Origin of the sequence: Delftia sp. ZNC0008, assembly GCF_000799035.1 — a bacterium.
Classification (GTDB): Bacteria; Pseudomonadota; Gammaproteobacteria; order Burkholderiales; family Burkholderiaceae_C; genus Comamonas; species Comamonas tsuruhatensis.
In genome coordinates, this window is sequence record NZ_JTKZ01000295.1 from 1 (window position 1) to 42,463 (window position 42,463).

Annotated in this window: 40 protein-coding genes, 2 tRNA genes and 1 pseudogene; 23 read left to right on the forward strand and 20 right to left on the reverse strand. The window is 64.7% G+C overall.

Annotated features, from left to right (window positions below):
- Positions 1–121: 121 nt before the first annotated feature.
- Entirely contained in the window at positions 122–1,306 is a 1,185-nt protein-coding gene (locus L995_RS09935; RefSeq protein ID WP_047471314.1) for a spherulation-specific family 4 protein, read from the reverse strand.
- Between the two features lie 85 nt (positions 1,307–1,391).
- Here L995_RS09935 and L995_RS09940 point away from each other — a divergent pair, with 85 nt between their 5' ends.
- Positions 1,392–2,294: a D-hexose-6-phosphate mutarotase gene (locus L995_RS09940; protein WP_231574402.1), complete on the forward strand. Its 903-nt coding sequence runs from the start codon at positions 1,392–1,394 to the stop codon at positions 2,292–2,294.
- A gap of 70 nt (positions 2,295–2,364) precedes the next feature.
- Here the strand turns inward: L995_RS09940 and L995_RS09945 are convergent, their stop codons facing one another.
- Entirely contained in the window at positions 2,365–3,516 is a 1,152-nt protein-coding gene (locus L995_RS09945; protein WP_016445593.1) for a S1C family serine protease, read from the reverse strand.
- Positions 3,517–3,816: 300 nt separating this feature from the next.
- On the opposite strand from L995_RS09945, the gene L995_RS09950 reads away from it, so the two are divergent.
- The 3 genes from L995_RS09950 to pdxA all read left to right on the forward strand — a co-directional run bounded on the left by L995_RS09950 (position 3,817) and on the right by pdxA (position 7,141).
- Positions 3,817–5,142, forward strand: a complete 1,326-nt coding sequence (locus L995_RS09950; RefSeq protein ID WP_016445594.1) for an MFS transporter — start codon at positions 3,817–3,819, stop codon at positions 5,140–5,142.
- Positions 5,143–5,216: 74 nt separating this feature from the next.
- On the forward strand, positions 5,217–5,978 hold the full coding sequence (locus tag L995_RS09955) for a Nif3-like dinuclear metal center hexameric protein (protein WP_047471319.1): 762 nt from the start codon (positions 5,217–5,219) through the stop codon (positions 5,976–5,978).
- Positions 5,979–6,079: 101 nt separating this feature from the next.
- Positions 6,080–7,141 (forward strand): 4-hydroxythreonine-4-phosphate dehydrogenase PdxA, encoded by a 1,062-nt coding sequence (pdxA, locus tag L995_RS09960; protein ID WP_047471321.1) that lies wholly within the window; start codon positions 6,080–6,082, stop codon positions 7,139–7,141.
- A 92-nt stretch (positions 7,142–7,233) separates the two neighbouring features.
- On the opposite strand, the gene mscL is transcribed toward pdxA, so the two are convergent.
- Positions 7,234–7,662, reverse strand: a complete 429-nt coding sequence (gene mscL / locus L995_RS09965) for a large conductance mechanosensitive channel protein MscL (RefSeq protein WP_012207302.1) — start codon at positions 7,660–7,662, stop codon at positions 7,234–7,236.
- 149 nt (positions 7,663–7,811) lie between these two features.
- On the opposite strand from mscL, the gene petA reads away from it, so the two are divergent.
- From petA to L995_RS09995, 6 genes are all read left to right on the forward strand, one after another.
- The gene (petA, locus tag L995_RS09970) at positions 7,812–8,408 is read left to right on the forward strand and encodes a ubiquinol-cytochrome c reductase iron-sulfur subunit (RefSeq protein WP_016445597.1); all 597 of its coding nucleotides are present in this window, start codon (positions 7,812–7,814) and stop codon (positions 8,406–8,408) included.
- 14 nt (positions 8,409–8,422) lie between these two features.
- On the forward strand, positions 8,423–9,838 hold the full coding sequence (locus L995_RS09975; RefSeq protein WP_016451018.1) for a cytochrome b: 1,416 nt from the start codon (positions 8,423–8,425) through the stop codon (positions 9,836–9,838).
- A 17-nt stretch (positions 9,839–9,855) separates the two neighbouring features.
- The gene (locus L995_RS09980; RefSeq protein WP_016445599.1) at positions 9,856–10,611 is read left to right on the forward strand and encodes a cytochrome c1; all 756 of its coding nucleotides are present in this window, start codon (positions 9,856–9,858) and stop codon (positions 10,609–10,611) included.
- A gap of 104 nt (positions 10,612–10,715) precedes the next feature.
- A complete protein-coding gene (locus L995_RS09985; RefSeq protein WP_012207298.1) occupies positions 10,716–11,327 on the forward strand; it encodes a glutathione S-transferase N-terminal domain-containing protein in 612 nt (203 codons plus the stop codon).
- Between the two features lie 110 nt (positions 11,328–11,437).
- The gene (locus L995_RS09990; protein WP_017405520.1) at positions 11,438–11,968 is read left to right on the forward strand and encodes a ClpXP protease specificity-enhancing factor; all 531 of its coding nucleotides are present in this window, start codon (positions 11,438–11,440) and stop codon (positions 11,966–11,968) included.
- A 99-nt stretch (positions 11,969–12,067) separates the two neighbouring features.
- Positions 12,068–12,143 (forward strand) — tRNA-Thr (locus L995_RS09995).
- Positions 12,144–12,212: 69 nt separating this feature from the next.
- On the opposite strand, the gene L995_RS10000 is transcribed toward L995_RS09995, so the two are convergent.
- Complete coding sequence (locus L995_RS10000; protein WP_047471325.1) at positions 12,213–12,518, reverse strand: hypothetical protein; 306 nt, start codon at positions 12,516–12,518, stop codon at positions 12,213–12,215.
- 310 nt (positions 12,519–12,828) lie between these two features.
- Here L995_RS10000 and secA point away from each other — a divergent pair.
- The 4 genes and pseudogenes from secA (at position 12,829) to L995_RS10020 (ending at position 18,630) form a co-directional block, all read left to right on the forward strand.
- Positions 12,829–15,568 (forward strand): annotated as a pseudogene (gene secA / locus L995_RS10005) (preprotein translocase subunit SecA).
- Positions 15,569–15,718: 150 nt separating this feature from the next.
- The gene (gene argJ / locus L995_RS10010) at positions 15,719–16,951 is read left to right on the forward strand and encodes a bifunctional glutamate N-acetyltransferase/amino-acid acetyltransferase ArgJ (protein WP_047471328.1); all 1,233 of its coding nucleotides are present in this window, start codon (positions 15,719–15,721) and stop codon (positions 16,949–16,951) included.
- Positions 16,952–17,116: 165 nt separating this feature from the next.
- A complete protein-coding gene (locus tag L995_RS10015) occupies positions 17,117–18,073 on the forward strand; it encodes an ATP-binding protein (RefSeq protein ID WP_047471330.1) in 957 nt (318 codons plus the stop codon).
- Between the two features lie 50 nt (positions 18,074–18,123).
- Positions 18,124–18,630 carry a (deoxy)nucleoside triphosphate pyrophosphohydrolase gene (locus L995_RS10020; RefSeq protein WP_016445605.1) on the forward strand — a complete coding sequence of 169 codons (507 nt, stop codon included), beginning with the start codon at positions 18,124–18,126 and terminating at the stop codon, positions 18,628–18,630.
- A 10-nt stretch (positions 18,631–18,640) separates the two neighbouring features.
- Here the strand turns inward: L995_RS10020 and L995_RS10025 are convergent, their stop codons facing one another.
- The 8 genes from L995_RS10025 to L995_RS10060 form a co-directional block, all read right to left on the reverse strand.
- Positions 18,641–18,895 (reverse strand): DNA gyrase inhibitor YacG, encoded by a 255-nt coding sequence (locus tag L995_RS10025; protein WP_016451023.1) that lies wholly within the window; start codon positions 18,893–18,895, stop codon positions 18,641–18,643.
- On the reverse strand, positions 18,895–19,650 hold the full coding sequence (gene zapD, locus L995_RS10030) for a cell division protein ZapD (RefSeq protein WP_016445607.1): 756 nt from the start codon (positions 19,648–19,650) through the stop codon (positions 18,895–18,897). The genes L995_RS10025 and zapD overlap by 1 nt, the downstream gene beginning before the upstream one ends.
- Before the next feature lie 89 nt (positions 19,651–19,739).
- A complete protein-coding gene (coaE, locus tag L995_RS10035; RefSeq protein ID WP_016445608.1) occupies positions 19,740–20,378 on the reverse strand; it encodes a dephospho-CoA kinase in 639 nt (212 codons plus the stop codon).
- A 14-nt stretch (positions 20,379–20,392) separates the two neighbouring features.
- Positions 20,393–21,286 (reverse strand): prepilin peptidase, encoded by an 894-nt coding sequence (locus tag L995_RS10040; RefSeq protein WP_047471333.1) that lies wholly within the window; start codon positions 21,284–21,286, stop codon positions 20,393–20,395.
- Positions 21,286–22,503, reverse strand: coding sequence for a type II secretion system F family protein (locus L995_RS10045; protein WP_016445610.1), 1,218 nt, complete (start codon positions 22,501–22,503; stop codon positions 21,286–21,288). The genes L995_RS10040 and L995_RS10045 overlap by 1 nt, the downstream gene beginning before the upstream one ends.
- A gap of 38 nt (positions 22,504–22,541) precedes the next feature.
- Positions 22,542–24,284 carry a type IV-A pilus assembly ATPase PilB gene (gene pilB, locus L995_RS10050; protein ID WP_034364744.1) on the reverse strand — a complete coding sequence of 581 codons (1,743 nt, stop codon included), beginning with the start codon at positions 24,282–24,284 and terminating at the stop codon, positions 22,542–22,544.
- Between the two features lie 128 nt (positions 24,285–24,412).
- Positions 24,413–24,489: transfer RNA gene (locus tag L995_RS10055), tRNA-Pro, on the reverse strand.
- Positions 24,490–24,520: 31 nt separating this feature from the next.
- Positions 24,521–25,450 carry a polyprenyl synthetase family protein gene (locus L995_RS10060; protein ID WP_047471336.1) on the reverse strand — a complete coding sequence of 310 codons (930 nt, stop codon included), beginning with the start codon at positions 25,448–25,450 and terminating at the stop codon, positions 24,521–24,523.
- 230 nt (positions 25,451–25,680) lie between these two features.
- Between L995_RS10060 and rplU the strand changes: the two genes are divergently transcribed.
- The 4 genes from rplU (at position 25,681) to proB (ending at position 28,762) form a co-directional block, all read left to right on the forward strand.
- Positions 25,681–25,992 (forward strand): 50S ribosomal protein L21, encoded by a 312-nt coding sequence (rplU, locus tag L995_RS10065; RefSeq protein WP_012207284.1) that lies wholly within the window; start codon positions 25,681–25,683, stop codon positions 25,990–25,992.
- A 15-nt stretch (positions 25,993–26,007) separates the two neighbouring features.
- On the forward strand, positions 26,008–26,265 hold the full coding sequence (rpmA, locus tag L995_RS10070; RefSeq protein ID WP_012207283.1) for a 50S ribosomal protein L27: 258 nt from the start codon (positions 26,008–26,010) through the stop codon (positions 26,263–26,265).
- 149 nt (positions 26,266–26,414) lie between these two features.
- Positions 26,415–27,530 carry an Obg family GTPase CgtA gene (gene cgtA, locus L995_RS10075; RefSeq protein WP_016451026.1) on the forward strand — a complete coding sequence of 372 codons (1,116 nt, stop codon included), beginning with the start codon at positions 26,415–26,417 and terminating at the stop codon, positions 27,528–27,530.
- A gap of 83 nt (positions 27,531–27,613) precedes the next feature.
- Complete coding sequence (gene proB, locus L995_RS10080) at positions 27,614–28,762, forward strand: glutamate 5-kinase (RefSeq protein WP_016445651.1); 1,149 nt, start codon at positions 27,614–27,616, stop codon at positions 28,760–28,762.
- A gap of 71 nt (positions 28,763–28,833) precedes the next feature.
- Here the strand turns inward: proB and L995_RS10085 are convergent, their stop codons facing one another.
- Positions 28,834–29,520 carry an RNA pyrophosphohydrolase gene (locus L995_RS10085; RefSeq protein ID WP_016445652.1) on the reverse strand — a complete coding sequence of 229 codons (687 nt, stop codon included), beginning with the start codon at positions 29,518–29,520 and terminating at the stop codon, positions 28,834–28,836.
- A 93-nt stretch (positions 29,521–29,613) separates the two neighbouring features.
- Here L995_RS10085 and L995_RS10090 point away from each other — a divergent pair, with 93 nt between their 5' ends.
- Positions 29,614–31,359 carry a proline--tRNA ligase gene (locus tag L995_RS10090; protein WP_047471337.1) on the forward strand — a complete coding sequence of 582 codons (1,746 nt, stop codon included), beginning with the start codon at positions 29,614–29,616 and terminating at the stop codon, positions 31,357–31,359.
- Positions 31,356–32,009 carry a lytic transglycosylase domain-containing protein gene (locus L995_RS10095; protein WP_016451028.1) on the forward strand — a complete coding sequence of 218 codons (654 nt, stop codon included), beginning with the start codon at positions 31,356–31,358 and terminating at the stop codon, positions 32,007–32,009. Before L995_RS10090 ends, L995_RS10095 begins: the two co-directional genes overlap by 4 nt.
- A 54-nt stretch (positions 32,010–32,063) precedes the next feature.
- On the opposite strand, the gene L995_RS10100 is transcribed toward L995_RS10095, so the two are convergent.
- The 5 genes from L995_RS10100 to hemA all read right to left on the reverse strand — a co-directional run bounded on the left by L995_RS10100 (position 32,064) and on the right by hemA (position 37,504).
- Positions 32,064–33,437 carry a hemolysin family protein gene (locus tag L995_RS10100; RefSeq protein WP_047471338.1) on the reverse strand — a complete coding sequence of 458 codons (1,374 nt, stop codon included), beginning with the start codon at positions 33,435–33,437 and terminating at the stop codon, positions 32,064–32,066.
- A 213-nt stretch (positions 33,438–33,650) separates the two neighbouring features.
- Positions 33,651–33,974 carry a Grx4 family monothiol glutaredoxin gene (grxD, locus tag L995_RS10105; RefSeq protein ID WP_012207276.1) on the reverse strand — a complete coding sequence of 108 codons (324 nt, stop codon included), beginning with the start codon at positions 33,972–33,974 and terminating at the stop codon, positions 33,651–33,653.
- A 116-nt stretch (positions 33,975–34,090) separates the two neighbouring features.
- Positions 34,091–34,960: a peptide chain release factor N(5)-glutamine methyltransferase gene (gene prmC, locus L995_RS10110; RefSeq protein ID WP_047471340.1), complete on the reverse strand. Its 870-nt coding sequence runs from the start codon at positions 34,958–34,960 to the stop codon at positions 34,091–34,093.
- Between the two features lie 10 nt (positions 34,961–34,970).
- Positions 34,971–36,053, reverse strand: coding sequence for a peptide chain release factor 1 (gene prfA, locus L995_RS10115; protein ID WP_016445657.1), 1,083 nt, complete (start codon positions 36,051–36,053; stop codon positions 34,971–34,973).
- Between the two features lie 125 nt (positions 36,054–36,178).
- Positions 36,179–37,504, reverse strand: a complete 1,326-nt coding sequence (gene hemA / locus L995_RS10120; protein ID WP_017405531.1) for a glutamyl-tRNA reductase — start codon at positions 37,502–37,504, stop codon at positions 36,179–36,181.
- 72 nt (positions 37,505–37,576) lie between these two features.
- Here hemA and L995_RS10125 point away from each other — a divergent pair, with 72 nt between their 5' ends.
- Positions 37,577–37,852, forward strand: a complete 276-nt coding sequence (locus tag L995_RS10125; protein ID WP_016445659.1) for a hypothetical protein — start codon at positions 37,577–37,579, stop codon at positions 37,850–37,852.
- Between the two features lie 55 nt (positions 37,853–37,907).
- Here the strand turns inward: L995_RS10125 and L995_RS10130 are convergent, their stop codons facing one another.
- Positions 37,908–38,831, reverse strand: coding sequence for a LysR substrate-binding domain-containing protein (locus L995_RS10130; RefSeq protein ID WP_047471343.1), 924 nt, complete (start codon positions 38,829–38,831; stop codon positions 37,908–37,910).
- A 140-nt stretch (positions 38,832–38,971) separates the two neighbouring features.
- Between L995_RS10130 and L995_RS10135 the strand changes: the two genes are divergently transcribed.
- Positions 38,972–39,964, forward strand: coding sequence for a tripartite tricarboxylate transporter substrate binding protein BugE (locus L995_RS10135; RefSeq protein ID WP_047471346.1), 993 nt, complete (start codon positions 38,972–38,974; stop codon positions 39,962–39,964).
- The gene (locus L995_RS10140; RefSeq protein ID WP_016445662.1) at positions 39,964–40,869 is read left to right on the forward strand and encodes an N-formylglutamate amidohydrolase; all 906 of its coding nucleotides are present in this window, start codon (positions 39,964–39,966) and stop codon (positions 40,867–40,869) included. The genes L995_RS10135 and L995_RS10140 overlap by 1 nt, the downstream gene beginning before the upstream one ends.
- Here the strand turns inward: L995_RS10140 and L995_RS10145 are convergent.
- A partial coding sequence (locus L995_RS10145) for a mechanosensitive ion channel family protein (protein ID WP_047471348.1) occupies positions 40,866–42,463 on the reverse strand: 1,598 nt, incomplete at its 5' end. The two genes, L995_RS10140 and L995_RS10145, sit on opposite strands and share 4 nt — an antisense overlap.

Below are 42,463 nucleotides of genomic sequence, written 5' to 3' on the forward strand. Positions count from 1 at the left end.
GCAGCGCAGGCTCGCGCCGACGAACTCACGGCCTGAGCGGCCTGCGCCTTCTCGATATTCGCGGGCGCCTGTCCCTGACAGGCGCCCGCGCTGCATTCAGCGCCGGGGTTTCAAGCGGCCTCTACGAGCAGGCGGGAAGGGCTTGCCCGGCATTGGTGGCGCGCACGGTCTGCACAAAGGCTTCCCAGTAATTCGGCAGCCCGGCCCAGGGGTTGCCCACGCCGGTGCTGGGCTCGAACTCCAGCTGGGTCACATAGATCCATCCCGCCTGATAGCGTGCCGAGGCGGCCGACTGCACGGTCGTCTGCATGGCCGCGCAGCCCGACACGTTGTGCACCAGCGAGGCCTGGTGGCTATTGGCCAGCCCGTACAGCCAATCGAAACTGGTCGTGCGCGGATCGTAGGTGGCGTACGTGGAGCCCTTGCCCTCGAACGTGGTCAGCACATCGGCCACATCGGCATAACCGGCCACGGGCACGAGGCCTGGGTTGCCGATCACGATCAGGTCGGGATTCTTGGCCTTGATGTACTGGTAGATGCTGCGGTAGAAGTCCAGTCGGTTGGCGGTGGCCGCCATCTCGTCAATGAAGAAGCCCTTGACCAGGCCTGCGCCGTAGTGCGTGAAATAGTTGTCGATATTGGCCTGGATGCTGGCCAGCGATCGCGTGCCCGTGCCATAGCTGGAGCTCACATAGCCCACCAACTGCCCGCCGGCGTTGGCAAAAGCGGTTGCGGCGCGCGTGATGTTCGCATCCGGGCCACTGAAAATGCCGTTGGCCGGGTTCAGGATGGCCGTCATCTGCACGGTCGGATTTGCCTGGGCGCTGGCTGCCAGCGCATTCCAGGCCGTGGCCCCCGCGCCCGTGGGATAGAAATACGCAGGCACCAGCACCCGCAGCGGCGCAGGAGCCGGGCGCAGATAGAAGGTCTGCGAAGCGCTGCCCGTGCGGCTTCCCACGGTGGCGCTGGCCTGCACCTGCTGGCGGCCCGGCGTGGCGCCGGTCAGGGAGGCAGTTGCCACGCCGGAGCTGGTCAGCGCCGAGGTGCTGACGCCTGTGGCTGCGCTGAAGCTCACCACGGTTCCATCGGCGGCATTCACGCCATCTGCGAGAACACCTGCGCGCAGGGTCAGTGCCGAGCCTGCTGTCACCACATCCCTGGCGGCAGGGGCCGTCCATTGCACGGTGACCGAGGTCACTCCGGGCTGGCCGGTGCCGCCGCCATCGCCCCCGGTGCCGCCGCCAGCGCTGCTGTCACCACCACCGCCTCCGCCGCAGGAAGCCAAGGAGGCGGCCAGGGCGAGCATGCCGAGTCGCAGGACAAGAGGAGAGGGAGCGTGGGAGCGTTGCATGACAGAGGAAGGCTGGGCGGGGGAAAGGCTATATTCAAGCATGAAAGTTACATCTTCCTTTCCCGCAGTAACAGCTTTACCTGCGGCCGCGCAAGCTCCCGGCGCCTGCGCTGATGCATGGCAGGGCCTGCCCGCCATCCGCCTGCGCCTGGCCTGCGGCGATGCTGCCCTGGTGGCCTTGCAAGGGGCGCAACTGCTTTCCTGGCAGGCAGGTGGCGAGGAGCAACTGTTCCTGAGTCCCCTGGCGGCCAATGACGGCCACACACCCATACGCGGCGGTATTCCGGTCTGCTTTCCCCAATTCAACCAACGCGGCCCGCTGGTCAAGCACGGCTTTGCGCGCACCCTGCCGTGGCAGGCTGATGCCGCACAGGCCGAGGTTCTTGCCGGCGATGGCTTGTTCCTGCGGCTCAAGCTCGCCGACACGCCGCAGACGCGCGCCGTCTGGCCGCATTCCTTCGAGACCTGGCTGGAGGTGACGCTGTTGCCCGGCCGGCTTGACGTGGAGCTGGTAGTGCACAACCGGGGCGACACGCCTTTGGCTTTCACTGCCGCCTTGCACAGCTACCTGCGCGTGGCGGACGTGGCGCAATGCCGGCTGCAAGGCCTTGACGGCCTGCCTTACTGGGATGCTGTGGCCGACACCCATCCCACGCAGCACGGTGACGTGCGCTTTGGCGAAGAGCTCGATCGCGTCTACCCCCGGCCCGGGAACGCCATGGAGCTGGCCGCACCTGGCGGCGGCTTGCGGATCTCGCAGGATGCCGCCTGGAGCGAGACTGTGGTCTGGAACCCCGGCCCCGCGCTGTGTGAACGTCTGCCCGACATGCCGCCGCAGGGGTGGCGGCAGATGCTGTGCGTGGAGGCCGCCGCCATCGATGCGCCCGTGCATGTGGCGCCCGGCGCGCAATGGCGCGCGGCCCAGCGCCTGCACAAGCTGTAGTTCAGCACCTGCCCTGCAACGAAAAAAGCGCCTGTGAACAGGCGCTTTTTTCGTTGGGGCGGGGGGCGGGTCAGCGGCGCTGCATGCGCTGTGCCGACTGCGCAGGGCGCAGGCCCGGGGTGATCTGCAGCTCCACGGGGCCTTCGCCACGGCGCACATCGAATTTCGCGGCCTCGCCGGGCTTGAGCGCGGCCACGGCGGTCAGCAGTTCGGACACATTGCGGATGGGCTTGTCGCCCACCTGCACGATCACATCGCCCGGGCGCATGCCGGCCTGGGCAGCGGGGCCTGCCTGCAGCACGCCGGTGATGATCACGCCGGAGTCGGCCTTCACGCCAAAGGTCTCTGCCAGCTCCGGCGACAGCTCATTGGGCTCCACGCCGATCCAGCCGCGCACCACGCGGCCGTCCTTGACGATGCCGTCCAGCACCAGCTTGGCCGTGGACACGGGAATCGCAAAGCCGATGCCCATGCTGCCGCCCGAGCGCGAATAGATGGCGGTATTGATGCCCAGCAGATTGCCGCTGGCATCCACCAGCGCGCCGCCCGAATTGCCGGGGTTGATGGCCGCATCGGTCTGGATGAAGTTCTCGAAGGTATTGATGCCCAGCTGGCTGCGGCCCAGGGCGCTGACGATGCCGCTGGTCACCGTCTGGCCCACGCCGAAGGGGTTGCCGATGGCCAGCACGCGGTCGCCCACGTCGATCTGGTCGGAATTGCCCAGAACGATGACGGGCAGCTTGTCCAGGGCGATCTTGAGCACGGCCAGGTCGGTCTCGGGATCGGTACCGATCACCTGGGCCTTGGCCTGGCGGCTGTCGGTCAGCGTGACCTCGATGTCATCGGCGCCCTCGACCACATGGTTGTTGGTCAGGATGTAGCCGTCCGGGCTGATGATCACGCCGCTGCCCAGGCCTGCCTGCTCCTGCGTGCCCTGGTCGCCGAAGAAGAACTGGAACCACGGATCGTTGCTGCGCGGATGCCGTACCGCCTTGCTGGTGTTGATGCTCACCACGGCAGGCGCCGCCTTCTTGGCCGCAGGTGCAAAGCTGCCCGGGCTGACTTCTCCGACGGGCGTGGCCGGCGCCTCCAGCAACGCAATGCCCGCGTTGCTGCGCACGGCGCCGCGGCGCAGCCAGTCCGGCTGCAGGGTGGCAACGACGAAGTAGGCAGCCACCAGGATGGTGACCGCCTGCGAAAACAGCAGCCAGGTGCGTTTCATGAAGTGTGGTGTTCTGTGCGGGAGGACAAGGCCCCATTGTGAGGCATGTCGTGAGCGGGGCGGTGGGCCGGCGGGCGAGCGCCAAAGCCGCGCTCCCCACACAGCTACAGTACAAACCCTAGAATCCCCGGACGACTGCGCCACGCCGCGTTCGCTGTTGCGCCGGCCCACAAGCCGGCCCCAAGAGAGAGCCAAGTCCTCCGATCCCGAAGTCTTGCAGAACGATCTGCCGCCGCACGCCCATCCGTTGCCGTGGCATCCACCGCGCCGTCCTGCTGTTCGATCCCTGGAAAAAAAACCATGACTACGCTTGACCAAGCGCAGCCGGGCATGGCCCCTGCTGTTGCGACCGCACGTCCTCTCAACCGACAGGACTACAAGACCCTGGGCCTGTCGGCCCTGGGTGGCACCCTGGAGTTCTACGACTTCGTCGTTTTCGTTTTCTTCGCCAATGTCATCGGCAAGCTGTTCTTCCCGGCCGAGATGCCGGACTGGCTGCGCCAGCTGCAGACGCTGGGCATTTTTGCGGCGGGCTACCTGGCCCGGCCCATCGGCGGCATTCTGATTGCGCACTTTGGCGACATCCTGGGCCGCAAGAAGATGTTCACGCTGTCCATCTTCCTGATGGCCGTGCCCACGCTGGTGATCGGCCTGCTGCCCACCTATGCTTCCATCGGCATTGCCGCGCCGATTTTGCTGCTGGCCATGCGCGTGCTGCAGGGCGCGGCCATTGGTGGCGAGATGCCGGGCGCCTGGGTCTTCGTGGCCGAGCATGCGCCGGCGCGCCACTATGGCTTTGCCATCGGCTCGCTGACTTCGGGCATCACGGGCGGCATTTTCCTGGGCTCCATCATCGGTGTCTGGCTCAACAGCACCTACAGCGCCGAGGAGATCCACGACTGGGCCTGGCGCATGCCCTTCATTCTGGGCGGCGTGTTCGGTCTGGTGTCGGTCTATCTGCGCAAGTTCCTGCACGAGACACCCATTTTCCAGGAGCTGATGGCGCGCAAGCAGGCCGACCGCGAACTGCCGCTCAAGACCATCGTGCGCGACCACCGCCAGGCCTGCGTGCTGGTGGCGCTGATGACCTGGGTGCTGTCCACGGCCATCGTGGTGGTGGTGCTGTTCACGCCGGCCTATCTGCAGAAGGTCTTCCACATCGACGCGGCCCTGGCCATGAAGGCCAACGCCGTGGCCACGGTGACGCTGACGCTGGGCTGTGTGTTCTGGGGCTGGCTGTCCGACCGGATGGGCACGCGTGTGGCCATGGTCACGGGCTGGCTGGGCATGACAGTGACGGCCTATGCGTTCTATCTGAACCTGCCGGGCACGGCGTCCTCGCTGGTGTGGAGCTACGCGCTGGTGGGCTTTTTCGTGGGCAGCATTGCGCTGCTGCCGGTGGTGGGCGTGCGCGCTTTCCCGGCCGAGGTGCGTTTCACGGGCCTGTCCTTTGCCTACAACATGGCCTATGCGGTGTTCGGCGGCATGACGCCCATGCTGGTGTCCGTGTGGCAGCAGGTGGATGTGATGGCGCCGGCCCACTATGTGGCGGCCATGGGCATCCTGGGCGCGGCCATCGGCTTCTGGCCCCTGGCCTGCCGTGGTTGGCAACCCAGGCGCGGCTGAGCTTGGCAGTGGAATGAAGGGCAGCATGGCTGCCCTTTTTCCTGGGCGCCGCATGGATCGCTGACAATCCTTTCATGAGCACCACGCGACAAGAACTCCTGGCCCACTTCGACGGTTTGCTGCAGCCCGAGCGCTTCAAGGACTATGGTCCCAACGGCCTGCAGGTGGAGGGGCGCGGCGAGATCCGCCGCATCGTCAGCGGGGTGACGGCCAGCCGCGCGCTGATCGAGGCGGCCATCGAGGCGCAGGCCGATGCCATCTTCGTGCACCACGGCCTGTTCTGGCGCGGCATGGATGGCCGCATCACGGGCTGGCTCAAGGAGCGTATCCGCCTGCTGCTGGCCCACGACATCAACCTCTTTGCCTACCATCTTCCGCTGGATGCCCATCCGCAATGGGGCAACAACGCGCAGCTGGGCGTGCAGTTGGGGCTTGAGGGCCAGGCAACGTTTGGCGAGCAGAACCTGGGCTGGATGGCCGCGGCGGAGTTTGCCGACGCGGCGGCGCTGGGCAGGCATGTGGAGCAGGCGCTGGGGCGCACTCCTGTCTGCGTGGGGGGAGAGCGCCTGCGCCCCAATCACCCCATTCGCCGCATTGCCTGGTGCACGGGCGGCGCGCAAGGTTTCTTCGAGGCTGCGATTGCCGCTGGGGCCGATGCCTTCATCACGGGCGAGATTTCCGAGCCGCAGGCGCACCTGGCCCGGGAAACGGGCGTGGCCTTTCTGGCGGCAGGCCACCATGCCACGGAGCGCTATGGTGCGCCGGCCCTGGCAGGGCAGGTGGCATTGGAGCTGGGGCTGGAGCACCGTTTCATCGAGATCGACAATCCGGCCTGATGCTGGCCTGTTAGTGGCCCACTATTGGCCCGCCCAGGGGGCGAGGCCTTTTGCTGCAAGCGCGGCGCGAATGACCGGCTTGCCTGATCCGGATACTGAAAATGCCTGATTCCACACAGTCCACGACCTTGATGGCCATCACCCAGGGCGACTCTGCCGGGGTGGGGCCCGAGACCATCGCCAAGGCGTTCATGGGCGCGCCCGAGCAGATGCGCGGCTGCTTCGTCGTCGGCGAGTTGCAGACGCTGCGCCGGGCAGCCGCCGTGGCGGCGCGTGCGCGCGATGGCGACAACGCCATTCCCATGCCCGTGGCCGTCATCGAGTCGGCTGAGCAACTGTGGCAGGTGCCGCCCCATTGCATCCCTTTGCTGGAGCTGCCCGGGCTGCCCGGTCCTGCGCCCTGGGGCCAGGTGAGTGCCAGCGCCGGTGACGCGGCTGCGCGCTGCGTGGTCTGGGCCGCGCGGGCTGCCTTGCGAGGCGAAATCGCGGCTCTTGTGACGGCGCCTCTGCACAAGGAGGCGCTGCATGCTGCAGGCGTGGACTTTCCTGGTCATACCGAGCTGCTGCAGTTCGAGGCTGCGCAGCATGCGGGTGTGGGCCTTGACCGCATGCCGGTGCGCATGATGCTGGCCAACGATGAGCTGCGCACGGTGCTGGTCAGCATCCATACCTCGCTGCGCAAGGCGATCGATGCGGTAACGAAGGACAACCTGCTGCAGACCTTGCGCATCACGCATGAGGCCCTGTCTCGCAGCCTGGGCCGCCTGCCGCGGATAGGTGTGGCAGGGCTGAACCCGCATGCGGGCGAGGGCGGCCTGTTCGGCAGCGAGGAGGTGGAGATCATTGCCCCGGCCATCGCCCAGGCGCGCGCCGAGGGCCTGGACGCCCACGGGCCTTTTGCGCCCGATACGGTGTTCATGCGCGCCCGCAATGCTCCCGGCCATCCCGGCGAGTTCGACGCGGTGCTGGCCATGTACCACGACCAGGGACTGATTCCCGTGAAGTACCTGGGCGTGGAAAAAGGCGTGAATGTCACATTGGGGCTGCCGCTGGTACGCACCAGTCCGGACCACGGCACGGCTTTCGATATTGCGGGGCAGGGTGTTGCAGAGGCCGGAAGCCTGATTGAGGCCGTGCGAATGGCGCGCAAATTGGCGGCTTGAATGGCTAGCCCAAGCATCGGGAATTTGCAGTAATGGAAAACGCCCGTGGCAACCGTGCCACGGGCGTTTTGATTTGCGTCAAAACACGGATTTCAGCGCTTGAGGCTGTCGCGAATCTCGCGCAGCAGCACGATGTCTTCGGGGGTGACGGGCGCGGGAGCGGGGGCTGCCGGTGCCTCGCGGCGCAAGCGGTTGATCTGCTTGACCATCATGAAAATGATGAAGGCCAGGATGATGAAGTTCACTGCCACCGTGATGAAGTTTCCATAGGCAAATACGGGGACGCCGGCCTTCTTGAGCGCATCGAGCGTCATCGCCGTTCCGGGGGGTACGCTGCCCAGCACGACGAACAGATTGGAGAAGTCCAGCTTGCCGAAAACCAGGCCCACGACCGGCATGATCAGGTCGTTTACCACGGAATCGACGATTTTGCCAAACGCTCCACCAATGATGACGCCCACGGCGAGATCTACCACGTTTCCCTTAACTGCGAACTCACGAAATTCCTGCATCATGCCCATGGCTGGCTCCATCTGGAAAGAGTTTGAGATAGCGCAGTATTGCGCGGCTTTGGAGCCTGTCAACGGCACAAGCAGCATGGAATAACCATACTCGCCCCGCTACAATTTATTGTTGACCCCAACTCAAGCGACGTAGTTCGAGGAACCCCATGAGTGACACTCCAATCGACTCCAGCAAGCGGACGTGGATCATCACGTCGGCGTGCGCTGGTGCGGTGGGCGGCGTGGCGACAGCCGTCCCGTTCGTGAGCACCTTCCAGCCATCCGAGAAGGCCAAAGCCGCCGGGGCTGCAGTGGAGGTCGATATCTCCGCCCTCAAGGACGGCGAGAAGCTCACGGTCGAGTGGCGCGGCAAGCCCGTCTGGATCATCAAGCGCACGCCTGACCAGATCAAGGAGCTGCCCGAACTGGACAGCCAGTTGGCCGATCCCCAATCCAAGCGCCACCCTGAAGAGTTCACGCCGCCCTATGCGATGAACGAGGCCCGCTCGATCAAGCCCGAAGTGCTGGTCGTCGTCGGCATCTGCACGCATCTGGGCTGCTCGCCTTCCGACAAGTTCCAGCCGGGCGCCCAGCCCTCGCTGCCCAGCGACTGGAAGGGCGGCTTCCTGTGCCCCTGCCATGGCTCGACCTTCGACATGGCTGGCCGTGTCTTCAAGAACAAGCCGGCTCCCGACAACCTGCAGGTGCCGCCGCACATGTACCTGTCGGAGACCAAGCTCCTCATTGGTGAAGACAAGGCTTGAGGGAGACAAGAACAATGGCCCACGAATTCAAGGACATCGATCCGAATGCGCCCGCCGGCGCCAAGCTCACGAACTGGTTCGAGAACCGTTTTCCCACGGCTTTCGACGCCTATCGCGTGCACATGTCGGAGTACTACGCTCCGAAGAATTTCAACTTCTGGTACATCTTCGGCTCGCTGGCGCTGCTGGTGCTGGTGATCCAGATCGTCACCGGCATCTTCCTGGTGATGCACTACAAGCCCGACGCCGAAAAGGCGTTCGCCTCGGTGGAGTACATCATGCGCGATGTGCCCTGGGGCTGGCTGATCCGCTACATGCACTCCACGGGTGCGTCGGCCTTCTTCGTCGTCGTCTATCTGCACATGTTCCGCGGTCTTCTGTACGGTTCGTACCGCAAGCCGCGCGAACTGGTCTGGATCTTCGGCTGCGCCATCTTCCTGGTGCTGATGGCCGAGGCCTTCATGGGCTACCTGCTGCCCTGGGGTCAGATGTCGTACTGGGGCGCTCAGGTGATCGTGAACCTGTTCTCGGCGATTCCCTTCATCGGCCCTGACCTGGCGCTGCTGATCCGTGGCGACTACGTGGTGGGCGATGCCACGCTCAACCGCTTCTTCAGCTTCCACGTGATCGCCGTGCCCCTGGTGCTGCTGGGCCTGGTCGTGGCCCACTTGCTGGCGCTGCACGATGTGGGCTCCAACAACCCGGATGGCATCGAGATCAAGGGCCCCAACGCGCCCAAGGACGCCAAGGGCCATCCGCTGGACGGCATTCCCTTCCATCCCTACTACACGGTGCACGACATCTTCGGCGTGACGGTGTTCCTGTTCCTGTTCTCGGCCGTGGTGTTCTTCGCGCCCGAGTTCGGCGGCTACTTCCTGGAGTACAACAACTTCATCCCGGCCGATCCGCTGAAGACGCCTTCGCACATTGCGCCGGTCTGGTACTTCACGCCGTTCTACTCGATGCTGCGTGCCATCACCAGCGAGATGATGTACGTGCTCATCGCCTGCGTGGTGCTGGGTGCGGGCTTTGGCGTGCTCAAGTCGCGCCTGCCGGCCGCCGTCAAGGGTGTGGTCGCCATCGTGGCCCTGGGCGTCATCGCCATGATGCTGTCCATCGATGCCAAGTTCTGGGGTGTGGTGGTGATGGGCGGTGCCGTGATCATCCTGTTCGCGCTGCCCTGGCTCGATTGCAGCCCGGTCAAGTCCATCCGCTACCGCCCGAGCTGGCACAAGTATCTCTACGGCATCTTCGTGATCAACTTCGTGATCCTGGCCTATCTCGGCGTGCAGCCGCCTTCGCCCATCGGCGAGCGCGTGTCCCAGGTCGGAACGCTGTTCTACTTCGGCTTCTTCCTGCTGATGCCCTGGTGGAGCCGTCTGGGCAAGACAAAACCCGTTCCCGATCGTGTGACGTTCAAGCCGCACTGAAGCTGGAGAGAACAACAATGAAGAAACTGATTCTCACGTTGATCGCGGCCCTGGGCATCGTGACCGGTGCACAGGCTGCCGAAGGCGGCATCGCCTGGGACAAGGCCCCGGGCAAGACGAATGACACGGCATCGCTGCAAAACGGCGCCAAGCTGTTCGTCAACTACTGCCTGAGCTGCCACTCGGCCGCATTCATGCGCTTCAACCGGCTGCAGGACATCGGGCTGACCGAGCAGGAAATCAAGGACAACCTGCTTTTCACCACCGATAAGGTCGGCGAGACCATGAAGGCGGCCATCAACCCCAAGGAAGCCAAGGAGTGGTTCGGCGCCAATCCTCCGGACCTGACGGTGATCGCACGTTCGCGTGCTGGCCACAACGGCACGGGCGCCGACTACCTCTACACCTTCCTGCGCACCTTCTACCGCGACGACACCAAGGCCACGGGCTGGAACAATCTGGCCTTCCCCAGCGTAGGCATGCCCCATGCGCTGTGGCAACTGCAGGGCGAGCGCCGCGCCATCTTCGAAGAAGCCGAGGAGCACGGTGTGAAGACCCAGGTTTTCAAGGGGTGGGAGCAGGTCTCTCCTGGCAGCATGAGCGCAGTGCAGTACGATCAGGCAGTTGGCGATCTGGTGAACTACCTGCAATGGATGGGTGAGCCGGCACAGAACAGCCGCACCCGCATTGGCGTGGGTGTGCTGCTTTTCCTGGCGGTCTTCATCTTCATCGCATGGCGCCTCAACGCCGCGTTCTGGAAAGACGTCAAATAAAACCGTGACTGCAGAAGGCCGTGCAAGCAATTGCTGCGGCTGAACTGTGTGCAGAGTGGGCGCCGCGAGCGACCCACTCTTTTTGATTTTTAGGAGCCTCCACCATGATGGTGCTTTATTCGGGAACGACCTGCCCCTTTTCACACCGTTGCCGCTTCGTCCTGTTCGAAAAAGGCATGGACTTCGAGATCCGCGATGTGGACCTGTTCAGCAAGCCTGAAGACATCAGCGTGATGAATCCGTACGGCCAGGTGCCCATCCTGGTCGAGCGCGACCTGATCCTGTACGAATCGAACATCATCAACGAGTACATCGACGAGCGCTTCCCGCACCCCCAGCTGATGCCCGGCGACCCGGTGGACCGCGCCCGCGTGCGCCTGTTCCTGCTGAATTTCGAAAAGGAACTGTTCGTCCACGTGAGCACGCTCGAGGAGCGCAACGTCAAGGGCAACGAAAAGGCCATCGAGAAGGCCCGCGCCCACATCCGCGACCGCCTGACGCAGCTGGCTCCCGTGTTCCTCAAGAACAAGTACATGCTGGGCGAGAACTTCTCCATGCTGGACGTGGCCATCGCCCCGCTGCTGTGGCGCCTGGACTACTACGGCATCGAGGTGTCCAAGAACGCCGCCCCGCTGCTCAAGTACGCCGAGCGCATCTTCTCGCGCCCTGCCTACATCGAAGCGCTGACGCCTTCCGAGAAGGTGATGCGCAAGTAATTCGCATCGGTTGGCGACTGATTGCGCGGGCAGGGAAGGCGGTCAACCGGTCGCCATCCTGCCCGTTTTCGTGTTCCGACCACTCAGACCACTCATTTCCTGGGATCGTCATGACTGCCCCCGAAGCAACTTCCACCCGCCCCTACCTGATCCGGGCACTGTACGAGTGGTGCACCGACAACGGCTTCACGCCCCACATCGCCGTGCGTGTGGACCGCAATGTGCAGGTGCCGCGCGAGTTCGTGCGCGACGGCGAGATCGTGCTCAACGTCAGCTACGACGCCACCAGCGGCCTGCAGATGGGCAATGATTTCATCAGCTTCACGGCCCGCTTTGGCGGCAAGCCCCGCGAAATCATGGTGCCCGTGGAGCAGGTGATGGCCATCTACGCACGCGAGACCGGGCAAGGCATGGCTTTCCCGGCGCCGGAGCCCGAGGCCGAAGCCGACAACGATGTTTCGCCCGGGCAGGCGTCCGATGAGCCTGTGCCACAGGACGCCGCCGCTGAGGTGCCGGCCGAGCCTGCATCCGACGAGCGCGTGGTGCAGCTGGTGAGCATCCACAGCGAAGGTGATGACGAAGAGCCACCGCGCACGCCGCCGCCTTCGGGCACGCGGCCTTCGCTGAAGCTGGTCAAGTAGGTTTTTCGCATCGGCGCGCATGCCGTTGCTCCCGCAAGCGTGCTTGGCCCCATCGGGAAAGTCTGAGGCGGCATTTTTCTGCGCTAGAATGCGTGCTTCGCCGGTTTAGCTCAGTTGGTAGAGCACCCGCCTTGTAAGCGGTAGGTCGTCAGTTCGAATCCGACAACCGGCACCAGAAGGTCTCCTCAGGAGGCCTTTTTTCATTTCCGCGCCCCGATTCCGGCAGCCGCTCTTCAGTGGCCGGTCAGGCCTGGACCTTGAGGCGGATCTCGGCCACATCCCAGCCCTTGGTGCGCAAGTGGGCGGCCATGGCCGGCAGCAGCTGGCGTATCTTGGCCGCTGCCGCGTTGTTGCGCACCAGCAGGCACCAGGTGCTGCCCTCGATGGGGCCTGCCTGCAGGCTGTCGCGCAGCAGCTGTGGCACCAGGGGCAGGATGGCCGTCAGGCGATTGCTGGAGTCGCGTGTGAGCTGGGCGAGCCGGGCCAGTGTCGGCGAGTTCTCGACAGCGTGCAGGGCGGTGACGGCGTGATTGCGGCGTGTGAAGGTCATGGGCTTGAAGGCTGGTCAGGCAGCGTAGGCATGCGCCAGCCGGGACCCTCGTTATAGCAGCATCTGCAGGGCGGCGCGGGTCCGGGAATTCGGGTTCAGGGCTCTGCGGCCGCATGCGTCGGCCTGCCTGGAAGAGGGTTGGGCAGAGACAGTTAGAATCAATTGTTCGGTTCTCGCTTCAGCCCGGCCGCATGTGTTCTCCAGCAGGGTACTTGCAGGCAGGTGGAGCGGCCCCATCTGAAATCCAACAATCTAGGGATTCCAGGCACACCGCAGTCCGCTTCAGCGGGTGGCGGTGTGTCTTTTTCGCATGGCCACCAACTTCCTCACCAAACTATTCGGCAGCCGAAACGATCGGCTTCTCAAGCAATACCGCAAGACGGTCGTTCGCATCAATGCGATGGAGCCCGACTACGAGAAGCTCAGCGACGAGGATCTGCGCGCAAAGACGCAGGAATTCAAGGAGCGTGTGGCCAAGGGAGAGTCGCTGGACGACCTGCTGCCCGAAGCCTTCGCCGTGGTGCGCGAAGGGTCCAAGCGTGTCATGAAGATGCGCCACTTCGACGTCCAGTTGCTGGGCGGCATGGCACTGCACTACGGCAAGATCGCGGAAATGCGCACCGGCGAAGGCAAGACGCTGACCGCCACGCTGCCGGTCTACCTGAACGCACTGTCGGGCAATGGCGTTCACGTGGTGACCGTGAACGACTATCTGGCCAACCGCGATGCCACCTGGATGGCCAAGCTGTACAACTTCCTCGGCCTGTCGGTGGGCATCAACCTGCCCAACATGCCGCGCGAGGAAAAGCAGGCCGCCTACAACAGCGACATCACCTACGGCACGAACAACGAATACGGCTTCGACTACCTGCGCGACAACATGGTCTACGAGTCGGGCGACCGCGTTCAGCGCGTGCTCAACTACGCCATCGTCGACGAGGTGGACTCCATCCTGATCGATGAGGCCCGCACGCCGCTGATCATCAGCGGTCAGGCCGAGGACCACACGGCCATGTACGTGGCCATGAACAAGATCGTGCCCAACCTGGTGCGCCAGGAAGGCGAGGCCGATCCCCGCACGGGCGAAGGCGTGACCAGGCCCGGCGACTTCACGGTGGACGAAAAGAGCCACCAGGTATTCCTGACCGACCAGGGCTACGAAGCCGCCGAGCGCCTGCTGGGTCATGCCGGCATGATTGCCGAGGGCGCCTCGCTCTACGACCCGGCCAACATCACCCTGGTCCACCATCTGTATGCGGCGCTGCGCGCCAACAACCTCTACCACCGTGACCAGCACTACGTGGTGCAGAACGGCGAGATCGTCATCGTCGACGAGTTCACGGGCCGCCTGATGGCGGGCCGGCGCTGGAGCGATGGCCTGCACCAGGCTGTCGAGGCCAAGGAAGGCGTGACCATCCAGGCCGAGAACCAGACCATGGCCTCGATCACCTTCCAGAACTACTTCCGTCTCTACGGCAAGCTGGCGGGCATGACGGGTACGGCCGATACCGAAGCCTACGAATTCCAGGAAATCTACGGCCTCGAAACCGTGGTGATTCCGCCCAACCGTCCCAGCAAGCGCGACGACCAGCTCGACCGCGTCTACAAGACCACGCGCGAGAAGTACGAGGCGGCGATCCGCGACATCCGCGAATGCCATGAGCGCGGCCAGCCCGTGCTGGTGGGTACGACCTCGATCGAGAACTCGGAAATCATCGACGAGCTGCTCAACAAGGAAAACCTGCCCCACCAGGTGCTCAACGCCAAGCAGCACGAGCGCGAGGCTGACATCGTGGCCCAGGCTGGCCGTCCCGGCATGATCACCATTGCCACCAACATGGCCGGTCGTGGTACCGACATCGTGCTGGGCGGCAACATCGAAAAGCAGGTTGCGGCTGTCGAGGCCGATGAATCCCTGTCCGAAGCCGAACGCCAGCAGCGCATCGAACAGATGCGCGCTGACTGGAAGATCGAGCACGACAAGGTCTCGGCCCTGGGTGGCCTGCGCATCATCGCCACGGAGCGCCACGAATCTCGCCGTATCGACAACCAGCTGCGTGGCCGTTCGGGCCGCCAGGGCGACCCCGGCTCCTCGCGCTTTTACCTGAGCCTGGACGATGCGCTGATGCGCATCTTTGCGGGCGACCGTGTGCGCGCCATCATGGACCGCCTGAAGATGCCCGATGGCGAAGCCATCGAAGCCGGCATCGTGACCCGCTCCATCGAAGGCGCTCAGCGCAAGGTCGAGGCCCGCAACTTCGACATCCGCAAGCAGCTGCTCGAATACGACGACGTGTCCAACGACCAGCGCAAGGTGATCTACCAGCAGCGCAACGAGATCCTCGATGCCTCGGACCTGCACGAGATGATCACGGTGATGCGTGGTGTCCGACCTGGTGCGCCAGTACGTGCCCGCCGAGTCCATGGAAGAGCAATGGGACCTGGCCGGCCTGGAAAAGGCGCTGGAAAGCGAGTGGCGCATCCAGCTGCCGCTGCAATCGCAAGTGCAGTCCGCGCATGCCATCACCGACGAGGAGATCCTCGAGAAGGTGCTGCAGGCTGCCCGTGAAGTGTTCGAGGCCAAGGTCGAGCTGATCGGACGCGAGAACTTCACTCAATTCCAGCGCGCCGTGCTGCTGCAAAGCTTTGATACCAACTGGCGTGACCACCTGTCCGCGCTGGACTATCTGCGCCAGGGCATCCACCTGCGTGGCTATGCCCAGAAGCAGCCCAAGCAGGAATACAAGCGCGAGGCTTTCGAGCTGTTCCGCCAGCTCATCGACCAGGTCAAGACCGAAGTCACGCGCGTGCTGATGACCGTGCAGGTGCAGTCGCGCGAACAGGTGGAGCAGGCCACCGAGGCCATGGAGCAGCGCAGCGCCCACAGCCTGGAGCACATGACCTATGGCGCTCCCTCGGATGGCGACATCGGTGGCTCCGTCGAAGACGAGCCGCTGGAGTTGCCCGAAGGCGCTCGCGTGGGCCGCAATGATCCCTGCCCCTGCGGCAGCGGCAAGAAGTACAAGCAGTGCCACGGCAAGCTGTCGTGATGCGGCCGGCGTCGTAAGACGCCGCAAGACACGGAAAACGGCACGGATGCACTCCGTGCCGTTTTCTTTTTTAAGGTCGATGAAATACGTGCCGCCCCGGTTTGTTCCGATAATGGAGCGCGTTTTTCTTTCACTGTAGGAAGCCCCTCAATGCCTGTGAATCTCTCCGCTCCCGTGCACGCCGACCTGTTGGCGATCAACGGCGTTCGCATCGGCGTCACCGAAGCCGGTGTGCGCAAGGCCAACCGCAAGGACCTGTCCGTGTTCCTGCTCGACGAGGGCGCTTCGGTGGCTGGCGTGTTCACACAGAACCGTTTCTGCGCAGCGCCTGTGCAGGTCAGCCGCGAGCATCTGGTTCAGACAGCGGGCGCCATCCGTGCCATGGTCATCAACACAGGCAATGCCAATGCCGGCACCGGCGCTGACGGACTGGCGCGCGCACGTCGCACCTGTGCGGATCTGGCTGCGCTGCTGCAGCTCAAGCCCGAGCAGATCCTTCCGTTCTCCACTGGCGTGATCATGGAAGAGCTGCCCGTGGATCGCATCGCCGCCGGCCTGCCAACTGCCATCGCAGCAGCCAAGGCCGACAACTGGGGCACGGCCGCCGAAGGCATCATGACCACCGACACCCTGCCCAAGGCCTTCAGCCGCGCCGTGGATATTGGCGGCAAGCGTGTGAGCATCACCGGCATCAGCAAGGGTGCGGGCATGATTCGCCCCAACATGGCGACCATGCTGGGCTTTCTGGCCACCGACGCCGCCATCGCACCCGAACTGCTGCAGCCTCTGGTCAAGGAACTGGCCGACGGATCTTTCAACCGCGTGACCATCGACGGCGACACGTCGACCAACGACTCCTTCGTGCTGGTGGCCACGCACAAGGCCGGCAATGCGCAGATCACTTCGCTGACCAGTGCCGAAGGCCTGGCCCTGAAGGCTGCATTGCTGGATGTGTCGCGCCTGCTGGCCCAGGCCATCGTGCGCGACGGCGAAGGCGCCACCAAGTTCATCACCGTCAAGGTGGAGGGCGGCAAGACCGAGGCTGAGTGCCGCCTCGTGGCCTATTCCATCGCGCATTCACCCCTGGTCAAGACGGCGTTCTTTGCCAGCGATCCGAACCTGGGCCGCATCCTTGCGGTGGTGGGCTATGCTAGCATCGACGATCTGGACCAGACCAAGATCGACCTGTACCTGAACGATGTGCATGTCGCAGTCAATGGCGGCCGCAACCCTGCCTATCAGGAGGAAGACGGCCAGCGCGTGATGAAGCAGCAGGAGATCATCGTGCGCGTGCTACTGGGCCGAGGGCAGGCCGAGCAGACCGTGTGGACCTGCGATCTGAGCCACGACTACGTGAGCATCAACGCCGACTACCGCTCCTGACTCTCCACCCACCGTGCCGCCGGCAGCCGCAGGCCTTGTGCTTGGCTGCTGCCAGCTTTCAATGGCGGCCGGCGCGCAAAAGCTCTGGCGTTGGCATGAGATCCATCTCGATTCCCGGGCATATCCAGCGTCGGTGGCCGTGAGATCCGTATTCGAGAGACATCCATGACATTGCCCACAGAAGCCGTCGCCGCCCCCTTGCTGCAACTTGTGCAGCGCGCCGAGCAGCTGATGCAGCGCATCGAGGCCATCCTGCCCCAGCCGCTGCAATCCCCCGCAGACTGGAATACCGCCATCGCCTGGCGCTATCGCAAGCGCGCCAACGGCTGCGGTTTGCTGGAGCCCGTGCGCCATGTCGGCGCCATGCAGCTGTCCGACCTGCAGAACATCGATGTGCAAAAGGACAAGATCGCGCGCAACACCGAGCAGTTCGTGACCGGCCGCACGGCCAACAACGTGCTGCTCACCGGCGCGCGCGGCACGGGCAAATCCTCGCTGATCCGTGCCTGCCTGCATGCTTTTGCTTCGCAGGGCCTGCGCCTGATCGAGGTGGACAAGGCCGATCTGACCGACCTGCCCGACATCGTCGATGTGGTGGCCGGCCGGCCCGAGAAGTTCATCATCTATTGCGACGATCTGAGCTTTGAGGAAGGCGAGCCTGGCTACAAGGCCATGAAGTCCATTCTGGATGGATCGGTCAGCGCCGCCAGCCCGAACGTGCTGGTCTATGCGACCAGCAATCGCCGCCACCTGCTGCCGGAGTACCAGTCCGAGAATCTGACCTACCAGCGCGGCGAGGATGGGGAGCTGCATCCCGGCGAGGTGATTGAGGAAAAGATCTCGCTGTCCGAGCGTTTCGGCCTGTGGGTGAGCTTCTACCCGTTCAGCCAGGACGAGTACCTGCGCGTGGTGGCACAGTGGCTGGAGGCCCTGGGCCTGGATCAGGCCACGATCGAGGCGGCACGCCCGGAGGCCCTGGTCTGGGCGCTGGAGCGCGGTTCACGCAGCGGTCGCGTGGCCCACCAGTTTGCGCGCGACTATGCGGGCCGTGCCGAGCGCCCGAGTCAGCGCCAGACCGGCATCGCCGATGTCCAGGGGTTGGTTGAAGAGGCTGAACTCTGAGCACCTGCTGCCTGGCCCTGGGCTGGGCAGACTTTTTTGCGAAAGATCAAGTGACTGAAAAAGAAATCTCCCCCAAGGCCCGCGCTGAGGCGGCCGAGTCGCAGGCGCCAGTGCGGCGCAAGCACACCGAGGTCGCCGTCGGCGTGCTGCTTCGCGAGTCCGATGGCGCGTTGCTGATCACCAGCCGTCCGCCGGGCAAGCCGTATGCAGGCTACTGGGAGTTTCCGGGCGGCAAGATCGAAGCCGGTGAGACCGTGGAGCAGGCCTTGCGCCGCGAGATGCAAGAGGAACTGGGCGTAGAGATCGCGGCCGCTGAAGTCTGGAAGGTGACCGAGCATGACTATCCGCATGCCCTGGTGCGCCTGCACTGGTGCAAGGTCACGCGCTGGAGCGGGGAGTTCGAGATGCGTGAAGGCCAGCAGATGGCTTGGCAGCAACTTCCGCTGCAGGTGCATCCGGTGCTGCCAGGTGCCTATCCGGTGCTGCAGTGGCTGAGCGAGGAACGCGGGCTGCCTTTCGATGCCGGGTTCTACGAGGCAGGCCAGCCGAAAGCCTGATCGGGCCTGATCAAGGCTCGGTGCGAGGATCGCCGAAGGGCGCATCCTCGGGCGGCATCGGTGCAGGCACGCGGAATTCCTCATTGGCCCATGCGCCCAGGTCGATCTGGCGGCAGCGTTCGCTGCAGAAGGGGCGGAAACGGTTGGCTGGTGCGAACAGGCTGGGGCCTGCACAGGTCGGGCAGCGCACCGTGGGGCCGGCAGAAGAGAGGCTGGCGGGCTGGGGGGCGGGGGCGCTCGAGGGCATGTCGGCCGTCTTGTCCATCAGCTGCAAAGCGTGACCTCGAACGAGGCATCTTCGCTGCAGGGTTGAGGCTTGGCGCCGTTCTCGGGGCGGAGCAGGCGCACCGAAACCAGCAGGCGGTTGCCGCTGATCTCCGGAACCAGATTCAACGACGGGTCTATGCGCAGGCGCAGCAGCTGAAAGCTGCGGCCGGGCGGCATGGCCTGCTGGAACACGCCTTTTTCGGCAGCCACCCATTGCGGCACGCCGGTTTCGCGCAGCAGCTTGAGCAGCAATTGCAGCGACTGACCCAGCGGGGTCAGGGTGCTGGCCCAGTCCTCCAGATCGCGCAGGCGTATCTGGGGATCATGGAACTGCCAGGCGTGATAGGCAGGAAGGTCGAAGCCGCAGGTGCCGCCGGGGATGCCGATGCGGCTGCGCACGGCCATCAGCCATTCGTTTTCAGTCAGGGTCTGGCCAGCCTTGCCGTTCTGGGCATTGAGCTGGGCAAAGCACTGCTCCACATGGCGTGAGACCTGGTCAAGCATGTGCTCGGCAATGTCGGGATTGCCGCGCAGGCTGTCGAGCAGGCTTTTGTGGCGCTCAAGGTCCTTGAGCACGTCCGTCTTCAGGTCGGTACGTGCCGCCACGTCCATGATCTCGAAGATGGTGACCAGCGCAAAATGGTGATCGATGGAATGAGCGCGCGACAGCAACTCGCTCAGGCGGCGATATAGCTGTTCCAACCGGAGGTAGGTCCTCAGGCGCTCATTGAAAGGATATTCGTACAGGATCACGCTTGCTGGGCTCCTCGGGGTGCACAGGAATCAGCTGTCTACGTCGTGCACATGCTGAATTACACGCACAGGCCAAGCCATGGCGTGCATCATAGCCCGAACCATGCAGAGATTCGATCGGTGCATGCGCGCAAAGCCTCTATCGTCATGGCCTCGTCGTTGTAGAGCACCCAGTCGGCGGCTGCCAGCCGTGCCGCACGTGTGGCCTGGGCCGAGATGATGGCCTGCACCGCCTCGCGTGGCAATCCGTTGCGCGCGATCACGCGAGCGATCTGCGTTTCGGTGCGGCAGTCAACGACCAGCACCGCATCAAGCATGGCAGGCCAGCGGCCGGACTCCACGAGCAAGGGAATGTCATGCACGATGAGTCGGCACCCAGCCACTGTGGCCTGCTCCACTTGCCGGGACGTCTGCTGCGCCACGAGGGGATGGACGATGGCCTCCAGCTGCTGTCGTGCCGAGGGCTGCTGAAAGACCAGTTCGCGCATGCGCGTGCGGTCCAGGGCGCCGCTGGCATCAATCAGTTCGGGCCCGAAGACGCGCGCTATCTCGGGCAGAGCAGCACCTTCGGGGGCGGTGAGGCTGCGAGAGATCTGGTCGGCATCGATCACGGCCGCTCCGCGCAAGCCCAGTTGCGCTGCGACGGTGCTCTTGCCGCTGCCAATGCCGCCCGTCAGGCCCAGCCGAAACGGGCGTGCAAGCAAGGGCGGGGCGATGCTGGGGGCCATGCCGCAGTGTTGAATCAAAGGCCCAAGGCCGCCAATAGGGATTGCAGCATCTGCTGCGGTCCGAACACCATGGCTGCAAAGCCGGCGCCCGCCAGAAAGGGGCCGAAGGGAACATAGCCGCCCTCACGCAGGCGGCTATTGATCTTCAACGCGATGCCCACGATGGCGCCAATCACCGACGAGATCAGGATGATGGGCACGAGTGCCTGCCAGCCGAACCAGGCGCCCAGCGCGGCAAACAGCTTGAAGTCGCCGTAGCCCATGCCTTCCTTGCCGGTGGCCAGCTTGAAGGCCCAGTAAACCAGCCACAGCGAGAGATAGCCCGCTGCAGCGCCCCATACCGCGTCGGCCAGAGACACGGCGGTCCAGTGCAGCGCCGACGACAGCAGTCCGGCCCACAGCAAGGGCAGGGTGATGTCGTCGGGAAGCAGTGTGGTGTCCCAGTCGATCAATGCCAGGCTCAGCAAGGCCGCACTGAAAAGGCACCAGGCAGCGCCTGTAGGCGTGATGCCCCATTGCGCCGCACAGTAGGCAAACAGCGCGGCGCAGGCCAATTCCACCAGCGGATAGCGGATGCTGATCGACGCCTTGCATTCGGAGCACCGGCCCCGCAGCGCCAGATAACTGAGCACGGGAATGTTTTCGTACCAGTGGATGGCATGGCCGCAATGCGGGCAGCGCGAGCGGGGGCGGCTCAGGCTCAGGGGCGCCTCGGCAGGCGGCGGCGCTGTGGCGGGCGATGGCGTGGCGGAGGATGAAGATTGCTCTTGCGCCCATTGGGCGCATTCCGCATTCCATTGCTGCTCCATCATGCGGGGCAGCCTATGCACCACCACGTTGAGAAAGCTGCCAACCAACAGGCCCAGCAGGCCGCCCAATGCAGCCTGCATCCAGAGCTCCAAAACCATCAGACCACCTGGCCCAGCTTGAAGATGGGTAGATACATCGAAACCACGATACCGCCGATGAGGGTGCCCAGGAAAACAATGATGATGGGCTCCATCAGGCTGGACAGGCCAGCCACCATGTCATCGACCTCTTCTTCATAGAAATCGGCCGCCTTGCCCAGCATATGGTCGATGGAGCCGGATTCCTCGCCGATGGCGCACATCTGCAGCACCATGGACGGAAAGACATTGGCATTGGTCATGGCCACGGTGAGACTGGTGCCGGTGGAGACTTCCTGCTGGATCTTTTCCGTGGCATTGGCATACACGGCATTGCCGGATGCGCCGCCGACAGAATCCAGTGCCTCGACCAATGGGACGCCCGCGGCAAACATGGTCGACAGCGTGCGCGTCCAGCGTGCGACGCAGGATTTCTCGATCAGCACGCCAAAGACCGGCACCTTCAGCAGCGTACGGTCCATGAATTGCTGCATGCGCTCGTTGCGCTTCCAGGCCTGCATGAAGAAGTAGAGACCGCCGCCAATCACGCCGAAGATCAACCACCACCATTGGACAAAGACATCGCTGATGCCCATCACGAACAGCGTCGGTGCCGGCAGGTCGGCGCCGAACGAGGTGAACACTTCCTTGAAGGCCGGGATCACGAAAATCATGATGATGGTCACGACGATGAAGGCCACTACGATGACCGAGATCGGGTACATCAGCGCCGATTTGATCTTGGACTTGATGGCCTCGGTCTTCTCCATGTACGTGGCCAGGCGGTCCAGCAGGGCTTCCAGGATACCGGCCGCTTCGCCCGCCTCCACCAGATTGCAGTAGAGGCTATCGAAGTACATGGGGTGCTTGCGATAGGCTGCGTTCAGCGAGGTGCCGGTCTCCACGTCGGCGCGAATATCGGCCAGAAGGCGCGTCACGCTGGGGTTGGTGTTGCCCCGTCCGACAATGTCGAAGGCCTGAAGCAGCGGGACGCCCGCCTTCATCATCGTTGCCATCTGGCGGGTGAACAGCGCAATGTCCTTGGGCTTGATCCTCTTGCCGCCGCGTGTGCGGCGCTTCTTGATCTTGCTGGGCAGCACGCCCTGGCGGCGCAGCATGGCCTGGACCTGGTTGATGCCCCCGGCCCGGGTCTCGCCTCGGATGATCTTGCCGTTGCGATCCTTGCCTTCCCATTCGAAGACAAATTCCTTGATTCCCTTGGACGCGGCTGTGGCCATCGTGCTCCCTCGTTTGTTGTCTGCGCTGTCCGCGCTATTTACTCATTGGTGACTGCCAGCACTTCTTCGAGCGAGGTCAGTCCCTGTCTGGCCTTGTGCAAACCCGAGCCACGCAGCGACCGCACGCCTTCGCGCTTGGCCTGTGCGGCGATCTCCAGCGCACTGCCGTCCTGCAGGATGATGCGCTGGATTTCCTCGCTGATAGGCATCACCTGATAGATGCCTACGCGGCCCTTGTAGCCGTTGTTGCATGCCGGACAGCCGACGGGCCTGTAGGTGACCCAGCTGCCGTCAATGTCCGCATCGTCGTAGCCTGCATCGATCAGGGCCTCCCGCGGAATGTCAGCCGGCTCCTTGCATTGAGGGCACAGGCGTCTGGCCAGGCGCTGGGCGGTGATCAGGATCACGCTCGATGCGATGTTGAAGGGCGCAATGCCCATGTTGCGCATGCGCGTCAACGTGGTCGGTGCGTCATTGGTGTGCAGGGTGGACAGCACCAAGTGGCCGGTTTGCGCTGCCTTGATCGAGATGTCGGCCGTTTCCAGATCGCGGATTTCACCGACCATGATGATGTCGGGATCCTGGCGCAGAAAAGCCTTGAGCGCAGTGGCAAAGGTGAGGCCGGCCTTTTCGTTCACATTGACCTGGTTGACGCCGGGCAGGTTGATTTCCGAAGGATCTTCCGCCGTGGCGATGTTCACGCCGGCCTTGTTCAGCAGGTTCAGGCAGGTGTACAGCGACACTGTCTTGCCCGAGCCGGTGGGGCCTGTGACCAGAATCATTCCGTAGGGGCGGCTGATGGCTTCAAGCAGGCGTGCCTTCTCCTCGGGTTCATAGCCCAGGGCGTCGATGCCCATCCTGGCCGAGCTCGGGTCCAGGATACGGATCACGATCTTCTCGCCGAAAAGCGTGGGCAGCGTGCTGACGCGAAAGTCGATGACGCGGTCCGGGCCGACCTTGAGCTTCATGCGCCCGTCCTGCGGGACACGCTTTTCCGAGATGTCCATGCGCGAGATCACCTTGATGCGCGAGGCCAGCTTCTCCTTGATGGCAATGGGCGGCGATGCAATTTCACGCAGCTCGCCGTCAATGCGAAAGCGCACCCGGTACTGGTGCTCGTAGGGTTCGAAATGCAAGTCCGACGCGCGCATGTTGAAGGCGTCGAGCAGCATTTTGTGCAGGAACTTGACGATGGGCGCATCTTCGACGTCTGCTGCGGCCGAGTTGTCCTTTTCCTCTGCCACCTCATCAGGCTTGAGGTCGCCGAACTCGAAGTCGCCGCTGCCGCCATAGCTGTCCATGGCCTCGCTGGCGCTTTTGTTCTGCTGCGCGATCAGCCGCTCCAGCTTGTCGGCCTCGACGATGATCCAGTCCACGCCCAACTGGGTGGTGAACTTGATCTGCTCGGCGGCTTCCTGCTGCGTCGGGTCGGCGGTGGCCACCGTGAGGCGGTTGCCGCGCTTGCTCAGAGGCAGGACGCGATAGGTGCTGATGATCTTGGCGTCCAACAGATCCTGCGGCAGGCGCATGGCGTCGACCGCATCAAGATCGAGCAGCGGCGCGCTGAACATGGTGGAAACCGTCTCCGCCACTTCCAGGGCAGAGAGGGTGCCGGCGACGCTCAGTTCTGCAATGAACGAGGTGCGATTGGTGGCGGCCTTGCCGGCAGCCGCTTCCGCTGCCTGTTGCGATACCTTGCCTGCTGAAATCAAGGCCCGCCCGATGCCGGGAAGCGATGCGACAGCGGATGCATTCTTGAGCGAGGAGTCAGCAACAGCCATGTAGCAAGACGTGTGAGAGGAAAGGACATTTATCCTATCATCACTGAGCACTTGGAATGCCAGACACACTGTTACACGCCTGGGTCTTGAACCTGGCGCAAGGGTGTGATGGAGATGGAATGACCAGATGGTCGGGGTGAGAGGATTCGAACCTCCGGCCTCTACGTCCCGAACGTAGCGCTCTACCAGGCTAAGCTACACCCCGTTGCTTTTGTAGAAAAAGCGAGCAGCCTGAATCAGGTGCGTCGCTCCAAAAGCTGAGACGCCAATTGTAGCAAACTTGCCGTATGCAAATTGCTTGGGAGCACATTTATTGCGTCGATGGCGCGGCGTGCCTCGGCATGTGCGGCCTCGCGTGCCACGTCCAGCGCACCTGTGCTGCGCACGATATCCACTACAGCGGTCAGTTGCTCGGTGGAGCCCTGTTCGATGGCGGCACACACAATGGCTGCCTGCTCAGGTGTGCCGCGTTGCATGGCGGCAATCAGGGGGAGGGTGCATTTGCCTTCGCGCAGGTCATCGCCCAGGTTCTTGCCCATTTCCTGGGCATCGCCTGCATAGTCGAGTACGTCGTCAATGATCTGGAAGGCCGTGCCCAGCGCCTGGCCATAGCTGGCGCAGGCCTGCTCGATTTCGCGGGGCGCGTCGGCCAGCACGGCGCCCAGCTGGGCGCTGGCTTCGAACAACTGGGCGGTCTTGGAGCGGATGACGTGCAGATAGCCTGCTTCGTCCAGCGAGGCATCGTGCGTGTTGATCAGCTGCTGGACCTCGCCCTCGGCGATCACGTTGGTGGCATCCGAGAGAATCTTGAGCACGCGCATGCTGCCGACTTCCACCATCATCTGGAAGGAGCGCGAGTGCAGGAAGTCGCCGACCAGCACGCTGGCCGGATTGCCGAAGGTCTCGTTGGCCGTCGGGCGGCCGCGACGCAGCGTGGATTCATCCACGACGTCGTCGTGCAGCAGGGTGGCTGTATGAATCAGTTCGACCACGGCAGCCAGGACATGCCTGTCCTTGCCTTCGTATCCCAATGCATTGCAGACCATGAGCAGCAGGGCGGGCCGCAGGCGCTTGCCGCCTGCAGCGATGATGTACTGGGAGATCTGGGCAATCAGCGGGACGGTGGTCGTCAGGCGCTGGGCAATCACATGATCCACCTCGCGCATGTCGTCAGTGATCAGGGCAAGCGGATTGGGGGTGGAGAGAGCTGTGGTCAAGGTACTGCGGGCGCCAAGTGGATCGTCAATTATAGGAAGAGCGACCCTGCCTGCGACCCGCTCTGGCGGTTGTTTGGGCGAAGGAGGGGAGCGCTTCATGCAAGGAATGTGAGTGCGTGCTAGAATCTCCGGCTTCCGTGGAAATTCGTTCGCGGAACTCTCAAATTCAAGAGGTTTAAATGTACGCAGTCATAAAAACCGGCGGCAAGCAGTATCGCGTTGCAGCTGGCGAAAAGATCAAGGTAGAACAGATTGCTGCGGACGTAGGCCAAGAAGTTGTGATCGATCAGGTTCTGGCAGTCGGCAACGGCGCTGAAATCAAGGTCGGCACACCTCTGGTGTCCGGTGCGTCTGTCAAGGCAACCGTGGTTGCTCACGGCAAGCACGACAAAGTGCACATCTTCAAGATGCGCCGTCGTAAGCATTATCAGAAGCGCCAAGGCCATCGCCAGCAGTTCACCGAGCTGCAGATCGTGGCGATCGCTGCTTAATCCAGGAGCTGAGTCATGGCACAGAAAAAAGGCGGCGGCTCTACGCGAAACGGGCGCGATTCCAAGCCCAAAATGCTCGGCGTGAAGGCTTTTGGTGGTGAGTTGATCACCGCCGGCTCGATCATCGTGCGCCAACGTGGCACCAAGTTCCACCCCGGCGACAACGTCGGCGTGGGCAAGGACCACACCCTGTACGCTCTGGTGGACGGCCACGTGTCGTTTGCTGTCAAGGGTGCACTGTCCAAGCACACGGTCAACGTGACGGCTGCCTAAGCTCTGTCACTTCGACGCTCGAAGCCCCGACCTGTCGGGGCTTTGTCGTTTCAGGAGGGCGGTGCATCGTGCGCTCGTCCCCTTTTCCGTCTCTGAGGTGTGGCCTGGGGCTGTCTGGTGCACACTGCTTTTTGTAAACTGGATGCCTCATGAAGTTCGTCGACGAAGCTTATATCGACATTGCTGCCGGTGATGGCGGCAATGGCTGCGTGTCATTCCGGCACGAAAAATACAAGGAATTCGGTGGTCCCGATGGAGGAGATGGCGGCCGTGGAGGCCATGTCTACGCGGTGGCCGACGTCAATCTCAACACCCTGGTGGACTACCGCTTCTCGCGTCGCCACGATGCCACGCGCGGCGAGCACGGCAAGGGCTCGGACATGTTCGGTGCCGCAGGCAACGACATCACGCTGCGCATGCCGGTTGGCACCATCATCAGCGATGCCGAAACCGGGGAGGTGCTCTACGAACTGTTGACGCCCGGCGAGGTGGTGACCATTGCCAAGGGCGGGGATGGCGGCTACGGCAACCTGCGCTTCAAGAGCGCCATCAACCGCGCGCCACGGCAAAAGACGCCTGGCTGGCCCGGTGAGCGCAAGAACCTCAAGCTGGAGCTCAAGGTTCTGGCCGACGTGGGTCTGCTGGGCATGCCCAATGCGGGCAAATCCACCTTCATCGCCGCAGTCTCCAATGCGCGTCCCAAGATTGCCGACTATCCGTTCACCACGCTGCATCCCAATCTGGGCGTGGTTCGTGTTGCCGCCGAGCAAAGCTTTGTGGTGGCCGATATCCCCGGGCTGATCGAAGGCGCGTCGGAAGGTGCCGGCCTGGGCCACCAGTTCCTGCGTCACCTGCAGCGCACCCGATTGCTGCTGCATGTGGTGGACCTGGCGCCGTTCGATGACAGCGTGGATCCCGTGGCCCAGGCCAAGGCCATCGTGGGCGAGTTGCAGAAGTACGATGCCGAGCTGTACAACAAGCCGCGCTGGCTGGTGCTCAACAAGCTGGACATGGTGCCGGCCGAGGAGCGCGCCGCACGCGTCAAGGACTTCGTCAAGCGCTTCAAGTGGAAGGGTCCGGTGTTCGAGATTTCCGCCCTGACGCGCGAAGGCTGCGAAGTGCTGATCCGCACCATCTACAAGCATGTGCATGAACAGCAGCAGATCGAGGCCGGTCCCAAGGAAATCGATCCACGCTTCGTCGAAGTCGAGGGTGATGGCGTGGATCTCACCGACCCGCGTTTTGCTCCCCGCGATTCCGAGTAAGAGCGGCCTGTCCCACCCATTGCCTTGATCACAACAGCGGCGGGGTCTGCCTCGGCCTGCGCTGCAAGAATCACTATCCATCCATGTCTTCCAACTTGTTGCGTGATGCCCATCGCATCGTGGTCAAGGTCGGCTCCAGCCTGGTGACCAATGAAGGTCGCGGTCTTGATGAGGCCGCGATCCAGGAATGGAGCCGCCAACTGGCGGCCCTGGTGCGCGGGGATGAAAGCCATGGAGGCCGGCGGCGCGAGGTAATCATGGTCTCCAGCGGCGCGGTGGCCGAAGGCATGAAGCGTCTGGGCTGGATTGCACGGCCCAAGGAGATTCATGAACTGCAGGCCGCTGCGGCCGTGGGGCAGATGGGCCTGATACAGATGTACGAGTCCAAGTTGCGCGAACAGGGCATGGGCAGTGCGCAGGTGCTGCTCACGCATGCCGACCTCGCGGACCGCGAGCGCTATCTCAACGCGCGCAACACCTTGCTGACGCTGCTGGAGCTGGGCATCGTGCCGGTGATCAACGAGAACGACACCGTGGTCAACGACGAGATCAAGTTCGGTGACAACGATACCTTGGGCGCTTTGGTTGCCAATCTGATCGAGGCCGATGCCCTGGTCATCCTGACCGATCAGCGAGGCCTTTACAGCGCCGACCCGCGCAGCAATCCCGATGCGCGTTTCATCGATGTGGCCAATGCCGGCGACCCGGCGCTGGAGGAGATGGCCGGAGGCGCGGGCTCGTCCATTGGCAAGGGCGGGATGATCACCAAGATCCTCGCGGCCAAGCGCGCGGCGGGCTCGGGTGCTTCAACCGTCATCGCCTGGGGGCGTGAGCAGGACGTGCTGGTGCGTCTGGCGGCAGGCGAGTCCATCGGCACGCTGCTCCTGGCGCAGACGCACAAGAACCAGGCGCGCAAGCAGTGGATTGCAGACCATCTGCAACTGCGCGGCTCCGTGTCCGTGGATGCCGGCGCCGTGGCCAAGCTGCGCGACGAAGGCAAGAGCCTGCTGCCCATCGGCATGGTGAATGTGGATGGCGAGTTCGCCCGTGGCGATGTGATCGCGGTGCGCGATGCCCTGGGTATCGAGGTGGCGCGTGGGCTGGCCAACTATGCAAGTGCCGAGGCGCGGCTGCTGTGTCGCAAAAGCTCGGTGGAGATCGAGCGCCTGCTGGGCTATTCCGCAGGCCCGGAGATGGTGCACCGCGACAACATGGTGATTGCGGGGCACTGAGGCGCCAGACCCTCAAGGCCAAGAAAAAGCGCACCCTCGGGTGCGCTTTTGCGTATGGCTCTGGCCCGATTTCAGGCCTTGCCTGGATCGGGTTGCAGGGCTTGCTGCCCCGACTGTGGATCAGGATCGAAACAGGCGCCAGGCGGCAACTCCATGCCGGGATTGACGCGAAAGCTGCCTGAGCGTGCTGGATGCAAACCCGGCGCAGTGTATGTCTCAGGACCCTGCTCATGGGCTTCCCTGGGGCGCATGCCACTGCGCAGATAACGGTTGCGTTGCTGTTCGCCGCGCGGCAGGAACCGGGCCAGCTCGGTCAGGGCCATCTCATAGACGCCGCGCTTGAACTCCACCACTACGTCCAATGGCACCCAGTAGTCATTCCAGCGCCAGGCGTCGAATTCGGGGTGGTCGGTGGCACGCAGGTTCAAATCCCAGTCGTGACCCATGAGCTGCAGCAAATACCAGATCTGCTTCTGGCCTTTGTAGTGTCCGCGCGCATCGCGGCGGATGTACCGGTCTGGCACCTCGTAGCGCAACCAGTCCCGGGTGCGGGCGACCACGCGAACGTGGTTGGGCATCAACCCCACTTCCTCGTGCAGTTCCCGGAACATGGCCTGTTCGGGTGTCTCCCCCCGGTCAATGCCGCCCTGTGGAAACTGCCAGCTGTGGGTGCGGATGCGCTTGCCCCAGAACACCTGGTTCTTTTGGTTGAGCAGGATGATGCCGACGTTCGGGCGAAATCCGTCCCGGTCAAGCATAATCGAACCCCAATTTTCTGAATTGTGTCCATTATGCACGGTGCCTTGCCAGCGGCAAGCACGCTGCCCCGATTCCCGCGAAGTCCCTGATCCATGAAAGCCTCCCAATTTTTCATCTCCACCCTCAAGGAAGCGCCGGCCGATGCCGAAGTGGTCAGCCACAAGCTCATGACGCGGGCCGGCCTGATCAAGAAGCTGGGCGCAGGCATCTATAACTACATGCCCATGGGGCTGCGCGTGATCCGCAAGGTCGAGGCCATCGTGCGCGAGGAAATGAACCGTGCCGGTGCCGTGGAAGTGACCATGCCCGTGGTCCAGCCTGCCGAGATGTGGGAGGAGACCGGCCGCTTCGAGAAGATGGGCCCCGAGCTGCTGCGCATCAAGGACCGCCATGGCCGTGACTTCGTGATCCAGCCCACCAGCGAAGAGGTGGTGACGGACATTGCGCGCCAGGAGCTCAAGAGCTACAAGCAGCTGCCCAAGAATTTCTACCAGATCCAGACCAAGTTCCGCGATGAGCGCCGCCCGCGCTTTGGCCTGATGCGCGGCCGCGAGTTCATCATGAAGGACGCCTATTCCTTCGACAAGGACCGCGATACCGCCCAGATCAGCTACCAGACCATGCGCGCGGCCTATAAGCGCATCTTCGATCGCTTCGGCCTGCAGTACCGTGCCGTGCGTGCCGACAGCGGCGCCATCGGCGGTGATCTGAGCGAGGAATTCCAGGTGATCGCCTCCACGGGCGAAGACGCCATCGTCTACTGCCCCAGCAGCGACTACGCCGCCAATATCGAGAAGGCCGAGGCCCTGGCGCCTGCAGGCCCCCGTCCCGCTGCAGCCCAGGCCATGGCCCGTGTGGCAACGCCGGGCAACAGCACCTGCGAATCCGTGGCCGCCCAGCTGGGCCTGCCGCTGTCGCAGACGGTGAAGTCCCTGGTGCTGGCCACCGACAAGCTCGACGACAAGGGCGAGGTGGCAGGCAGCCAGATCTGGCTGCTGCTGCTGCGCGGTGATCATGAAATGAACGAGATCAAGGTGGCCAAGGTGCCGGGCCTGGACGTGGGCTTCCGCTTTGCCACTGTGGCCGAAATCGAGGAGCACTTCGGCTGCCAGCCCGGCTACCTGGGGCCCATCGGCCTGAAGCAGCCCGTGAAGCTGGTCGTGGACCGCGAGGTGGCCGTGATGGCCGACTGGGTTTGCGGTGCGAACGAGGCCGACTTCCACATCACCGGCGTGAACTTCGGCCGTGACCTGCCCGAGCCCGATGTCGTGGCTGACCTGCGCAATGTGGTGGCCGGCGACAAGTCGCCCGATGGCGCAGGCGAGCTGGCCATTGAGCGCGGCATTGAAGTCGGCCATGTGTTCTACCTGGGCACCAAGTACTCCCAGGCCATGAACGCCACCTTCCTGGCCGAGAACGGCAAGCCCTCGCTGTTTGAAATGGGCTGCTACGGCATTGGCGTGACACGCCTGCCGGCTGCCGCCATCGAGCAGAACCATGATGAGCGCGGCATCATCTGGCCCGACGCGATTGCACCCTTCACCGTGGTGGTCTGTCCCATCGGCATGGACCGCAGCGAGCCCGTGAAGGAAGCCGCCGAGAAGCTGCATGCCGAGTTGCTGGCACTGGGCGTGGACGTGATCCTGGACGACCGCGGCGAACGCCCGGGCGCCATGTTTGCCGACTGGGAACTGATTGGCGTGCCGCACCGCGTGGTGCTGTCCGACCGGGGCCTCAAGGAAGGCCAGGTCGAGTACCAGCATCGCCGCGACACGGAAGCGACCAAGATGGCCGCTGCCGATGTGCTGGGCCATCTCAAGCAGAGGCTGGGTCTGTGAGCCAGGCCCCCGTGATAGCGCGCCGCGATTGCCTGCGCCTGGCGGCTTCGCTGGGTGCTGCGCCCTTGCTGGGCGCGGTGGCCGCGCCCGCCTGGGCCGGTGGCCAGCTGGAGGAGCCGCTGGCCGATTCGGTGCGCACTGCGCTGAGTTCCGCCGTCACGGGATCGGCGCCGCCCGAGCTGCGCTTTGCCTCCACCGAGGCCCGGCTGGACTACCTTCGCTGGCTCACGGCCAGCAGCGAGCGCCTGCGTTCGCGCAAGCCGGAGCTGGCGACGAGGCTGGAGTTCCTGCAAACCGTCTGGTACGAGTCCAAGCGTGCCGGCCTGGAAGTCTCTCTGGTGATGGGGCTGGTGCAGGTGGAGAGCGCGTTCCGCAAGTTCGCCATCTCCAGCGTGGGTGCACGCGGCTACATGCAGATCATGCCGTTCTGGATGCGGCTGATCGGCGATGGAGACATCGGCAAGCTGTTTCACATGCAGACCAATCTGCGCTTTGGCTGCGTGATCCTGCGCCACTATCTGGACCGCGAAAAAGGCGATGCCTACATGGCGCTGGGCCGCTACAACGGCAGCCGGGGACAGCCCCAGTACCCGAATGCGGTGTTCGCTGCGCAGCGCCGCTGGGAGATCGAGCCCTCGCGCTCGGCCTGAGGGGCCGCAGGCTGGCGCCTGGCGGCAGTCCTGCAGGCCTGCCTTGCTGCGTTTTCAGGACGACGTGTCCGGCGACATGCTGGACACCTTGGCCACGGCGGCGGCCGTGTCGCCTGCGTTGGGCGGGGCGGCCGGGCTGCTGCCCGACATGCGTGTGACCAGCACCTGGTCGATGCGGTAGCTGTCCACGTCCATGACCTCGAAGCGGTAGCCGCCCCATTGCACGGTGTCCGTGCGCCTGGGAATGCGCCGAAGCATGACCATGAGGAAGCCCCCCAGGGTTTCGTAGTCCTCGGAATGCGGCAACTCGTCGAGCTCCAGGGCCTGCATCACATCCTCGACCGGCGTGACGCCATCGATCAGCCAGGAGTTCTCGTCGCGGCGCAGGATCTGTTCCTCGTCGCCCGGGCTGACCAAGCCGCCCATCACCGTGCTCATCACGTCATTGAGCGTGACCACGCCGACCACCAGGCTGTATTCGTTGACGATGACGGCAAAGTCCTCATGCACCTGGCGGAACTGCTCCAGCACCTCGGCCAGCGTCAGGCGGTCCGGCACGACCAGCACCTTGTGGACCAGGGAGTCGTCCATGAGCGACAGGGGCTGGTTGTTCAGCGCGCGCTGGAACAGGTCCTTGGCATCGACATAGCCGACGATGTGGTCGATGTCGCCGTCGCAGACGGGGTAAGTGGAAAAAGGCTCCTCGGCAATGCGGACCCGGATCAGTTCATCGGGGTCGTCGCGGTGGAAGTAGGCGATGCGGTCGCGCTGCGTCATGGCCGAGCCGATGGTGCGCGAGTCAAGTTCGAACAGGTTGGCGATCACCTGCTGCTCCTTCGCGGCCAGCACGCCTGCGCGTGCGCCGGCTTCGGTCATGGCCAGGATGTCTTCGTGCGTGATGCGGTCATCGCGCACCGTGGGCAGGCCGAACAGCTTGGCAACGGCGTCGGCCAGGTGGTTGAAGCACCAGACCAGGGGCTTGAGCACGGCCATGCACCAGAGCATGGGGCGCAGCACGCGGATGGCCAGGGCCTCGGGCTCGGCCATGCTCAGGCGCTTGGGCAGCAGGTCGGCGAACAGAATGAACAGGGAGGTGACGCTGGCGAACGAGAGCAGGAAGCCCACGGTCTGCGCACGGCTGTCAGGCAGCCAGAGCATCAGCAGCTCGGCCAGATAGGGGGTCAATGCCCCTTCGCCCACCACGCCGCCCAGGATGGCGACGGCATTCAGCCCAATCTGCGTGACCGTGAAGTACTCGCCCGGCTGGGCCTGCATCTTCATGACCTGTTCGGCGCGTGGCTCCCCGTCCTCCGCCATCTGCCGAAGCCGCAGGCGCCGCGAGGCGGCCAGCGAGATCTCGGCCACGGAGAAGAAGGCACTGGTCAGTATCAGTGCGACGATCAACAGCAGACTTTGGGACAGACTCATAGGCAAGGCGGAGAAGCGGGCGCAGGCGCGGTTTTCCGGATGTGAAAGATGTGTCCATTCGACCACACATCACATGCCCCTGGCCTTGTGGCATGCCCGGGCAGTGCGCTGGCAGTCCGGCACGGGCGAAAAAAAGCCACCCAAGGGTGGCTTGATTCTGCGCAGCAGCGGGCGCAGGCGGGTGCTGCGCGCGAGTCGCAAGCCTGCGAACTCTCAGGCCTTGGGTGCCAGCAGCTGCTGCAACTCGCCGGATTCGTACATCTCCATCATGATGTCCGAGCCGCCGATGAACTCGCCCTGCACGTAGAGCTGGGGGATCGTGGGCCAGTTGCTGTAGTCCTTGATGCCCTGGCGGATTTCCTGGTCCTCCAGCACGTTGACGGTGGAGATGTCCTTGGTCTCCACGCCGCAGGCCTTGAGAATCTGGATGGCGCGGCCCGAGAAACCGCACATGGGAAAGCTGGCGCTGCCCTTCATGAACAGCAGGATGTTGTTGCTTTTGACCAGTTGGTCGATGCGTTGCTGGGTGTCGCTCATCTGTGTGGTGCTCCGGGGTCGTGGTGGGCGCCGCAGGCGCGGCGGCATGGATGGGATTATTTCACTCTCGGCGCGGACTTTGAAAGCATGCGGGATTGCTACGCCCAGGCCAGAGCTCAGGTCAGAGCTCTGGCCTGCCCTTGCCATTGCCCGCCCGTGCAGCGGGCAATGCCGCCCAGGTCGTGGCGATGCTGCACGTCGCCAAAGCCGGCATTGCGCAGCAGGGCGGCCACGGCATCGGCCTGGTCCCAGCCATGCTCGAGCAGCAGCCAGCCGCCGCTGGCCAGCAGCGCAGGCGCCTGCGCGACGATGGCGTGGATGTCGGACAGGCCATCGGCGCCGCTGGCCAGAGCCGACAGCGGCTCATGCTCCAACGCCAGCAAGTGCGGATCGCCGTCGCGGATATAGGGCGGATTGCTGACGATGAGGTTGAACGGCGCCTGGCCTGCCAGCGGCTCCAGCCAGCTGCCATGCGCAAACCGCACGCCCAGCTGCAGGTGCGTGGCATTGGCGCTGGCCACGGCCAGCGCGTCGGCACTGGCATCCACGGCCCACACGGTGGCGCCGGGGCGCTGGCTCTGCAGGGCCAGGGCAATCGCTCCGCTGCCGGTGCCCAGATCCGCCACACGGCATGCGGGGCCGCTCGGGGCCTGGGCGGGTATCAGCTCCAGCGCCCAGTCCACCAGGGTTTCGGTATCGGGGCGAGGGTCGAGCACGCGTGCGTCCACGGCCAGATCCAGCCCGTAGAACTCCTTGTGGCCCACCAGGTAGGCGACGGGCTCCCCGCGCAGTCGGCGTGTGCACAGCGCGGCATAGACGCCGGCCTGGGGCGCGGTCAGCGCGTCCCCGTCGTGGGTGAGCAGCCAGGCGCGGCCGCCGGCCTGGCGTCCGAGCACATGCAGCAGCAGCATTTGCGCATCGATGCGAGCAAGCCCCTGGGCCTGGGAGTGCTGCAGAGCCTCTTTGATGGTGGGTAGGTTGACCATGGCCCGCGCCTCAGCTGTTGACCTGCAGCTCGGCCAGCAGTTCGGCCTCGCGTGCGGCCTGCAGCGCGTCGAGCACGTCGCCCAGGTCGCCTTCCATCACGGCCAGCAGCTTGTAGATGGTGAGGTTGATGCGGTGGTCGGTGAGCCGGCCCTGGGGGAAGTTGTAGGTGCGGATGCGGTCGCTGCGGTCGCCGCTGCCGATCAGGCCCTTGCGCAGCGCGGCCTCCTTGGCCTCGCGCTCGCTGCGCTCCTTTTCCTGCAGGCGCGCCTGCAGCACCTGCAGGGCCTTGGCCTTGTTGCTGTGCTGGCTGCGGCCGTCCTGGCACTCGGCGACGATGCCCGTGGGCAGGTGGACCACGCGCACGGCCGAGTCGGTCTTGTTGATGTGCTGGCCTCCGGCGCCGCTGGCACGGAAGGTGTCGATGCGCAGGTCGGCCGGGTTGAGCGTGATGGCCTGGGTTTCGTCGGGCTCGGGCATGACGGCCACGGTGCAGGCACTGGTGTGGATGCGGCCCTGGGTCTCGGTGGCAGGCACGCGCTGCACGCGGTGGCCGCCGGATTCGAAGCGCAGGCGGCCATAGACGTCGGTGCCTTCCACGCGCAGCACCACTTCCTTGTAGCCGCCCAGCTCGCTTTCGTTGGCGCTCATGATCTCGACCTTCCAGCCCACGGCGTCGCAGTGGCGCGTGTACATGCGTGCCAGATCGCCTGCGAACAGGGCAGATTCATCGCCACCCGTGCCCGCGCGGATTTCCAGGTAGGCGTTGCGCGCGTCATCGGGGTCCTTGGGCAGGAGCAGGCGCTGCAGTTCATCTTCCAGCTGCACCAGCTCGATCTCTGCGCCGGAGATTTCCTCGCGCGCCATTTCCTCCATGTCGGGATCGTCCAGCATGTCCCTGGCAGAGGCCAGATCGGCCTCGCGCTGGCGGTAGCGTGCATAGCGGCCGGCAATGGCCGTCACATCGGCATGCTCGCGCGAGATGGCACGGTACTGCTTCATGTCGCCCATGATGTCTTCGCGCGAGAGCAGGAAGTCGAGTTCTTCAAGGCGCTGGGCGTAGCGCTCCAGTTGTTGGCGCAGAAAGTCTTGCATGGTGTGAGGCGATGGTGCGAAGGGCTGCGCGGGGCAGCGCTGCGGCGGGGGAACGAGGTGGCCGGAAGTGGGCCGAGGCGCCAGAGACCCGCGGGCGCGCGGCTCTCTGAAGGGGGCGAGCGCCGCTAGAGCGCCTTGTCGGGAGTCGTGCCGCGCGGACCGCCTGGCGCGGAGCGCAGGAACAGGCGCGAGACCGTGTCCATGGTCTGGGTGCGCTGGTCGGCGTCACCCTTGTGCAGCTCGGCCAGGGTGCCGTGCAGCATTTTCTGCGTGAGGCCGCGCGACAGGGCCTCCAGCACGGTGTCGATGTCTTCGCCCTTGGCCAGCAGCTTCTTGGCGCGCGCAATCTCCAGCGCACGCCATTCATCGGTCTGGGTGTTGAGCTGGCGGATCAGCGGCACCACACCGGCCTGCGGGCGGCGCTGGTCCAGCCAGTGCATGAAGCTTTGCACGCCGTGGTCGATGATGACTTCTGCCTGCTCGACCGCTGCCTGGCGCTGGGCCTGGCCCGTGCGCACCACGGTGGCCAGATCGTCCACGGTGTAGAGGTAGACGTCGCGCAGGTCCTTGACCTCGGATTCGATATCGCGCGGCACGGCCAGATCGACCATGAACATGGGGCGGTGCTTGCGCTTCTTGAGCGCGCTTTCCACGGCGCCCAGGCCGATGATGGGCAGGCTGGAGGCCGTGCAACTGATCACGGCATCGTATTCATGCAGATGCTCGGGCAAGTCGGCCAGCCGCATGGTGCCGGCGCCAAACTGGGCGGCCAGCTTTTCGCCGCGCTCCAGCGTGCGGTTGGCGATCATGATCTGCTTGGGGTGGCGGGCCGCGAAATGGGTGGAGACCAGCTCGATCATCTCGCCCGCGCCCACGAACAGCACGCGGATCTGGGACAGGTCTTCGAACAGCTGGCCGGCCAGCCGCACGGCGGCAGCGGCCATGCTGATGCTGTGGGCGCCGATCTCGGTGGAGCTGCGCACTTCCTTGGCCACCGCGAAGCTGCGCTGGAACAGCTGGTTCAGCGTGCTGCCCAGGGCGCCTGCGTTCTCTGCGGCGCGCACGGCATTCTTCATCTGGCCCAGGATCTGGGCCTCGCCCAGCACCATGGAATCGAGCCCGCTGGCCACGCGGAAGGCATGGCGCGCCACATGGCCGTCTTCCAGCAGATAGGAGTGCGAGCGCAGTAATTCGGACGAGATGCCGCCGCTGTTGGCCAGCCAGTGCAGCGTGTGGTCCATGGCCGGCATTTCGGCCGCGCAGTAGATCTCGGTACGGTTGCAGGTGGAGAGAATGGCGGTCTCTACCGCACTGTGCTGGCGGCCGGGGCCGGTCAGCGATTCGCGCAGGCCCTGCAGCGTGGGCACGATCTGGTCGAGCGCGAACGCGAAACGTCCCCGCATATCGAGCGGAGCCGTGTGGTGGTTGATGCCGAGTGCCCAGACTGCCATAACCCGGGATTATAAAATTTCGCGCAGTTTCAGGCATCCCTGATCACAACACCCTGGAATCGGAGCCCGCAGATGGGATGGATTGCGAGTACGAATCATTGGCTGAACTTCCTGGCGCCTGCACTTTTCCTGTCGCCGGCCCTGATGTTGTGCGCGCTTTTGATCTATGGGAAATCGCAGCAATCCATGGCCTGGTGGTCACAGGTTGCTATCAATTTCATTGTTGGTGCACTGGTGCTGCTGGCGGGGCTGTGGTGGTTCGGGCGCGATGCAAAGATGGCCACCTATGCTGCGCTGGTCGTGGTGATGGCGCTTTGCCAGTGGGTGTTTTCACGCGGCTGGCGCTGATGGCTGACAGCAAAGATTGATGCAGATCAACGGAAGAGGGCGTTTCTCCTGGCGATCAGGGGCCTGAGACTGCGGCTGGAGGCACGGCGCCCGGCGCGGCCTGCTCCAGCAGCCATTCGCGGAACTGCGCAAAGGCTTCGGAAGGTGCCCGCGTGGCGGGACGGCACAGAAAGTAGCCGCGTTCGATGTGGACGGGCGCAGGCAAGGCAAGGGCCACGCGGCCGGCGGCCAGGTCTTCCTCGACCAGGCAGCGCTGCACCAGGGCCACGCCCATGCCGGCGGCCACGGCCTGTACCAGCAGGGCCACCAGCTCGAAATCGGCTGCCGGTGCGGGGCAGGGTCCGGGCAGGTTCAGATGGGACATCCAGCGGGCCCAGTTGCCCGGATAGTTGGTGTGGAACAGCAGCGGGCGTGCTAGCACGTCCCGGGGGCTGCGGATGGGCCGCGGGCCCTGCAGTTCTCTCGGATGGCAGATGGGCACCAGATCGCGGCCCACCACATAGTCGGCCACCACGTGGGCGGGCCAGGGCTCGCTGCCCACGCGCAGCCAGCCGTCTATCTCGGCGGCCGACAGCGGATCGTCGCGCCGATAGGGCGCGAACGACAGGGCGATGCCCGGATGCAGGGCGTTGAAGTGTGGCAGGCGCGGAATCAGCCAATGGCTGAACAGCGTGGGCACCACCGACAGCCGCAGTTGCGGGCCGAAGTGGCGCCTGCGTGCGGCCGCGGATGCCGATTCGATGGCGTGTACGGCGGGCTCCACGGCCTGCAGGTATTCGCGGCCGGCTTCGGTCAGCACGCTGCCCCGGCCCTGACGCTCGAACAGCGCAAAGCCCAGGTGCTCTTCCAGCCGGGCGATGGCGCGGCTGATGCCGCCCTGGGTGACATACAGCTCCCGGGCCGCCAGCGAATAGCTGCCCAGGCGCGCGGCCGCCGCGAAGGCGTGCAGCTCGGAAAGCGAGGGGGAGTGCATGCGCATGACGGGCGCAATTATGACGGTTGGTCATGGTTGCTTGCCGTCTTGTCTCTTTTCGCGGATGCGGCGGCTGTCCAGAATCGGCGCCTGTTCCGCAGAGCCCGTGCTTTGCCGCCACCCCCAACCAAGATAGGAAACATCCCATGGCAATGCGCCGCACCCTGTTGTCCAGCCTGGCCGCCTGCGCCGCCACCGCTCTTCTGGCTCCCGCCGCTTGGGCCCAGGGCCCGGCGGCCGACTATCCCAGCCGTCCGATCCGCCTGGTCGTGCCGTTCGGAGCCGGTGGCTCCACCGACATGGTGGCGCGCCTGCTGGCCGAGAAGATGAGCGTGATCCTCGGCAAGCCCGTGGTGGTGGACAACCGCGGCGGAGCCGGCGGCTCCATCGGCGCTTCCGAAATCGCGCGTGCCGCGCCGGACGGCTACACCATCGGCATGGCCACGGTGAGCACGCACGGCTCCAACCCGGCGATCTTCCGCAAGCTGCCCTATGACCCGATCAAGGACTTCGCGCCCATCACCAATGTGATGTCGGTGCCCAGCGTATTCGTGGTCAACGCCAGCGTGCCCGCCAAGACCATGAAGGAGTTCATCGCCCTGGCCAAGGCCAACCCGGGCAAGTACAGCTTTGCCTCGCCGGGCACGGGTTCGCTGGGCCACGCCAATATCGAGAACTTCATGAACCTGGCGGGCATCGACCTGCTGCACATCCCCTACAAGGGCGCGGGCCAGGCCATCACCGACGCGCTGGGCGGCCAGGTCAACGCCATGACGGACAACCTGCCCTCCACGCTGCCCCACATCAAGGACGGCAAGCTGCGCCCGCTGGCCGTGCTGGCCTTCAAGCGCGCCGACGTGCTGCCCGACGTGCCTACGTACACCGAGCTGGGCTTTGCGCAGATGGGCGATGGCGGCTGGTTCGGCCTGGTTGCGCCGGCCGGCACGCCGCGCCCCATCATCGACAAGCTCAATGCCGCCGCGCACAAGGCCATGGCCATGCCTGACTACCTGGAAAAGCAAAAATCCATCTCGGGCGAATCCATGGGCAACACGCCCGAGGAATTCGCCAAGCAGATCAAGGCCGCCATCGAGCGCTACACGGCCGTGGCCAAGCGCGCCAACATCAAGCTCGACTGATGGACCGCATGGCACAGTCGGATTTCCTGCGCCCCCGGCCGGACACCCCGGTCGTGGTGCATCCCGCAATGGGCGAGGCGCTGCCCATCGTCTGCGACTCGCCGCACAGCGGCACCTCCTATCCCGAGGATTTCGGCCACGCCGTGCCCATGTCCCTGCTGCGCCGTGGCGAGGACACGCATGTGGCCGCGCTCTGGGACCAGTGGCCCGCGCATGGCGCGACGCTGATCGAGGCCACCTTTCCGCGCACCTACATCGACCCCAACCGCAGCGAGGCCGACCTGGACCCGGCCCAGATCGACGGCCAGTGGCCCGTGCCCCTGGCGCCCAGCGTCAAGACGCGCCAGGGCCTGGGCCTGATCTGGCAGCGCATCAGCCGCGACGGCGTGGCAACGCCGCTGTATGACCGTCCGCGCACGGTGGCCGAGGTGGAGCACCGCATCGCGCGCTACTGGCGCCCCTACCATGCGGCGCTGGCGCAGGCCATCGATGGCAGCGTGCAGCGCTTTGGCGGCGTCTGGCACCTGAACCTGCACTCCATGCCCAACGATGTCTACAAGCGCCTGGGCCGTACCGACGCGCCGCCGCTGGCCGACTTCGTGCTGGGCGACCGCGACGGCACGACCTGCGCGCCCGAGTTCATCCAGCTGGTGGGCGAGACGCTGGCGGGCTTTGGCTATAGCGTGGCCTACAACGAGCCCTACAAGGGCGTGGAGCTGATCGGGCGCATAGGCCAGCCGCACCTGGGCCGGCACAGCCTGCAGATCGAGATCCGCCGCCCGGTCTACATGGACGAGGACACGCGCGAGCCCAATGCGGGATTCGAGCCGCTGCGCGGCCATCTGCGTGAGCTGATGGCCGTGGTCGCGGCGCATGTGCGATCGGAAATGGCAAGGCGCGGCTAGGCCGGGCTGGCCGGATCACCGGGCATGGTCGGCGAGCCCGGCGTACCTGTCACCACGGGTGCCGCCACCGAAGTGGTGGCCGGTGGTGACAGGTACAGGCCTGCGCCCTTGAGCGAGGCCAGGATGCTGAACAGCACATCGCTGCGCACGCCACCCGCATTGCGCGGATTGCCGACGTAGCCGATGGCCAGAAAGGTCAGCGTGCCGTTGGCGATGCCTTCGAGCTGCACCAAAGGCTCGGGCGTGTCCAGGATGCCTTCATGCGCGCGAAAGGCTTCCAGGATCAGGGTGCGCATGCGCTCGGCATCCGTGTCCAGCGGTGCGGGAAGGCGCAGCAGCACCCGCCCGGGCGCGCCGGCCAGCGTCATGTTGCGCACGGTCTTGGTGATGAATTCCGAGTTGGGCACGATGACGGTGGAGCGGTCGCCAAGCTGGATCTCGGTCGCGCGCACGTTGACGCGGCGCACGTCGCCCTCGGTATCGCCCAGCACCACCCAGTCGCCCACTTTCACGGGCCGCTCGGCCAGCAGGATCAGGCCCGAGATGAAGTTCTGCACGATGGCCTGCAGGCCAAAGCCAATGCCCACCGACAGCGCGCTGGCCACCCAGGCGATGCGCTCCACGCTGATGCCCAGCCCCGCCAGCGCCACGGCCACCACGAAGATGCCGCCCACATAGCCCAGCAGCGTGGTGATGGAGCTGCGCATGCCAGGCTCCAGCGAGGTGTTGGGGAAGTAGCGGTCCGTCAGCCAGCGCTTGATCACGCGGATCACGATCAGGCCCGTGACGATCACCGCAAACGCGGTGAACAGGGCCTGGGGCGCCATGGTGAAGTCGCCCACCTTGAGGCTGTGATTGACCGTGCTGCCACGGCGGAACACCTCGTCGGGCCCCGTGCCCAGCGGGGCCAGCAGGGCGATCACCATGTAGAACAGCAGGGCCACGCGCAACAGTCCCGAGACCAGGACCGAGGCCTGGTCCAGCAGCCGCCCCTCGATGCCCAGGCCCTGGTTCAGCCGGGTGCCGAAACTGCCCTTGGACGACAGAAGGGCCTCGCACAGATCGTCGCCCAGCTGGAACAGCAGGTAGGTGGTGGCAAAGACCACGCCAGTCCACACCATCTGGCGTGCCAGCGTGCCGGCCAGCGCCACATAGCCGGTCACGGCCAGTGCAATGGTGGCAATGCTGGCCACCGCCGCGCAGGCCACGAGCAGTCCCACCCACAAGGGCCGGGGCGGCGCGGGCTCCGCCTGGGCGCCGTATTCCTGCGCCACTGGCGCCGGCGCGCGCAGATGCCGCAGGGCCAGCATGACCACGGCCGAAATCAGCAGGGCCGACAGGGCGTGCACCGTGACCTCGGCGGCCAGGCTGGCGCCGATGATGGCGTTGACCTCGGTCACCAGGCCGTTGATCGCGGCACCTGCCGCAATCCACCAGGGGTAGGGGCTGAGCCGCTCGGCCAGCTCGTCCGACACGCCGGGCAGGCGCCATGAGCTGCGCTTGCGCGACAGCAGGGTCTGGCCCAGCGACACCACGAAGGCGCCGAACAGCGTGACCTGCACGCTGGCCTTGGCCAGCGCGTCCAGCGACGCGG

Bases quoted from the DNA above. Each gene is read 5' to 3' on its own strand.
- pilB (WP_034364744.1), bottom strand. From the start codon at position 24,284: ATGGCTGTTGCTGACTCCTCGCTCAAGAATGCATCCGCTGTCGCATCG.
- rpmA (WP_012207283.1), top strand. From the start codon at position 26,008: ATGGCACAGAAAAAAGGCGGCGGCTCTACGCGAAACGGGCGCGATTCC.
- L995_RS09980 (WP_016445599.1), top strand. From the start codon at position 9,856: ATGAAGAAACTGATTCTCACGTTGATCGCGGCCCTGGGCATCGTGACC.
- cgtA (WP_016451026.1), top strand. From the start codon at position 26,415: ATGAAGTTCGTCGACGAAGCTTATATCGACATTGCTGCCGGTGATGGC.
- rplU (WP_012207284.1), top strand. From the start codon at position 25,681: ATGTACGCAGTCATAAAAACCGGCGGCAAGCAGTATCGCGTTGCAGCT.
- L995_RS10000 (WP_047471325.1), bottom strand. From the start codon at position 12,518: ATGACCTTCACACGCCGCAATCACGCCGTCACCGCCCTGCACGCTGTC.
- L995_RS09975 (WP_016451018.1), top strand. From the start codon at position 8,423: ATGGCCCACGAATTCAAGGACATCGATCCGAATGCGCCCGCCGGCGCC.
- L995_RS09945 (WP_016445593.1), bottom strand. From the start codon at position 3,516: ATGAAACGCACCTGGCTGCTGTTTTCGCAGGCGGTCACCATCCTGGTG.
- L995_RS10025 (WP_016451023.1), bottom strand. From the start codon at position 18,895: ATGGACAAGACGGCCGACATGCCCTCGAGCGCCCCCGCCCCCCAGCCC.
- L995_RS09940 (WP_231574402.1), top strand. From the start codon at position 1,392: ATGAAAGTTACATCTTCCTTTCCCGCAGTAACAGCTTTACCTGCGGCC.
- L995_RS09955 (WP_047471319.1), top strand. From the start codon at position 5,217: ATGAGCACCACGCGACAAGAACTCCTGGCCCACTTCGACGGTTTGCTG.
- L995_RS09950 (WP_016445594.1), top strand. From the start codon at position 3,817: ATGACTACGCTTGACCAAGCGCAGCCGGGCATGGCCCCTGCTGTTGCG.
- proB (WP_016445651.1), top strand. From the start codon at position 27,614: ATGTCTTCCAACTTGTTGCGTGATGCCCATCGCATCGTGGTCAAGGTC.
- L995_RS09990 (WP_017405520.1), top strand. From the start codon at position 11,438: ATGACTGCCCCCGAAGCAACTTCCACCCGCCCCTACCTGATCCGGGCA.
- petA (WP_016445597.1), top strand. From the start codon at position 7,812: ATGAGTGACACTCCAATCGACTCCAGCAAGCGGACGTGGATCATCACG.
- L995_RS10130 (WP_047471343.1), bottom strand. From the start codon at position 38,831: ATGCGCATGCACTCCCCCTCGCTTTCCGAGCTGCACGCCTTCGCGGCG.
- L995_RS10140 (WP_016445662.1), top strand. From the start codon at position 39,964: ATGGACCGCATGGCACAGTCGGATTTCCTGCGCCCCCGGCCGGACACC.
- L995_RS10015 (WP_047471330.1), top strand. From the start codon at position 17,117: ATGACATTGCCCACAGAAGCCGTCGCCGCCCCCTTGCTGCAACTTGTG.
- L995_RS10040 (WP_047471333.1), bottom strand. From the start codon at position 21,286: ATGGTTTTGGAGCTCTGGATGCAGGCTGCATTGGGCGGCCTGCTGGGC.
- L995_RS10090 (WP_047471337.1), top strand. From the start codon at position 29,614: ATGAAAGCCTCCCAATTTTTCATCTCCACCCTCAAGGAAGCGCCGGCC.
- mscL (WP_012207302.1), bottom strand. From the start codon at position 7,662: ATGGGCATGATGCAGGAATTTCGTGAGTTCGCAGTTAAGGGAAACGTG.
- pdxA (WP_047471321.1), top strand. From the start codon at position 6,080: ATGCCTGATTCCACACAGTCCACGACCTTGATGGCCATCACCCAGGGC.
- L995_RS10135 (WP_047471346.1), top strand. From the start codon at position 38,972: ATGGCAATGCGCCGCACCCTGTTGTCCAGCCTGGCCGCCTGCGCCGCC.
- L995_RS09985 (WP_012207298.1), top strand. From the start codon at position 10,716: ATGATGGTGCTTTATTCGGGAACGACCTGCCCCTTTTCACACCGTTGC.
- L995_RS10085 (WP_016445652.1), bottom strand. From the start codon at position 29,520: ATGCTTGACCGGGACGGATTTCGCCCGAACGTCGGCATCATCCTGCTC.
- L995_RS10045 (WP_016445610.1), bottom strand. From the start codon at position 22,503: ATGGCCACAGCCGCGTCCAAGGGAATCAAGGAATTTGTCTTCGAATGG.
- hemA (WP_017405531.1), bottom strand. From the start codon at position 37,504: ATGGCAGTCTGGGCACTCGGCATCAACCACCACACGGCTCCGCTCGAT.
- argJ (WP_047471328.1), top strand. From the start codon at position 15,719: ATGCCTGTGAATCTCTCCGCTCCCGTGCACGCCGACCTGTTGGCGATC.
- L995_RS10125 (WP_016445659.1), top strand. From the start codon at position 37,577: ATGGGATGGATTGCGAGTACGAATCATTGGCTGAACTTCCTGGCGCCT.
- L995_RS10100 (WP_047471338.1), bottom strand. From the start codon at position 33,437: ATGAGTCTGTCCCAAAGTCTGCTGTTGATCGTCGCACTGATACTGACC.
- L995_RS09935 (WP_047471314.1), bottom strand. From the start codon at position 1,306: ATGCTCGCCCTGGCCGCCTCCTTGGCTTCCTGCGGCGGAGGCGGTGGT.
- L995_RS10060 (WP_047471336.1), bottom strand. From the start codon at position 25,450: ATGCGCGAGGTGGATCATGTGATTGCCCAGCGCCTGACGACCACCGTC.
- coaE (WP_016445608.1), bottom strand. From the start codon at position 20,378: ATGGCCCCCAGCATCGCCCCGCCCTTGCTTGCACGCCCGTTTCGGCTG.
- grxD (WP_012207276.1), bottom strand. From the start codon at position 33,974: ATGAGCGACACCCAGCAACGCATCGACCAACTGGTCAAAAGCAACAAC.
- prfA (WP_016445657.1), bottom strand. From the start codon at position 36,053: ATGCAAGACTTTCTGCGCCAACAACTGGAGCGCTACGCCCAGCGCCTT.
- prmC (WP_047471340.1), bottom strand. From the start codon at position 34,960: ATGGTCAACCTACCCACCATCAAAGAGGCTCTGCAGCACTCCCAGGCC.